The 54,139-nt window shown below is 59.0% G+C and carries 63 protein-coding genes and 1 pseudogene (2 of these 64 only partly in view); 24 read left to right on the forward strand and 40 right to left on the reverse strand.

The features are described from left to right. Positions 1-87 carry the beginning of an RNA pyrophosphohydrolase gene (locus ACR0JF_RS17555; RefSeq protein WP_170661924.1) on the reverse strand. Its footprint begins 399 nt before the window's first position, so the window shows 87 of its 486 coding nt (coding positions 1-87); its start codon is at positions 85-87; the stop codon falls past the left edge of the window. Positions 88-224: 137 nt separating this feature from the next. On the opposite strand from ACR0JF_RS17555, the gene ACR0JF_RS17560 reads away from it, so the two are divergent. Next, positions 225-2,252: an NADPH-dependent 2,4-dienoyl-CoA reductase gene (locus ACR0JF_RS17560; protein WP_170661922.1), complete on the forward strand. Its 2,028-nt coding sequence runs from the start codon at positions 225-227 to the stop codon at positions 2,250-2,252. Between the two features lie 12 nt (positions 2,253-2,264). Here the strand turns inward: ACR0JF_RS17560 and ACR0JF_RS17565 are convergent, their stop codons facing one another. After that, positions 2,265-3,197 (reverse strand): glycosyltransferase, encoded by a 933-nt coding sequence (locus ACR0JF_RS17565; protein WP_170661920.1) that lies wholly within the window; start codon positions 3,195-3,197, stop codon positions 2,265-2,267. A gap of 114 nt (positions 3,198-3,311) precedes the next feature. Then, a complete protein-coding gene (locus tag ACR0JF_RS17570; protein ID WP_170661919.1) occupies positions 3,312-3,752 on the reverse strand; it encodes a DUF4399 domain-containing protein in 441 nt (146 codons plus the stop codon). Between the two features lie 227 nt (positions 3,753-3,979). Between ACR0JF_RS17570 and ACR0JF_RS17575 the strand changes: the two genes are divergently transcribed. Then, positions 3,980-4,885, forward strand: a complete 906-nt coding sequence (locus ACR0JF_RS17575) for a LysR family transcriptional regulator (protein ID WP_170661917.1) — start codon at positions 3,980-3,982, stop codon at positions 4,883-4,885. 63 nt (positions 4,886-4,948) lie between these two features. Here ACR0JF_RS17575 and ACR0JF_RS17580 read toward each other — a convergent pair whose 3' ends face one another. The 4 genes from ACR0JF_RS17580 to ACR0JF_RS17595 are packed head-to-tail and all read right to left on the reverse strand — an operon-like array spanning position 4,949 to position 7,866. Continuing rightward, positions 4,949-5,851 carry an OmpA family protein gene (locus tag ACR0JF_RS17580; RefSeq protein WP_170661915.1) on the reverse strand — a complete coding sequence of 301 codons (903 nt, stop codon included), beginning with the start codon at positions 5,849-5,851 and terminating at the stop codon, positions 4,949-4,951. Next, a complete protein-coding gene (locus ACR0JF_RS17585; protein WP_480669592.1) occupies positions 5,848-6,420 on the reverse strand; it encodes a peroxidase-related enzyme in 573 nt (190 codons plus the stop codon). The genes ACR0JF_RS17580 and ACR0JF_RS17585 overlap by 4 nt, the downstream gene beginning before the upstream one ends. 16 nt (positions 6,421-6,436) lie before the next feature. Beyond that, positions 6,437-7,147 (reverse strand): GNAT family N-acetyltransferase, encoded by a 711-nt coding sequence (locus ACR0JF_RS17590; protein ID WP_170661913.1) that lies wholly within the window; start codon positions 7,145-7,147, stop codon positions 6,437-6,439. Beyond that, on the reverse strand, positions 7,144-7,866 hold the full coding sequence (locus tag ACR0JF_RS17595) for a molybdopterin-binding protein (protein WP_170661911.1): 723 nt from the start codon (positions 7,864-7,866) through the stop codon (positions 7,144-7,146). Before ACR0JF_RS17595 ends, ACR0JF_RS17590 begins: the two co-directional genes overlap by 4 nt. Before the next feature lie 51 nt (positions 7,867-7,917). Between ACR0JF_RS17595 and sfsA the strand changes: the two genes are divergently transcribed. After that, the gene (gene sfsA, locus ACR0JF_RS17600) at positions 7,918-8,625 is read left to right on the forward strand and encodes a DNA/RNA nuclease SfsA (RefSeq protein WP_170473058.1); all 708 of its coding nucleotides are present in this window, start codon (positions 7,918-7,920) and stop codon (positions 8,623-8,625) included. On the opposite strand, the gene ACR0JF_RS17605 is transcribed toward sfsA, so the two are convergent. Beyond that, positions 8,622-8,987: a hypothetical protein gene (locus ACR0JF_RS17605; protein WP_170473055.1), complete on the reverse strand. Its 366-nt coding sequence runs from the start codon at positions 8,985-8,987 to the stop codon at positions 8,622-8,624. The genes sfsA and ACR0JF_RS17605 overlap by 4 nt on opposite strands. A 99-nt stretch (positions 8,988-9,086) precedes the next feature. Beyond that, positions 9,087-10,742 carry a tetratricopeptide repeat-containing sulfotransferase family protein gene (locus ACR0JF_RS17610; RefSeq protein ID WP_170661909.1) on the reverse strand — a complete coding sequence of 552 codons (1,656 nt, stop codon included), beginning with the start codon at positions 10,740-10,742 and terminating at the stop codon, positions 9,087-9,089. Between the two features lie 191 nt (positions 10,743-10,933). On the opposite strand from ACR0JF_RS17610, the gene map reads away from it, so the two are divergent. After that, positions 10,934-11,746, forward strand: coding sequence for a type I methionyl aminopeptidase (gene map, locus ACR0JF_RS17615; RefSeq protein WP_170661907.1), 813 nt, complete (start codon positions 10,934-10,936; stop codon positions 11,744-11,746). Here the strand turns inward: map and ACR0JF_RS17620 are convergent. The 4 genes from ACR0JF_RS17620 to ACR0JF_RS17635 all read right to left on the reverse strand — a co-directional run bounded on the left by ACR0JF_RS17620 (position 11,734) and on the right by ACR0JF_RS17635 (position 14,208). Continuing rightward, positions 11,734-11,913, reverse strand: a complete 180-nt coding sequence (locus ACR0JF_RS17620; RefSeq protein ID WP_170661905.1) for a hypothetical protein — start codon at positions 11,911-11,913, stop codon at positions 11,734-11,736. The genes map and ACR0JF_RS17620 overlap by 13 nt on opposite strands. Before the next feature lie 42 nt (positions 11,914-11,955). Next, positions 11,956-12,303 carry a hypothetical protein gene (locus ACR0JF_RS17625; protein ID WP_170661903.1) on the reverse strand — a complete coding sequence of 116 codons (348 nt, stop codon included), beginning with the start codon at positions 12,301-12,303 and terminating at the stop codon, positions 11,956-11,958. Positions 12,304-12,433: 130 nt separating this feature from the next. After that, positions 12,434-13,000, reverse strand: a complete 567-nt coding sequence (gene rsmD, locus ACR0JF_RS17630; RefSeq protein WP_170661901.1) for a 16S rRNA (guanine(966)-N(2))-methyltransferase RsmD — start codon at positions 12,998-13,000, stop codon at positions 12,434-12,436. Continuing rightward, a complete protein-coding gene (locus ACR0JF_RS17635) occupies positions 12,997-14,208 on the reverse strand; it encodes an NAD(P)/FAD-dependent oxidoreductase (protein ID WP_170662020.1) in 1,212 nt (403 codons plus the stop codon). Before ACR0JF_RS17635 ends, rsmD begins: the two co-directional genes overlap by 4 nt. 99 nt (positions 14,209-14,307) lie before the next feature. Between ACR0JF_RS17635 and ACR0JF_RS17640 the strand changes: the two genes are divergently transcribed. The 4 genes from ACR0JF_RS17640 (at position 14,308) to ACR0JF_RS17655 (ending at position 15,824) form a co-directional block, all read left to right on the forward strand. Next, positions 14,308-14,793 (forward strand): peroxiredoxin, encoded by a 486-nt coding sequence (locus ACR0JF_RS17640; protein WP_170379412.1) that lies wholly within the window; start codon positions 14,308-14,310, stop codon positions 14,791-14,793. A 103-nt stretch (positions 14,794-14,896) separates the two neighbouring features. Further along, on the forward strand, positions 14,897-15,142 hold the full coding sequence (locus ACR0JF_RS17645; RefSeq protein ID WP_170661899.1) for a glycine zipper 2TM domain-containing protein: 246 nt from the start codon (positions 14,897-14,899) through the stop codon (positions 15,140-15,142). A gap of 11 nt (positions 15,143-15,153) precedes the next feature. Beyond that, a complete protein-coding gene (locus ACR0JF_RS17650) occupies positions 15,154-15,498 on the forward strand; it encodes an EF-hand domain-containing protein (RefSeq protein ID WP_480669593.1) in 345 nt (114 codons plus the stop codon). Positions 15,499-15,512: 14 nt separating this feature from the next. Then, a complete protein-coding gene (locus ACR0JF_RS17655; protein WP_170379420.1) occupies positions 15,513-15,824 on the forward strand; it encodes a hypothetical protein in 312 nt (103 codons plus the stop codon). Here ACR0JF_RS17655 and ACR0JF_RS17660 read toward each other — a convergent pair. From ACR0JF_RS17660 to ACR0JF_RS17675, 4 genes are read right to left on the reverse strand one after another with little or no spacing between them, the layout of a single operon-like run. Continuing rightward, a complete protein-coding gene (locus ACR0JF_RS17660) occupies positions 15,821-16,114 on the reverse strand; it encodes a 4a-hydroxytetrahydrobiopterin dehydratase (RefSeq protein ID WP_170379422.1) in 294 nt (97 codons plus the stop codon). The two genes, ACR0JF_RS17655 and ACR0JF_RS17660, sit on opposite strands and share 4 nt — an antisense overlap. Beyond that, positions 16,111-17,298 (reverse strand): GNAT family N-acetyltransferase, encoded by a 1,188-nt coding sequence (locus tag ACR0JF_RS17665; protein ID WP_170661895.1) that lies wholly within the window; start codon positions 17,296-17,298, stop codon positions 16,111-16,113. Before ACR0JF_RS17665 ends, ACR0JF_RS17660 begins: the two co-directional genes overlap by 4 nt. A 45-nt stretch (positions 17,299-17,343) precedes the next feature. Continuing rightward, a complete protein-coding gene (locus ACR0JF_RS17670) occupies positions 17,344-18,111 on the reverse strand; it encodes a glycerophosphodiester phosphodiesterase family protein (RefSeq protein ID WP_170661893.1) in 768 nt (255 codons plus the stop codon). Then, positions 18,108-18,563 carry a RidA family protein gene (locus ACR0JF_RS17675; protein WP_170661891.1) on the reverse strand — a complete coding sequence of 152 codons (456 nt, stop codon included), beginning with the start codon at positions 18,561-18,563 and terminating at the stop codon, positions 18,108-18,110. The genes ACR0JF_RS17670 and ACR0JF_RS17675 overlap by 4 nt, the downstream gene beginning before the upstream one ends. Before the next feature lie 333 nt (positions 18,564-18,896). On the opposite strand from ACR0JF_RS17675, the gene ACR0JF_RS17680 reads away from it, so the two are divergent. Together ACR0JF_RS17680 and ACR0JF_RS17685 are read left to right on the forward strand one after the other, a co-directional pair. After that, positions 18,897-19,667, forward strand: coding sequence for an MlaA family lipoprotein (locus ACR0JF_RS17680; protein WP_170662018.1), 771 nt, complete (start codon positions 18,897-18,899; stop codon positions 19,665-19,667). After that, on the forward strand, positions 19,657-20,265 hold the full coding sequence (locus tag ACR0JF_RS17685; protein ID WP_170661889.1) for a Tgt2/MlaC family protein: 609 nt from the start codon (positions 19,657-19,659) through the stop codon (positions 20,263-20,265). Before ACR0JF_RS17680 ends, ACR0JF_RS17685 begins: the two co-directional genes overlap by 11 nt. A gap of 181 nt (positions 20,266-20,446) precedes the next feature. On the opposite strand, the gene fliP is transcribed toward ACR0JF_RS17685, so the two are convergent. From fliP to fliF, 4 genes and pseudogenes are all read right to left on the reverse strand, one after another. Continuing rightward, entirely contained in the window at positions 20,447-21,178 is a 732-nt protein-coding gene (gene fliP, locus ACR0JF_RS17690; protein WP_170661887.1) for a flagellar type III secretion system pore protein FliP, read from the reverse strand. After that, entirely contained in the window at positions 21,178-21,456 is a 279-nt protein-coding gene (locus ACR0JF_RS17695; RefSeq protein WP_170661885.1) for a FliM/FliN family flagellar motor C-terminal domain-containing protein, read from the reverse strand. The genes fliP and ACR0JF_RS17695 overlap by 1 nt, the downstream gene beginning before the upstream one ends. Then, positions 21,449-22,045, reverse strand: a complete 597-nt coding sequence (locus ACR0JF_RS17700) for an ABC transporter ATP-binding protein (RefSeq protein ID WP_170661883.1) — start codon at positions 22,043-22,045, stop codon at positions 21,449-21,451. Before ACR0JF_RS17700 ends, ACR0JF_RS17695 begins: the two co-directional genes overlap by 8 nt. Continuing rightward, positions 22,045-23,637: pseudogene (gene fliF, locus ACR0JF_RS17705) on the reverse strand (flagellar basal-body MS-ring/collar protein FliF). Before fliF ends, ACR0JF_RS17700 begins: the two are co-directional and overlap by 1 nt. A gap of 119 nt (positions 23,638-23,756) precedes the next feature. On the opposite strand from fliF, the gene ACR0JF_RS17710 reads away from it, so the two are divergent. Genes ACR0JF_RS17710 through ACR0JF_RS17730 form a run of 5 tightly spaced genes read left to right on the forward strand, consistent with a single transcriptional unit; the run spans position 23,757 to position 28,410 of the window. Next, entirely contained in the window at positions 23,757-24,254 is a 498-nt protein-coding gene (locus tag ACR0JF_RS17710) for a flagellar basal body-associated FliL family protein (RefSeq protein ID WP_170747467.1), read from the forward strand. A gap of 9 nt (positions 24,255-24,263) precedes the next feature. Beyond that, positions 24,264-24,767: a hypothetical protein gene (locus ACR0JF_RS17715; protein ID WP_170661878.1), complete on the forward strand. Its 504-nt coding sequence runs from the start codon at positions 24,264-24,266 to the stop codon at positions 24,765-24,767. Next, positions 24,764-25,348, forward strand: coding sequence for a MotE family protein (locus ACR0JF_RS17720; RefSeq protein WP_170661876.1), 585 nt, complete (start codon positions 24,764-24,766; stop codon positions 25,346-25,348). Before ACR0JF_RS17715 ends, ACR0JF_RS17720 begins: the two co-directional genes overlap by 4 nt. 45 nt (positions 25,349-25,393) lie before the next feature. Then, a complete protein-coding gene (gene motA / locus ACR0JF_RS17725; RefSeq protein ID WP_170661874.1) occupies positions 25,394-26,263 on the forward strand; it encodes a flagellar motor stator protein MotA in 870 nt (289 codons plus the stop codon). Then, the gene (locus ACR0JF_RS17730; RefSeq protein WP_170661872.1) at positions 26,260-28,410 is read left to right on the forward strand and encodes a hypothetical protein; all 2,151 of its coding nucleotides are present in this window, start codon (positions 26,260-26,262) and stop codon (positions 28,408-28,410) included. The genes motA and ACR0JF_RS17730 overlap by 4 nt, the downstream gene beginning before the upstream one ends. Before the next feature lie 563 nt (positions 28,411-28,973). Here the strand turns inward: ACR0JF_RS17730 and betB are convergent. Beyond that, on the reverse strand, positions 28,974-30,428 hold the full coding sequence (gene betB / locus ACR0JF_RS17735; protein ID WP_170661871.1) for a betaine-aldehyde dehydrogenase: 1,455 nt from the start codon (positions 30,426-30,428) through the stop codon (positions 28,974-28,976). Positions 30,429-30,592: 164 nt separating this feature from the next. On the opposite strand from betB, the gene ACR0JF_RS17740 reads away from it, so the two are divergent. Further along, entirely contained in the window at positions 30,593-30,922 is a 330-nt protein-coding gene (locus ACR0JF_RS17740; protein ID WP_170661869.1) for a hypothetical protein, read from the forward strand. 3 nt (positions 30,923-30,925) lie between these two features. On the opposite strand, the gene ACR0JF_RS17745 is transcribed toward ACR0JF_RS17740, so the two are convergent. Further along, complete coding sequence (locus tag ACR0JF_RS17745; RefSeq protein WP_170379453.1) at positions 30,926-31,426, reverse strand: potassium channel family protein; 501 nt, start codon at positions 31,424-31,426, stop codon at positions 30,926-30,928. A 64-nt stretch (positions 31,427-31,490) separates the two neighbouring features. Further along, positions 31,491-32,396, reverse strand: coding sequence for an oxygen-dependent tRNA uridine(34) hydroxylase TrhO (gene trhO / locus ACR0JF_RS17750; protein ID WP_170747466.1), 906 nt, complete (start codon positions 32,394-32,396; stop codon positions 31,491-31,493). 94 nt (positions 32,397-32,490) lie between these two features. Between trhO and pncA the strand changes: the two genes are divergently transcribed. Next, positions 32,491-33,087, forward strand: a complete 597-nt coding sequence (pncA, locus tag ACR0JF_RS17755) for a bifunctional nicotinamidase/pyrazinamidase (protein ID WP_170661864.1) — start codon at positions 32,491-32,493, stop codon at positions 33,085-33,087. Here the strand turns inward: pncA and ACR0JF_RS17760 are convergent. Continuing rightward, complete coding sequence (locus ACR0JF_RS17760) at positions 33,084-33,557, reverse strand: hypothetical protein (RefSeq protein ID WP_480669594.1); 474 nt, start codon at positions 33,555-33,557, stop codon at positions 33,084-33,086. The two genes, pncA and ACR0JF_RS17760, sit on opposite strands and share 4 nt — an antisense overlap. Positions 33,558-33,746: 189 nt before the next feature. Between ACR0JF_RS17760 and pncB the strand changes: the two genes are divergently transcribed. Beyond that, the gene (gene pncB, locus ACR0JF_RS17765) at positions 33,747-35,039 is read left to right on the forward strand and encodes a nicotinate phosphoribosyltransferase (protein WP_170661860.1); all 1,293 of its coding nucleotides are present in this window, start codon (positions 33,747-33,749) and stop codon (positions 35,037-35,039) included. Here the strand turns inward: pncB and ACR0JF_RS17770 are convergent. Genes ACR0JF_RS17770 through ACR0JF_RS17785 form a run of 4 tightly spaced genes read right to left on the reverse strand, consistent with a single transcriptional unit; the run spans position 35,036 to position 39,879 of the window. Next, a complete protein-coding gene (locus ACR0JF_RS17770; protein WP_170661858.1) occupies positions 35,036-36,487 on the reverse strand; it encodes an aldehyde dehydrogenase family protein in 1,452 nt (483 codons plus the stop codon). The two genes, pncB and ACR0JF_RS17770, sit on opposite strands and share 4 nt — an antisense overlap. 37 nt (positions 36,488-36,524) lie before the next feature. Further along, on the reverse strand, positions 36,525-38,123 hold the full coding sequence (locus ACR0JF_RS17775) for a dipeptide ABC transporter ATP-binding protein (protein ID WP_170661856.1): 1,599 nt from the start codon (positions 38,121-38,123) through the stop codon (positions 36,525-36,527). After that, entirely contained in the window at positions 38,120-38,935 is an 816-nt protein-coding gene (locus ACR0JF_RS17780) for an ABC transporter permease (RefSeq protein ID WP_170379466.1), read from the reverse strand. Before ACR0JF_RS17780 ends, ACR0JF_RS17775 begins: the two co-directional genes overlap by 4 nt. Continuing rightward, on the reverse strand, positions 38,932-39,879 hold the full coding sequence (locus tag ACR0JF_RS17785; protein ID WP_170661854.1) for an ABC transporter permease: 948 nt from the start codon (positions 39,877-39,879) through the stop codon (positions 38,932-38,934). Before ACR0JF_RS17785 ends, ACR0JF_RS17780 begins: the two co-directional genes overlap by 4 nt. A gap of 105 nt (positions 39,880-39,984) precedes the next feature. Here ACR0JF_RS17785 and ACR0JF_RS17790 point away from each other — a divergent pair, with 105 nt between their 5' ends. Beyond that, positions 39,985-40,311 carry an SH3 domain-containing protein gene (locus ACR0JF_RS17790; RefSeq protein ID WP_170661852.1) on the forward strand — a complete coding sequence of 109 codons (327 nt, stop codon included), beginning with the start codon at positions 39,985-39,987 and terminating at the stop codon, positions 40,309-40,311. A 9-nt stretch (positions 40,312-40,320) separates the two neighbouring features. On the opposite strand, the gene ACR0JF_RS17795 is transcribed toward ACR0JF_RS17790, so the two are convergent. Then, a complete protein-coding gene (locus ACR0JF_RS17795; protein WP_170661850.1) occupies positions 40,321-41,808 on the reverse strand; it encodes an ABC transporter substrate-binding protein in 1,488 nt (495 codons plus the stop codon). 170 nt (positions 41,809-41,978) lie between these two features. Here ACR0JF_RS17795 and panB point away from each other — a divergent pair, with 170 nt between their 5' ends. The 3 genes from panB to glpK all read left to right on the forward strand — a co-directional run bounded on the left by panB (position 41,979) and on the right by glpK (position 45,214). Continuing rightward, positions 41,979-42,815, forward strand: a complete 837-nt coding sequence (gene panB / locus ACR0JF_RS17800) for a 3-methyl-2-oxobutanoate hydroxymethyltransferase (RefSeq protein ID WP_170661848.1) — start codon at positions 41,979-41,981, stop codon at positions 42,813-42,815. Further along, positions 42,812-43,663: a pantoate--beta-alanine ligase gene (gene panC, locus ACR0JF_RS17805; protein WP_170661845.1), complete on the forward strand. Its 852-nt coding sequence runs from the start codon at positions 42,812-42,814 to the stop codon at positions 43,661-43,663. The genes panB and panC overlap by 4 nt, the downstream gene beginning before the upstream one ends. 72 nt (positions 43,664-43,735) lie before the next feature. Further along, the gene (gene glpK, locus ACR0JF_RS17810; protein WP_170661843.1) at positions 43,736-45,214 is read left to right on the forward strand and encodes a glycerol kinase GlpK; all 1,479 of its coding nucleotides are present in this window, start codon (positions 43,736-43,738) and stop codon (positions 45,212-45,214) included. A gap of 67 nt (positions 45,215-45,281) precedes the next feature. Here glpK and smpB read toward each other — a convergent pair whose 3' ends face one another. The 10 genes from smpB to ACR0JF_RS17860 all read right to left on the reverse strand — a co-directional run bounded on the left by smpB (position 45,282) and on the right by ACR0JF_RS17860 (position 53,483). Next, positions 45,282-45,758, reverse strand: a complete 477-nt coding sequence (smpB, locus tag ACR0JF_RS17815; RefSeq protein WP_170661841.1) for an SsrA-binding protein SmpB — start codon at positions 45,756-45,758, stop codon at positions 45,282-45,284. A gap of 47 nt (positions 45,759-45,805) precedes the next feature. Then, positions 45,806-46,348, reverse strand: coding sequence for an isopentenyl-diphosphate Delta-isomerase (gene idi, locus ACR0JF_RS17820; protein WP_170472938.1), 543 nt, complete (start codon positions 46,346-46,348; stop codon positions 45,806-45,808). Between the two features lie 204 nt (positions 46,349-46,552). Beyond that, entirely contained in the window at positions 46,553-46,966 is a 414-nt protein-coding gene (locus ACR0JF_RS17825; RefSeq protein WP_170379484.1) for a cytochrome c family protein, read from the reverse strand. Positions 46,967-47,075: 109 nt separating this feature from the next. After that, positions 47,076-48,089, reverse strand: a complete 1,014-nt coding sequence (locus ACR0JF_RS17830; RefSeq protein ID WP_170661840.1) for a P1 family peptidase — start codon at positions 48,087-48,089, stop codon at positions 47,076-47,078. 81 nt (positions 48,090-48,170) lie between these two features. Beyond that, positions 48,171-48,917, reverse strand: a complete 747-nt coding sequence (locus tag ACR0JF_RS17835) for an SDR family oxidoreductase (RefSeq protein WP_170661838.1) — start codon at positions 48,915-48,917, stop codon at positions 48,171-48,173. A 58-nt stretch (positions 48,918-48,975) separates the two neighbouring features. Next, on the reverse strand, positions 48,976-49,395 hold the full coding sequence (gene arfB / locus ACR0JF_RS17840; RefSeq protein ID WP_170661836.1) for an alternative ribosome rescue aminoacyl-tRNA hydrolase ArfB: 420 nt from the start codon (positions 49,393-49,395) through the stop codon (positions 48,976-48,978). 264 nt (positions 49,396-49,659) lie between these two features. Then, positions 49,660-50,307, reverse strand: coding sequence for a queuosine precursor transporter (locus tag ACR0JF_RS17845; protein WP_170661834.1), 648 nt, complete (start codon positions 50,305-50,307; stop codon positions 49,660-49,662). Positions 50,308-50,398: 91 nt separating this feature from the next. Further along, positions 50,399-51,283 (reverse strand): esterase-like activity of phytase family protein, encoded by an 885-nt coding sequence (locus ACR0JF_RS17850; RefSeq protein WP_170661832.1) that lies wholly within the window; start codon positions 51,281-51,283, stop codon positions 50,399-50,401. Then, positions 51,256-52,119, reverse strand: a complete 864-nt coding sequence (gene mepA, locus ACR0JF_RS17855) for a penicillin-insensitive murein endopeptidase (RefSeq protein ID WP_170661830.1) — start codon at positions 52,117-52,119, stop codon at positions 51,256-51,258. Before mepA ends, ACR0JF_RS17850 begins: the two co-directional genes overlap by 28 nt. Continuing rightward, entirely contained in the window at positions 52,116-53,483 is a 1,368-nt protein-coding gene (locus ACR0JF_RS17860) for an MFS transporter (RefSeq protein WP_170661828.1), read from the reverse strand. Before ACR0JF_RS17860 ends, mepA begins: the two co-directional genes overlap by 4 nt. Before the next feature lie 129 nt (positions 53,484-53,612). On the opposite strand from ACR0JF_RS17860, the gene ACR0JF_RS17865 reads away from it, so the two are divergent. Both ACR0JF_RS17865 and recQ read left to right on the forward strand, forming a co-directional pair. Further along, positions 53,613-53,900, forward strand: a complete 288-nt coding sequence (locus ACR0JF_RS17865) for a YggT family protein (protein WP_170472916.1) — start codon at positions 53,613-53,615, stop codon at positions 53,898-53,900. A gap of 78 nt (positions 53,901-53,978) precedes the next feature. Further along, a protein-coding gene (gene recQ, locus ACR0JF_RS17870) for a DNA helicase RecQ (RefSeq protein ID WP_170661826.1) crosses the window boundary here: on the forward strand, positions 53,979-54,139 show its beginning. The gene runs 1,879 nt beyond the window's last position; the window shows 161 of its 2,040 coding nt (coding positions 1-161); it begins with the start codon at positions 53,979-53,981; its stop codon lies off the right edge, out of view.

Genomic DNA, 54,139 nt, shown 5'->3' on the forward strand with positions numbered 1-54,139 from the left:
CCCCACGAAAATCTTGCCCTCGGCATTCATCAGCATCAGACCGACACAGGGGCGATAGGGCAGTTTGGCGATCTCTTCCGGGGTCATGCGAGGCCTCTTGGATAGGGTTTGCGACCTCTCTATCAAGCCGCGCGACGGGCGCAAAGGGGATGACGTTAGGTTTCGCGTGACAATGTTTACGCGAACGTCAATCTATTTCTCAACTTCGGAAGGGAGAGTTCGCCATGACTGCGTACCCAAACATGCTGGCCCCGCTGGACCTGGGCTTTACCACGTTGAAGAACCGCGTGCTGATGGGCTCGATGCATACCGGGTTGGAAGAGACCGGCGACTGGAACCGCGTGGCCGAGTTCTATGCGGATCGCGCACGCGGGGGCGTGGCGCTGATGGTGACGGGCGGGATTGGCCCGAACCTCGAAGGGTCCGTCCTGCCGGGCGCGGCGATGATGACCACCGATAAGGACGTGGCGAACCACTCGGTCGTGACTGACCGCGTGCATGAGGCGGGCGGCAAGATTGCGATGCAAATTCTGCACGCCGGACGCTATGCCTATGGCCCCAAATGCGTAGCGCCCAGCCCGGTGAAATCCCCGATTTCTCCGTTCCCGCCCAGTGAGCTGGACGAAGAGGGGATCGAGAAGCAGATCAGCGACATTGTGAACGCGGCTGTTCTCGCCCAGAAGGCGGGATATGACGGGGTCGAGATCATGGGGTCCGAGGGGTATTTCCTGAACCAGTTCCTCGTGACCCACACCAACAAACGCGAGGATCGCTGGGGCGGCTCCTATGAAAACCGTATGCGCCTGCCGATCGAGGTTGTGCGGCGCACGCGTGAGGCCGTGGGTACGGATTTCATCATCATCTATCGCCTGTCGATGATCGATTTAGTCCCGAATGGCTCGACCCATGAAGAGGTGGTTGAACTTGCACAGAGGATCGAACAAGCCGGCGCCACGATCATCAACACCGGCATCGGCTGGCACGAGGCTCGGATTCCCACCATCGCCACCAGCGTTCCGCGTGCCGCCTTTGCCTGGGTGACCAAAAAGCTGATGGGCAAGGTTGGCATCCCAGTGATCACCTCGAACCGGATCAATACGCCCGAGGTCGCAGAAGAGGTTCTGTCGACCGGCTGTGCCGACATGGTCTCGCTGGCGCGTCCGATGTTGGCGGATGCGGATTTCGTCAACAAGGCGATTGCCGGTCAGTCCGCGCAGATCGCGCCTTGTATCGCCTGTAACCAGGCCTGCCTGGACCACACATTCGGCGGAAAGCTGACCTCTTGCCTTGTCAACCCACGTGCCTGCCATGAAACCGAACTGGTCATTGGCAAGGCCGAGACGCGCAAGACCGTTGCTATTGTGGGCGCTGGCCCGGCTGGTCTGTCTACTGCCATGACCGCCGCCCAGCGCGGCCATGACGTCACGCTGTTCGACCGTGCTTCGGAAATCGGCGGTCAGTTGAACATGGCGAAACAGGTGCCGGGGAAAGAGGAATTCTGGGGGCTGGTCGATTGGTACCGCACCATGATGGATGATCTGGGCGTGAAGGTGGAACTGAACCGCGAAGTCAGCGCCGACGACCTGACCGGCTTTGACGAAGTCGTCATTGCCACCGGCGTTGTCCCGCGTGATCCGGAAATCCCCGGTCAGGACCGTGACAACGTCATCAGCTATATCGACGTGCTGCGCGAGAAAGCAGAGGTTGGCAAATCCGTCGCCGTGATCGGCGCGGGCGGTATCGGTTTTGACGTGTCCGAATTCCTGCTGGAGGACGGCCACAGCATCACCACCGACCTGCCTGCCTGGATGAAGGAATGGGGCGTGACCGACCCGGAGCAGCACCGCTCGGGTCTGGCACCGGAAGGCCCTCAGCCTGCAGCTCCTGCGCGTCAGGTCACGCTACTGCAACGCAAGAAACAGGCGCATGGCAAAGGCTTGGGCAAGACCACCGGCTGGATTCACCGCGCGACGCTTAAGATGAAAAACGTCAACTTCTTGGGCGGCGTGAACTATGAGCATATCGACGATGACGGCCTGCATATCAGCTTTGGTGAAGAGCGCGCCGACCCGACGGTGATTGCAGCAGACACTATCGTTCTGTGTTCCGGTCAACTGTCCGAGCGCAGCCTTGCGGACGCCCTGATCGAACGCGGAATCACGCCGCATGTGATTGGTGGTGCGGATGTCGCCGCCGAATTGGATGCGAAACGGGCCATCAATCAGGGCACCCGCCTCGCCGCCGAGATGTAGGGGCGCTGAGGTCTACATGGTGTAAGTCAGACCGGTCTCTTTCTCGAACCGGGCCATGTAGGTTTCGTAGTCGCGGTAAGCGCGATGGAACAGCAGCCGCGCCATCCGCGTTGCGCGCCAAGGCTTTTTGCCACCGACATAGTGCCAGATTTTCGGAGTTCTGCTTGCATCACTCAGATGCTGGCGGAACGCCTTGGACATTTTGCGGTATTTCGGGCTGTGCGCGTCAAACCAGATCTGAGGCCGCGTGTTCCACTGAATAGGCAACCGAAACCAGCGCCCGTGAAACAGTTGATTCATTCTGTCCTGTTCAGGCAAGTAAGGAATGTGCGGAACCAGCTTCTCGAAATCGCTGATCTCGCGCAATTCGCGATCGCCGTGAATGGCTGAACAGTCCATGACCATGATGCCGGAATTGAAATACCCTTCGCCGGGTATGAACCCCAACCTAATGCTCTTGCTCACACGACTGAGCGACTTTTTATGCTCGCGCCCCGGTCTGAAAATCTGCTGCAGGGAAGGGCGCAGGAAGTCCCCTCCGCCAAGCGTCACCAGACCCATATCCACGCAGGCGGCAAAGGGTTGGCCTTCAAGGTCCATGTCCAGCAATTCCCAAACATCCGAAACAACCAGAGTGTCCGCATCCACAAAAACGCAGCGCTTTTCGCAAAGCTGGGGCAGAAACAATGGCAGCATCGTGATCGCAGGGAACTTCGACTTATACTCGGAAAAGCCTGGCAGATTTTCCAGATCGAATTTCTGGTAAGAAATCGTCCCTCCCGTGAGGGATTGATTGACCTGCTCAACAATCGCAATGTCTTCGTCTGTGAAATCCTGCCCGAAGATTGTCACATCCAAAGGCTTGCTGGCATTTTTGACAGCGGAATATGCGGAAAGCAGAGCCGGGAACAGAAAAGACCTGTTCACGCCATAGACCACCTGCATCGCGCCCCCCTCGATCACGTCAATGTGATGAGAAGGAATAGCAGCGAAGAGCAGGCACTTCAAACCCTTAGCGGCCCTCAAAACTCTTGGTTTGCGGCGTTACCCGGCGCCCCCTTATTCGACCGAAATCGTAATCACCTCGGATACAATTGGCGGGTTATGCGGCACGTGTCCAGCATCGCCCAAAACCAGTTGTAGCGTGTGCTGACCTGCGGGCAGATCCAGAGTGACCTCGGTCTGACCACCGCCGAAATGCATGTGGTTTTCGTCTGCGGGCAACCCGTAAAGCAACTCATCCGCGCCGTCTTCGCCCTGACCCAGCGGCGGGCGGTTGATCAGCAGGTGGTGGTGGCCGGTATTGTCGGCCTCGGTCCCTGCAGGCGCAACGCCCATGCCACTGAGGCCAAAGACCACCGTGACCGGTGATTGCACTGTGTCACCATCCGCAAGGTTCGCGAAATAGACCTGCGCACCCGGCGCGGATGGCGTTTGTTCCTGCGCCCCGACAGCTGTGGCAAACAGAGCAACTGAAATGGCTGTAAAAATGGCTTTCATGATCTCCTCCCTCGTCACAAAAATGCCATTCTAAACCTAGCACATCTTGAATATTTTCCAGAAAACGCCCGTTTGCAGGGCGATCACCATCGCGGGAAACAACTGTTTCCGCGTTTCTGATACGCAAACGATCCGATTCAAAACCCTGATATTATCCCATGTCCGCCCCGATTCCGCCCAGATTGAGGGGCAAAGTCGTTGCAAGTAGCAAGACCTGGGGAACGAGAATGGATCGACTGACGGAAATGGAAGCCTTTGCCAACGTGGTGGACCAAGGTGGCTTCACCGATGCGGCCAAGAAGATGGGTATCTCCAAATCAGCCGTTTCCAAGCACGTGTCCAGCCTCGAGTCGCGGCTGGGGGCACGACTGCTCAACCGGACCACACGCCGCGTTTCTCCGACCGAGATTGGATTGGCCTATTATGACCGCGCCCGCCGGGTGCTGAACGACGCGGGTGAGGCGGATTCGCTGGTCACCGCGATGCAATCGGCCCCTTCTGGCCTGCTGCGGATCAGCGTGGCGACGGATTTCGGGGTCAATCATCTGTCGCCTGTCCTTTCGGAATTTCTGGCCACCTATCCCGACATCACCGTGAACATGGTGCTCAATAACCGCTACGTCGAACTGATTTCCGAGGGCTTTGACGTCGCCGTTCGCATCGGAGAGCTGGAAGACAGCACTTTGCGCGCCCGTAAGCTGACGGAAACCGTCAAACGCATGGTCGCGGCACCCAGCTATATCGAGAAATACGGACGGCCTCAGAAGATCGACGATCTGAACGAACACAAGCTGCTGCACTATTCCAGCCAGTCCTCGGGCAATGTCTGGCGCCTTACCGCCCCGTCCGGCGAGAAACGTCAGGTGCGCACGGCCGGTTGGCTGAGTGTAAATGACGGCCAATCGCTGTTGAACGCGGCGGTGTCGGGCCTCGGGATAGCCTATCTACCCAGTTACCTCTATGCCGATGCGCTGAAGTCCGGTGAGGTTGTGGATGCCATGCCATCCCTGCCGGATGAGGTGCAAGGCATCTACGCGGTCTATCCTCCAGGCCGCTTTACTCAGCCCAAGGTACGGGCCTTCATAGACTTCCTCGTTGACGCTTATTCCGAAAAAGGCGCGATGGACTGGTAATTCTCCCGGTGAACTGGATCGGCCCGTGCGTTCTTCGTGCGGGTCTTTTTTTGTGTAGACGCGTCAATTGACCAGCAAGACAGCCTCAACCCTACGGTTCAGATCGCGCCCTTCAGGTGTCACATTCGAGGTCAGCGGCGCCAGATATCCCACACCCTGTGCTTCGATCCGGTCCGCCGCGACGCCATGCGTGTCGATCAGACGGGCGCGCACGGCCTGCGCCCGTTCGGTGCTAACCTTTGTATTGGCCTGCAACGTGCCGGTATCATCAGTATGCCCGACCAACGCCAACCGGGTCGACGGGTTTTCGGCCAGGAACTGCGCCAGCAACGACAATGAGGCGAACGGGCCGTCGCCCAGTGCCACCTCGCCGGTGCGGAAATGCAAATCGTCAAGGATCACATGGCCCGACTGCTGCAACGCGTCCAAAAGGCCTTCGGTTCCGCTGGCGGATTGCTCAACGACCACAGGCGTTGGAGCCGGAGCATCAACGGGTGCAACGCGGATTAGTTGCACATAGCCATCCGGCGGGTTGCGGCTGACCAGCAGACTGAGCGCTTCTTCGCCTTTGGTAGCAGACAAAAAACGATAGTCGCGAATGGCGACATACATATCCGGTGTTGGCACCACCTCGGTCCCGAAGCGGAAATCGAACCCGCCACAGGTCCGGGCCTCACATTCAAACAGGATGTCAAAGCCCTGCGCCACGAGTTGATCCCGTAGCGGAGCCAGCAATTGCAGCGTCGTGCTAGAGCCCGCCTGCAAGCGCCATGTCAGCCGCTCGACCCGCCCCTCGACCGTGCGAGCAGGGACTATGCCATCTGCAACGGGCCCTGTGGGCAGCTCATAGCTGTCCAGCGGCGAGGTCCTCTCGCTTATCTGACGGGCGCTGGCGGGCAGGGTCAGATCTTGCGCCAGAACCGGCCCGGCCATCAGACAAAAGGCAAGGGCGAGGCGTCGGATCATCGGGCTTGTGCGTGATATTCGGAGTTGGGCGCCATGGCCGTGGCACTGGCCACTCGGTTGGACATGTTGAAGAACCCGGTGACATTGGCGATGTCCCAGATATCCCGGTCGCTGAAGCCCTGATCGCGCAAGTGCTGGCGGTCGGCCTCTTCAATCTCGGCGCTGGCGGTGGTCATCTTCGCCGCGAAATCCAACATCGCTCGCTGGCGCGTATCCAGAGAGGCGGTGCGGTAGTTCATCACCAGCATCTCGCCCAATTGCGGATCACCGGACATCTGCCTAACAGCTGCACCATGGGCGACCAGACAATAGAAACACTTGTTGATCGAGGACACTACCACCGCGATCATCTCACGTTCGAGCTTGGACAGCCCGCTATCTGCCAGCATCAGGTCGTTATACATAGCCGTGAAGGCGTTCAGCTTGTCGATATCGAAAGCGTAGGCTTTCAGCACATTCGGCACCATTCCCAGCTTTTCGAGGCAGACATCAAAGTATTTCTGCGTCTCGGGCGGCAAAGGGTCAGCCATGGGCAGGTTCAGCGCGGTGGGTAGATCAGTCTGGGTCACGGGCTTTCTTAACTCCTTAGACACGTTGACGATAATGGTATTCCCCGACAATCTCCATCCCGAGTGCGCGGTAGAGGCCATTCGCCCCGTCGTTGGCCTTTGTACAGATCACGCTGAGCGTTTTCGCCCCGTTGTCCCGCGCCCAAAAGGCTGCTGCCCGCATGGCCCATTGGCCCAGACCCTGGCGGCGGTGATCGGGCAAGATTTCAAGCGCATGTACCATGGCCACATCGCCTTTCATGGCCATGAACACAGTTCCCGCCGGGCGATCAGAGTGCCGCAACAGGAACGCGGTCTTGGGGCCCGCAGCACGCGCCATCACGGCCAGCCGTTCAGGGCCGATTCCGCCCTTGGCCCAGATCTCCTCCATGACTGCAAGCGGGGGCCAGATGTCGAACGCGGTCACGCGGGGCAGAGGCTGATCGGTCAGTTGCTCCGGCGGACATGCGTAGATGTTGACCGGGTCCAGAACCTCATAACCGCGCGCTTCCAGTTGGGCGTCGAGCTCGTGGTCATCGGGCCACAGACAAAAGATGCGTTTCTGGCCCATGGCCTGCATGGCACCCTCGGCCGTGACGATATCGGCCTCGGTTGCGTCACCCAGCGCATTGGCGGCAGACACGCGCGATCCACCCCCCTGCCCTTCGCGCAGGCGGAAGGAGCCAAGGACGTCATAGCGCGCAGCGGGCCATGTTCCGTCAACGATGTCAGGCCAGTTGATGCTCACAACTCGAGCTCTTTTGCCAATTGGGTCATGGCCGCGTCGATGCGCGCACCCTCTGTCCCTCGGATCACCACGTTGGCTCCGAAGACCCCGTTGATCTGAAACGGATAGCAGCCGATGGACAGGTCCGAGAACGTCTCGGCCAGTGCAGACAGCATCGCAGCAATATCGCCTTCGCCCCGATCCACCCGCAAGGTCTGAGACAACAGCGGGCTACCGCCCGTCAGGCCCGGCAAGACACTGGCAACCATGGCTTGGAAGACCGAGGGCACCCCGGCCATCACATGCACGTTTTCGATGGTAAATCCGGGCGCGGTTGAGACCGGATTGTCGATCAGCGCCGCCCCGTCAGGAATGCGGGCCATACGCAGGCGGGCCTCGTTCAACTCCAGCCCCGACTTGTCGTAGTGCGTCTGCAACAGCGCCCGCGCATCGTCGCGCACGTCAATCGGGGTGTCAAAAGCGCGGGCGATGCAATCGGCGGTGATATCGTCATGTGTCGGCCCGATGCCTCCGCTGGTGAAGACGTTGTCGTAAGACTCCGACAGAGCCTTGACCGCCGCCTCGATCGCCGGGGCGTCATCGCTGACAATACGCACTTCTTTCAGGTCGATGCCATGTTTGGTCAGTTCACCAGCAAGATAGTGCATGTTCGCATCGCGCGTCCGGCCCGAGAGGATCTCATCCCCGATGACAAGCATTGCAGCGGTTGGATTGGCCATGGCGCGCGCCCCCTCTTGATCGGCTGTTAGGGCAGGTATAGGCCGTGGGGCATGAGATTTGAAACCCCCCTTGTCCCCGCCCGCCTGATCCGCCGTTACAAACGCTTTCTGGCCGATTGCACGCTAGAGGATGGCCGCGAGGTGACAGCCCATTGCGCCAATCCGGGCAGTATGATGGGACTGGCTGAACCGGGTGAGAAAGTCTGGCTGGAACCCAATGACGATCCGAAGAAAAAGCTGAAATTTGGGTGGCGGCTAGTTGATCACGAGAATGGCCATTTCACCGGCGTCGATACTTCGGTGCCGAACCGGGCACTGCGCGCGGCATTGGAGCGTGGCGAGATCCTCGAACTGGCCGCCTATCAAACAGTCCGGGCCGAGGTCAAATACGGCCAGAACAGCCGCATTGATTTCCTGCTGACCCAACCCGGTCTGCCGGATGCCTATGTCGAGGTCAAAAGCGTCACGCTTTCCCGCCAGCCCGATCTGGCCGAATTCCCCGACAGCGTCACCACCCGCGGCACCAAACATCTGCATGAACTGGCCTCCATGGCCGAACAGGGCCACCGCGCGATCATGCTGTATCTGGTGCAGCGCACCGATTGCGACCGCTTCGCGCTGGCCGCCGATATCGACCCGGCCTATGCAGCGGCCTTTGAGGCAACGCAAGCGCAGGGGGTTGAGCGGTTGGTGGTCGGCACCACCATCTCGCCACAGGGGATCGAAGTTGATGCGACAAAGGTGTGGTCTACCGGTTAAGGCAGGATCGTAAACTTTCCTAGATAAGAGCCTCGCCCCGGTGTGTAACCGCGGTAGGTGCCATCCTCAACCTGCCCCACCACAGCGCAGAGGTCTTGATCTTTGCGGAACGTCTCCCAGCGGCTACAGATCCTGTCACTTTCCAACCACCAAACACCGGTGTCGCGGCCCAGGCGAGGAATCTCAACGTCAAAGCTTTGGTCGGCGTTCACGCTTGCGGCGCCAGTGACGCCCGCGCGGTTCAGGGCAATCTTGCGATCCTGTACCAAAAGCGCCGCAAGCTGATCCTGCGTCAGCATCGTCACCTCTTCGCGGCAGCCGCTGGTCAGAACGACCAGAAGAGCAGCAATCGCTCTGACCATCTCAGCCCCTGTTCCCGCTGATGCATTCTCCGTGGCACCGTGGCGCAAAGCGGCGCGGATGACCACGCGCAGACGGGATGATCAACGAAACTTGAACCTCTACCTGTGAATTTCAGGCCAAAGATCGGCGTCCAACCCCTTCACAAACGGTGCGAAGTGATCGGCCACAGCCTGCCACCCCCCGACCGAGGCGGTGTTGACGGGTTTGCGAGCCTGTAGGTTGCTGGCCGTTCTGATCGCATCCGAGGATTTGTCGGGCGACAGCATCGCCGGTTCAAAAGGCAAGTCGCAGAGCTGGGCCAGCTCCTTTACACCGTCCTCAAGATTATTCACCAGATGTTCGTAGCTTATGTCATGGACCCGCCCCGGAAGCACGGCGTGCCAATGCTGCATATAGCGGCGATAGCGGTTGGCTTCGGCTGCCATCCAGCTCAGATCATGCGTGTAATACAGGCCGCCCGCCCCGAAATGCGTCCGCCACATCGACAGCGCCACATCGCGCGGATCGCGCATGACGTTCAGGATCACAGCGTTCGGGAAGGCTTGCGCAATCGGCCCCAGAAACGCGTAGTTCCCCGGAGCCTTGTCGACAAAGGCGCGCGTTCCTTCCGCCGTCTGGGGCAAATTATCCGCGTAGTAGTCGGCCAGCGCCTGCGCGTCACTTCCAGCACCCGGCTGGCTTTCGGCCTTGCGGGCCCAGTGGTGCACGCCCGCCAACTCTCCCAACCCCTGAACAGCAGAGTGCGAGGCCAGAATCCGCTCAATCAGAGTGGTGCCGGAGCGTGGCAAGCCGACCACAAACACTGGCCGCGGGATATCGGTGCGCGGCGCTGATGCAGGGGCGGGCAGAGGCGTGCTCAGACGCTGGCGGCAGGCTTTCTCGGCCCGGGTTTCCCAGCTTTTGAACCCATGCTGCAACTGATCATGCGCCTTGCGCAGCTGAAGCATCTCGGTCGCGGTATCGCCATCCTGTTTCGCAAGGCTCGCGGCGGCGAAATGCACAGTGGCTGCGGCTTCCCGATTGGCGTTGCCCGCCTCAAGCAGTTTAGAGGTCAGAGCCTGCAATTCCGCCCTATCCTCAGCCGACAGGTTCGGCAGAGTTGCAGCGAACTCCAGCGTTTCGGGATCCTCGGGCGCCAGCGCAAAGGCGGCGCGGCCATGGGTTAGAGCCTCAGACATACGCCCCAAACCGACGAGACCCTTGGCCAGTCGCAGCTGACCGTAGTGGAATTTCGGGTGCTTCTCGGCCACGGCCAACAGGACGTCGATGGCCTGGTTCCACTGGTGCATCTCATCCAGAATATCGGCCTTCAGGCAATGGGCCTGCAGATTGCCGTTTTGATGGCGCAGAACCTCATCAACATCTACCAACGCCTCGCTCAGTTGACGCTCCTGCAACAGGGCCATGGCGCGCACATAACGTTGCGGTGGGGTCAGAGGGGCCTTGGCCCCAACTTTATTCATCAGGGTTAGCGCCTTGCCGGCATCGCCGCCCTGAACAAGGCTCAGCCCGAAATTCTGGATCAGGTCGGGGTTCTCCGGCTCCATCTTCCAAGCGCGCTCCAGATGGGTCTGTGCCTGTTTGAATTCCCCCTGGTGAATGCATGCAAGACCAGCCATCTGCGGAAACGCGGGCATTTTGGGCCATTTCTTCCCGGCCTTGACCGCACGCTTCAGCGCCCGGTCCGCGCGCCCGGTCTTGAGCATTTCACTTATGGTGGCAATCTCGGCCCTCAGCTGGTCTGCTTTCTGCATCTGACTGCCCTTCTTCTAATTTAACGCCCGAGAACTATCTTATCCGTGCTAGTTTATATCGCTGTACGCGTCCACCTGTGATCGGATCATCATCCATCCGAGATACAGGCCTGCGACGCTGCACCCTCTGGAACTTTCTGCACAAGCAGCGTAAATAGAACACTGCGCGAAACATTTGGAGCCTTGCATCCATGAAAGAACACCGTGGCCGCCTGACCAAGGACGGTATCCGCATTTACGAACAAGGTGACTTTGCCGGCATGCATGCGGCAGGGGCTTTGGCCGCGCGGATACTGGATGACATCGCGCAACATGTCTTCCCCGGCCAAACCACCGGTGCGATCGACGGGATTATCACCCAGATGGTCGAGGACGCGGGCGCGACTTCGGCCACGATTGGCTACAAGGGCTACCAGCACGCCAGCTGTATCAGTGTGAACCACGTGGTCTGCCACGGCATTCCCGGTGAGAAAAAGCTCAAGGACGGGGATATCCTGAACATCGACGTCACCGTCATCGTTGACGGCTGGTTCGGCGATACATCGCGGATGTATGTCGCAGGCAAACTGCCGCGAAAAGCCGAGCGTCTGATTCAGGTCACCCATGATGCACTGTTCAAAGGGATCGAGATGGTCAAGCCGGGCAACACGTTCGGCGATATCGGCCACGCGATTCAGTCCTATGTGGAAGCACACCGCATGAGCGTTGTCCGCGATTTCTGTGGCCATGGGCTGGGCCGCGTGTTCCACGCGCCGCCAAACGTGCTGCACTATGGCCGCCCCGGAACCGGCTCCGTTCTGGAAGAAGGGATGTTCTTTACCATCGAACCGATGGTCAATTTGGGGCGTCCCGAGACCAAAACGCTGGCCGATGACTGGACAGCTGTGACCCGCGACAAGTCGCTCTCGGCACAGTTCGAACATTCGGTCGGTGTAACCGCAAATGGGGTTGAGCTCTTTACCCTGTCACCCGGCGGCAAGTTCCATCCGACCTATTCTTCGTGATCGGCAGCCTGATCCCGTAGCACTTTCAGCAGCATCGTCTCAGCCCCCCACGGCGTGATCGCGTCGTGGATGAACACCGGCGCGCGTGCAGGTTTGCACGGCGGGCCGGTTTCTGTGTCAGTGTCCTGAGCCAAACCCCAGAACAAGGGCGGTAGGGCGCGGTCCATGCCAGAAGCCTAGCACAAACCGGCCCGCGCCTCAAAATCGGATCAAGATGGCGTGCAGCTGCCCCTGTCAAATCGCTGTGAAGCGCCTTTGATCATCATGTCATATTCGAGACTCACAAGATCAACGGCAAAGTTGACGACCTGACCATCCTGAATCAGTAAAAACGTCAGGTTGTCCAAACCCGGCAGGATGTCCGCCTCGCCCTGCAGATCTCCGACAGTGATGTGCCCTTTGTCGGACCCGCCCGAACGGGCCAACGTCACGTTGGATTGATCCACAGACGAGGTGCAATTGGCCATAAATTCATTCGCATCGAGTTTTGTTTGCCCTGCAACAACAGGGGAGGAGCTCAGCACGAAGGCCGAGGTCAGAGCAGCTCTGAGAAGCATTGAGAGTCCTTTGAGGGTTGTTCCGCGTTTCCACGGCGCGTAGAGGCGAAATTGGCCGCAATTTTGGCGGAGATGCGTCAAATTGCTGACCGCCCAAATTCAATTTTAAAACGAATTGGGGCAGTCAGGATCAACCCAAATGATCAAGTGATTGAAGCATCAACGAGATATGCGTGTCGCCGTATTTTCGACTGTCCAACAACTGGAATCCATCCGGCGCTTGCATCGGAGCGTTTTCTTCCCACACGATAAACGCCCCCTCAGCGATCCATCCTGCATCGGACGCCTTGGCCAGCGCCTTTTGGCCCAGAGACTTGCCGTAAGGCGGGTCCAGAAAGATCAGGTCGTAGGGCGCATTGGGGTTTTCACCCAAACGCGTCGCATCCCGGCGGATCAGATCGGTCCGGTCAACGCTGCGGGTCAGGTCGATATTCTTGCGGATCAGGCCCTGCGCGACACGCCCGTCGTCGACAAAGGTGACGTGGTCGGCCCCGCGCGACAGCGCCTCGAGCCCCAGCGCGCCGGTGCCTGCGAACAGGTCCAAGACGCGTAGGCCTTCAAAGTCGATCTGATGGCTCAGGACGTTGAACAGGCTTTCACGCACTCGGTCGGTGGTAGGACGCAGATGGGCCCCTGCATCCCCTTTGCCGACCGAGGCCAAGGCACGACCCCGGAACTCTCCGGCGATGATCCTCACGCTTTGAGCAGCGGTTTCAGATCTGCAGCCGGATCGGCCACCACGGCAGGATCCGCGGTTTTGCCCGAGTCGATGAGGCGTTTACCGACCATATAGGCGCGCGGATCGTTCATCGCATCGACCGCAATCAGCTGGTCACCTTTGTAGTACCAGAACGACACGGTCTGACCTTCGCCCTGACGGGTGACAACCCGATCATAGCCCGTGTTCAGGCCCGCGATCTGCAGTTTCACGTCAAACTGATCCGACCAGAACCACGGCGTTGCTTTATAGTCCTTGGCCGCCCCCAGCATGTTCTGAGCGACGATCTCGGCCTGATCGATTGCGTTGGGCACACTTTCCAGACGAATACGCCCCGCGCCATGCGGGAACGAGGCGCAATCCCCCGCCGCCCAGATCGACGGATCAGAGGTGCGGCCATGCGTGTCGGTTTTGATGCCGTTGTCCAGCTCAAGCCCGGCCATCTCGGCCAGTTGGCTGGACGGCGCGATGCCAACGCCTACGACTACAAAATCAACCTCGATTTCGGTTCCATCCGTCAGAACTGCACCGACGACCTTGCCGTTTTCGCCGATCAGACGATCAAGGCCGACGCCCTCGCGGATGTCCGCTCCATGACCCGAATGCAGCGCGCGGAAATAGTCGCTGGTTTCCTTGGCGGCGACGCGTTGCAGGATACGCTCGGCCATTTCTACCAGCGTCACCTTGACCCCGCGCTTGGCGCATACGGCTGCGGCCTCAAGCCCGATATAGCCGCCCCCGACGATCAGAGCGCGCGCGCCTTCAGTGACCCGAGGCTCCATCTCGTCGATATGAGCCAGATCGCGCACCACATGAACGCCCTGAAGATCACCGCCGATAGAGGCAGGCAGATAGCGCGGATCCGACCCGGTGGTCAGCGCCAGTTCGTCATAGGAGATGACCTCATCCCCCACGGTCACGGTCTTGGCCTTGGGGTCAATTGCAGTAACACGCTGCCCCAGACGCAGGGTGATGTTGTTGTCGGCGTAGAAGCTTTCGGGGCGCAAAAACAGACGCTCCAGCTCCATCTCGCCCAGCAGATAGGCCTTGGACAAGGGCGGGCGCTGATAGGGCAGATGCGGCTCGGCCCCGATCAGGGTGATATCCCCTTCAAACCCATCCTTGCGCAGTTTCGCAACAAGCGACGATCCGGCCTGCCCGGCGCCGATCACGACAATATGGCTCATGTTCATCACACCCTGTCGAATTCTCATGGTTACTTTTGTCCGACCACCTATATTGCGGCATAGCCCGACTCTGCAAATCCAAACGACAGGAGCTGATAAATGATTACAACAGGTGAGATGCTGCCCGACGCCACGCTGACCCAAATGGGTGCGGAAGGCCCAGAAGAGGTTCGGATTTCAGACAAAACCGCGGGCCGCAAAGTGGTGATCTTTGCTGTTCCTGGCGCGTTCACGCCGACCTGTCATTCGGCCCATGTGCCCAGCTTCATGCGCACCAAGGATCAGTTCGAAGCCAAGGGCGTGGATGAGATCATCTGCATCTCCGTCAACGACCCGTTCGTGATGAAAGCCTGGGGCGAAGCGACCGGCGCGACCGAGGCCGGCCTGACCCTGCTGGGCGATGCCGCGTCCGAGTTTACAAAGGCCATCGGCATGGATTTTGACGCCCCGCCGGCCGGGCTGTTGGCGCGTTCTCAGCGCTATGCGATGCTGGTCGAAGACGGCAAGGTCACTGCGCTGAACTTGGAAGAAAGCCCCGGCGCTTGCGAAATTTCGGCCGGTGAAGGCTTGCTCGAAGTAATCTGACGCTGTTCTGCCCCGGCTAAACCGGGGCCGTCCTAACCCTATTTAACTTGATACAACGCCCCAGTGTGCGATTATCAAAGGCACATAGCTGGGGAGTATGTTTATGTATCTCAAAGCCATTTCACTCATTCTGGGCGGCGCAGGCCTTCTTGCAGCTTGCGGCCCGGCCCCGACACCACAGCAACAAGCGGCACGACAACATGAAATCGCCTGCCTGAGCGGTACCTTGGGTGGCGCGCTGATCGGAGGCGCAATCGGCAATCAGTTCGGCGGTGGTTCGGGCAAGTCCATTCTGACGGGTGCAGGTGCGGCTACCGGAAGTATCGGTGGCGCAAGATTCGCATGTTGAGGGGGACAGCTGTGAAACGAATAATCTGTATCGCTGCTTTTATAATGGCCAATGCCGCAGCTGCGGACGACGTGGCTGAGCTGAATGAAAAAGAGCTAACAGCCATTGACTCGAACAATGATGGCTTCCTGTCCAAAGATGAGTTCAATGCCTTTTCGGACTACGCCTTTCAGGCGATGGACGAAGACAAGAACGGCACGCTCGGCCTGTCCGAGGCCAAACCCTTCCTGGACATAAAGCAATTTCAGGACGTTGACCGGAACGGCGACAGTCTTATCTCAAAGGCAGAATACGATGCGCAGATGAGCAACGATTTCGACGCTGCGGACAAGGATGGAAACGGCCGGTTGGACTAACCCCGGAGGGTGAGATGAACAGATGGATCTGGATCGGCGCGCTGGCCGTATTGGCGGCATGTGACGTACCGCAGGCCCCGGTTGTGACCGGTCCCGACGGGCAGGCCCGGATTCAGATCAACACCAGCGGGCTGACCTGCTATGAGAGGCGGTGTCTGGACATCAACCCAGCGGCGCGCAGTGTCCGGTCTATCGGAAACAAAACGACCCGCATTCCTGGCAATATCGACGTCAGTAGTGGCACGGTCACGCCGGATGAATTCCGCCAGATGGCGATCACGGCATCCTTGGCTGGCGGCATCGGGTCCGGACAGGATCGCGACTAGACCAGTCCGTCCATCTTGCGCGCCAGTTTCGCATCCAGCGAAGACAACCCGCCGACGTCATGGGTGGACAGCACGACCTCGACCGTGCGGTAAACGTTGGACCATTCTGGGTGGTGGTTCCATTTTTCGGCCCAGATCGCCACTTGAGTCATCCATCCAAAGGCGGCGACGAAATTGTCAAAGATGAACGTTTTGGTGATCGCATCCCGGCCCTCAACCATCGTCCAGCCATTGTTGAACAGCGGATCAAGAAGGGGGCCACGGGTCTCGGTCGACAAAAGCTCGGTCATTGCTGTTCCTCCGGGTTCGATTTTCTGAACGGACCGTAATCCGTCAGAATCTCAATCTCTTCTCCCACCGCGCGGCCTTCAGCGTCCAGATATTTTTTGACGGCATCGGCGAATCCCGGATCGGCAATCCAATGAAGGCTATGCGTGCGTGTTGGCAGGTAGCCACGTGCAAGCTTGTGCTCGCCTTGCGCTCCGGCTTCGACCCTTTGCATGCCATGCGCGATGGCAAAGTCGATGGCCCTATAATAGCACAGCTCGAAATGCAGGCAGGCATGATGTTCCACGCAACCCCAGTAGCGACCATAGAGCGTCTCACGCCCGATGAAATTCAGCGCCCCCGCAATGGGATACCCATCGCGTTCTGCCAGCACCAAAGCCATATCACCGGCCAACGTCTCCTGCGCGATATCAAAGAACTGGCGCGTCAGGTAAGGTGAGCCCCATTTGCGCGCGCCGGTGTCCTGATAGAACCGCCAGAAGGCATCCCAATGCTCGGGCCGAAGGTCATCGCCTGTCAAGGTACGGATCTCACCACCGAATGCATTGGCCTGAGCACGCTCCTTGCGGATGTTCTTACGCTTGCGCGAGGACAGCGCCGCCAGAAAACCGTCGAAATCCGCGTAATCGTCATTCAGCCAATGAAACTGCTGCGAGCTTCGCAGCATCAGGCCCATCTGCTCACCCGCCAGCGCCTCGTCTTCGGTGCAGAAGGTCGCGTGAAGCGACGAGACCTGATTGTCTGCCGCCAGTTGAACGGCGCCCTGCACCAGCGCGGACATCCCAATCCCTTCATATCCCGGACGCACCAGAAAGCGCCGCCCGGTGGCGGGCGTGAAAGGGGCCGCAATCTGTAGTTTGGGATAGTACCGCCCGCCCGCGTTTTCGTACGCATGGGCCCAGCTGTGGTCGAAGATATATTCTCCCTGACTGTGCGACTTGGCATACATCGGGGCCGCCGCGATCAGCATCCCATCCAGATAGGCCGTCAGGTATTGCGGCTGCCACCCGGTGCCCCGCCCAACCGAGCCGCTATTTTCCAGGGCCAGCAAAAACCGGTGCGTGGTAAAGGGATCCAGCGGATGCCCGCCATCTGCTGTTTCGGGGCAAGCGCAGGCATCCCACTCGGCCGCAGAGATTTGCGAGAGTGATCCGAGTACCTGAATTTCGATCTGCGCCTGATCCATGTGCCCTCCGCGTCTGGTCTTTATCTGTGACGAGGTGCGACAGGTTCAACCCGGATGCTTGGCCAGATACCCCTCAAAGGTCACATTGTCGGCAACGGCGCGGGCCTCTGCCTCTTGTTCAGGCGACTTTACCGTCCAACACAGAATCGGCACACCGCGCGCTTTCAGCTCGGCCACGCGCGGGCGGCCCAGATCATGAACCTCATGGCTGATGAAACTGGCCCCAACCCGGTCGAAATCGGGAATATCGCGCAGGTGATCGCACACCGATTGCGGCAGCAGCTCGACACTCGGCTTGTAGGAACAAGTCACGATCCCACGTGGCAGATGTGGGGCGAGACGGGCCAGCTCGGCCACGCTGTTGGGGTTGAATGACATCAACGCCACCGGACCGTCGTAACCCTCTAGCGCCCGCACGGCATCCGCCTCGAGCGGGCCGACATTGGTGCCCATGGCTCCATCCTGATCCTTGAGCTCGATCAGCAGCGGGACTTTGCCCGCGACCATCTCAAGCACATCGTCGAGGGTGGGAATGCCAGCCTCGGCGTGCAGCAGCTGCGTGGCCTGCGCCTGCGCGGCCGAGACCTGCTGGATCGGTCCAGACTGCCCGGTCAGACGCGCCATGTCGTAGTCATGAAACACCATCGCACGGTTGTCCGAGGTCCGTTGCAGGTCAATCTCGATCCCGTAGCCGGCCTCGATCGCGGCACGAATGGCCGCCCGGCTGTTTTCCGGGCGGTTATCTGTTTTGTCATGCAGCGCCCGGTGCGAGATCGGGGCCTCAAGAAACGCGGGCGGCAGAGCAGGTGTCATTGGACTTCGAAAATACCTTCGATTTCGACAGCAACACCCAGCGGCAGTGATGCAGCGCTAACCGCCGAGCGGGAATGACGACCCGCCTCGCCCAGCGCCTCAACCAGGAAATCGGACGCACCGTTGATCACCTGCGGCTGCGCGGTGAAATCAGCAGTCGAGTTCACAAAACCGGTCAGCTTGATCACCCGTACCAGCTTCTCGATATCCCCATCGCAGGCCGCTTTGACCTGAGCCAGCAGGTTGATCGCACAGACCTTTGCCGCCGCTGCACCGGCGTCGACATCCATGTCATTGCCCAGTTTGCCGGTGATCAGATTGTCCGCTTTGGAAATCTGACCCGAGACATAGACGATATTGCCCACGCGCACGAAAGGCACATAGTTTGCGGCCGGGGCCGGTGCGTCTGGCAGCGATACGCCCAGGCTTTGTAGTTTTTCCGAGATGCTCATGTGATTGTCCTCACCCAAAATCGACTCGGGCGGACGCTAACCGGGATGATGCCGCTGGGAAAGCCGGAAACCGATTTTTCTGACCGTCGCCTTCAGTGGGCATATCCTGTCCTATTTCGAACTGTTGAAGTCGTGTCACTTTACCTTCGTTGATTTACCGGGTTTAACGCTATGTGTTTCATTCAAGCTCTGAAACCTCTATGTGACAACAACTTGTGTCGGTTAGACACGCAGGTATTGATTGATCGCCCAAGCGTCGTACCGGGCCGTATTGGAGTAGCTAAGACCGTGTTGAGCAAATTTGGCTTCAAACATCTTGTTGTTCTGTCACTTATGGCTGTGTTGTCGGCCTGTGCGACGCAATCCCCGGAACAGGCTGCCCGGGGTGAGATTTTCGACCCCTATGAGAACGCCAACAGAGGCATTCACAAGTTCAACCTTGGCGTCGACAGGTTTCTGTTTCGCCCCGCCTCAAAAGGCTATGTGAAGATCGTCCCTGATCCGATGGTGACCAGCTTCAGTACCTTTGCGGAAAACATCTCTCTGCCCGGGCAGGCGGTGGATTACCTACTTCAGGGAAACCCCAAGCAAATGGGCAACGCCTTGTTGCGGTTCGTGATCAACATGACCGTTGGTGGCTTTGGCCTGTCGGCCCCGGCGGATGAGCTGAACCTGCCGCCCGTCGATACGGATTTCGGCGAAACCCTGCACGTCTGGGGTGTTGGTGAAGGCGCCTATGTTGAACTGCCGTTCTATGGCCCATCGACCACCCGTGACGCTGTAGGTGTCGTTATCAACCTGTTCTCGAACCCGATCAACTTCACTCCGGTACGCCCTGCAGACAATCTGGGGGTTTATGCCGAGGTCGTACGTCGGATGGGGGATCGGGGTCGATTTTCTGATACAGTGGACTCGATTCTCTACGAAAGTGCCGACAGCTATGCGCAGGCCCGACTGATCTACCTGCAAAACCGCCGTTTCGAATTGGCACGCGACGACGAGGACGCCTTCCTGGATCTCTACAACGATCCATATGCCGACGCCGGAACCGACCCTGTTAGTGACCCCCTTCTCGACCCCTACGAGGACCCTTATGCTGAGTAACGCTTTAAACCGAAGATATTTCCTGAAAACCTCTGTGGCCGGAGCAGCTATTGTTGCCCTGCCCTTGCCCGCTCTGGCCCTGACCGAGGCGGGCGCCAAACAGCTGGTCAACAGTGTTGTCGCGGATATCAACCGCGTGATCGCCTCGGGTAAATCCGAAAAGGCAATGCTGCGCGATTTCGAGAAGATTTTTGTGCAATACGCTGATGTTCCGATCATGGCGCGCTATGCGCTTGGGGCAGACGCCCGTTCTGCCTCTCCGGCGCAGTTGAGACAATTCACCAAGGCGTTCCAAGGATATATCTCGCGCAAATACGGACGCCGGTTCCGCGAATTCATTGGCGGCCAGGTGGATGTACGAAACGCGCGCAGAATCAAAGCCGGCTATGAAGTACGCACCTCGGTCAAGCTGCGGGGATCGTCGCCCTTTGACGTGACCTTCCTGGTTTCTGACAAATCCGGTCGCGACAAATTCTACAACATGTTCATTGAGGGCGTGAACTTGCTGCTGACCGAACGCACCGAAATCGGGGCGATGCTGGATGCGCGTAAAGGCAACTTGAACCAGCTGATCAAAGACCTCAACAGAACCGGGTAGCACCGCCTTTTTGTGTGCTGAAACGCCTCCGCGCTCTTTGCGTCGGAGGCGTCTTCGTTTCTACACCCGCGAGAAGGTCATTTTTCTTTGGGACCTCGCACACGCCGAAGTTGACGCGCCGTTTTCCAAAGCTCTCACTAAAACTAAGCTTGTACCCCGCTCCACGCCCAGCCTTGACCCTCTAAGGCATGTAACTTCGGATCAAAGCGCTGGCGATCAAAGCCCATCCATCTGCGATCACGAAAAACGCCAGCTTAAACGGCAGCGAGACGATTGCAGGCGGCACCATCATCATGCCCATCGACATCAAAACGGCAGCCACAACTAGGTCAATGATCAGAAAAGGCAGGAAAATCAGGAACCCGATCTGAAACGCCCGAGCGATTTCAGACAACATGAAGGATGGCATCAGAACTGAAAGTGGAGCATCCGGAGACAGGACCATCCCCTCGCCTCCGGGGCGCAGAGCGGCCATGGATTGAAACGTCTCAATATCCAGTCGCGCGGCCATGAACTCTCGGAACGGGTTCAGGGCGCGTTCCAGAGCCGTTTCAACCTCAAGCGTTTCATGGATCAAAGGCTCAATACCAATAGTCCAGGCTTCGGTGAAAACCGGCTCCATAATGAAATAGGTCAGGAACAGCGCAAGGCTGACGATCAGCATGTTTGGCGGAGATTGCTGCAACCCGATGCCCTGTCGCAGGATCGCGAGAACCGTGATCAGAAACGGAAAACAGGTGATCATGATCGCCAGCCCGGGCGCAAGGCTGAGAACGGTGATCAGCAAAATCAACTGGATCGTCCGGGCCGAGATGGACCCACCTTCCCCAAGCGACAGGGTCACGTCTTGAGCCGCAGCCAGCGAGGGCAGCGTAGCCACCACCGCCACAATCAGCCAGAGCCACAGGCGCATCAGCCGATCACGTTCTGCAAATCCGCGATTTCGGTCAGACGTACGGCCAGTTGACCGGTCTGATCGCCCTCCACCTCTTCCAGAATGCCACGGGCAACCAGTTGGTCGCCGACATATAGATCCACGGGGTCTTCGATCCGTTTGTCCAGTGTCAGCACCGCGTTTTCGCCCATATTCAGCAAGTCCCGGATCAACGGGCGGGCGCGGCCGACGGAAACGGTGACTTCGATCGGGACAGCATCAAAGGGATTGGTTTTCTGGGATTGGGTATCAGTCATGGGTCAAAGCCTCTTTCGCCTCAAACATGTAGGAGTCAAATGCCTGCTGAACCGAGGACAGCAGATCCACGCAATCCACCTCGCGTCGCGAGATACCGACCTGCAGCCGCGCTTGTCCGGGTTGCAGCGAGGAATCCTCAATCACGCGCGGGGGCTGTGGCATATCCGATGACAGCAAATCTTCGACCTCGGCTGCGCGCCCTCCTGGCACAAGTATCTGGATGGGTTGGTCGATCTGGGTTCGTGCCATGTCTTGCAGCTGTTCCGACAGGCGGTGAGCAAAGCTGCGGTCGATACAATCCGGCAGCACCAAGTTCACCAGGCTTTGGAACATCGGCTCCAGCGACAGGGTCATACGTGTCAGCGCTTCGTGATAGGTAAAGGACATGTCTTCCAACGCCTTGGCCAGTTCTGCCGAGACCTGGCCCCGGTTCTGCTCCTGCGCTTGAACAGCGTCTTCCCATCCGGCACCGTAGCCTTGTTCGAAAGCGGCCAGGCGCTGTTCCTCCAGCGCGTCTTCATCCAGAAGGTGCAGCTTGCCGCCTTCGACCTGCGCGGTGAAATCCTCAAGAAGGTGAGCAATCGACATCAGACCCGCTCCTCACCTTCTTCAAGCCAACTGCGCAGGATTTCGACCGTTTCTTCCTGTTTGCCACCGATCATCGCCCGCAACCGATCCACAGGATCTGCGTTGCTGTCCGACCCAAGCGCCGGCACGCCGGCCGACTGCGCCTGCCCTGGCAGAGCTGTGAACTCAGCCGACTCATCTGGCGCGATCTCACCGACCAAAACCTGGGTGTCCTGTGCGTCACCACCACCTGCAGGCAACAAGGCGGGGGCGGCAGCCGGTTTCATCAGGATCGGGCGAATGACGAACAAGGCCAGAACCAGCGAAACAAGTGCAAGCACCGCCATCTGGATCAGAGACATCGCGTCCAGATGAATATTCTGCCACATGGAAGACGAAACCAGCGTTCCCTGCGGCTCTACCACCGGCAGATCAAGCGATTTCAACGTGATCACATCACCCCGAGCTGCATCGAAACCAACGGCTGAGGCCACAAGCTCCTCAAGCGCGTCAAGCTCGGTCTGAGGCAGGGGCTCAAAGCTTTCCGCCCCGTTTTAATCTACCGACCGGAGGCCATTGACCAACACCGCGACTGTCAGGCGCTTGATGGCACCGGGTGCGTTGTGAACCTCAAGCTCCGTTTCTGAGACCTCATAGTTCACGCGCTCGCGGGTCTGCGTCGCGTTTGAGTTCGATTCGTCCCCGCCCGCGCCGTCACCATCCGGCAGGTTGGAGGCAACCGTCACATCGCCGGACTGATTGCGCACACTGTCCGAGCGTTCCTCGACATCCGTGCTGATCGCGACCCGCCCTTTGGGGTCAAAGCGGCGTTCGCGGATGGATTCGGTATTGGTTACCGTGTCGACACTGACCTCAACCACAGCGTTTCCGGTGCCCACGCGCGCCTCGACAAGGCGCAGCACGCGATCACGCAACTGACGGGATTTGTCATCCGCCGTGTCAGCTGCAACCGCCGTGTCCTGTCCACCAATCACGGCGCCGCTTGAATCCACAACCGTCACGTTTTCCGGCGCAAACCCGCTGACCGCCGAGGCGACCAGAAAGCGAATCGCCTTGGCCTGATCGCCCGTTATCTGCGCGCCCGATGGAACCAGATAGACCGAGGCCGTGGGCGCAACGCTACGCTGAAACGGGTTGGCCGAGCCATTTGCGATATGCACCCGCGCCTGACTGACATGAGGACCACCGACGATGGTGAGCGCCAGCTCACCTTCTTTTGCGCGCCAATAAGCGGCATCGAACATCTGCGACGTGGTGCCAATCCCGCTCAGCGAATCGAGCAGCTCATAGCCACGATTGCCATTTGCTGGCAGTCCTTCGCTGGCCAGGGTCATGCGCAGCTCATCCCGCTGCGAGCCGGGCACGTAGATCGAGCCGCCCCTGATCTCATATGTGACGCCGCGCTGATCGAGTGCACGCACGATATCGCTCGCGGCCCCGCTTTCCAGCCCTGCATAAAGAAGGGTCATAGAGGGTGCTGTCACAAGACGGGACATCCCGAGAACCCCCAGAAACACCAGCGCAACCGCGCCGACGACTATGATTTGCTTTCGCCTGTCCAAACTTGCCCAGACAGTTCCGATCTGCTGCACGCTCACCTCCAACTCGCCGACATTCTGCACGGCGCATCCCTTGTTTGAACGATTGCCCTTAACAATCGGTTAGTCCCTGCCGGGTTATGACAGCTTCAGATCGAATGAATGAGGACGTCATGACTGACGCCACAACGGAAGAGGCAGAAGCCCCTAAGAAATCAGGAAAAATGGGTCTGATCGTCGGGGTGATTCTGGCGCTCGTCGGGGCGGGAGGCGGCTATTACGCGACCACGTCCGGGCTGTTGCCCTTTGGGGCAAAACCCGAAAAGGCGGAATCTCTGGACGCAGACAAAGACAAACCGGCCAAGGCCCTGCCGGACGTGGAATTCGTCGATCTTCCGCCCGTCATCCTCTCGGTGAATGCGGGTGAGTCGCGGCATCTGAAATTCCACGCGCAGCTCGAAGTTAACTCGGCCTACATCATTGATGTGGAAAAAATGCAGCCGCGAATCATGGATGTGCTGAACGGGTACCTTCGCGCGCTGGAGGTTGCGGATCTCGAGGACTCCTTAGCGCTGGTGCGTATCCGGGGACATCTGCTGCGGCGCATTGAAATCGTCGTCAGAGAGGGTCGTGTGTGCGACGTTCTGGTGATGGAATTTGTTCTGAATTAGGAGACGAAATTGGAGCTTATTGCAGATATTTTGCTGGTCGCGGGCGCGCTGGGCGCTGGTCTATATTGCTTTGTTCTGTCACGCCGCCTGAAACGGTTCACGGATCTGGAACAAGGCGTGGGTGGGGCCGTTGCGGTGCTGTCCACCCAGGCGGAAGAGTTGAAAAATTCGCTGTACAGCGCGCGGGCTGCCTCGGACCAATCCGGGAATGAGCTGAAAGAGCTGACGGAACGCGCGCAATCGGTTGCGCAGCGGCTCGAACTGATGATGGCCGCAATGCATGACGTCGTCCCAGAAGAAAAGGCCGCGCCTGAACTGCCCGCGCCGGAAGTTTCTTCAGATCGTAATGAAGAAACAGAGGGCGAGGCTGAGCCAGAGGAGACCTCTGACGTTCAGGAATCGGATGCAGACGACACGTCCGCCGAGGAGAACAAGTCCGAGCAACCAGCCAAAGCTCCGGAAGGTTTGATGTTTTTCCGGCACAAACGGAAGGGTGCGGAGGTTGCCGAATGAAACGCCCTGGCACGCAGAAAGGCAGGGCGCGACCCCGCAGCGGCGTGTTGGCGGTGATTGCGCTGTTGATGATCGGGTCCGCCGCGATTCGCCTTGGACTGGAAGCCGGGCCCGCGTTGGCCAAGACAGTTGAGCCAACAAAGTCCGAAGAGCCGTCTGTGTCAAAACCCGCTCCGGATCTGCAGGTGCTTTTGAACGAACTTCTGCGCCGTGAAAAACGCCTGAAACAGCGGGAAGAAGCCTTTGAAGAAAAGGAAAAGGCGCTGGAGATTGCCCATGGGGCCATCGAAACGCGCTTGGCTGCGCTACAGCAAGCCGAGGAAGACCTGCGGGAAACACTGGCATTGGCAAACAAGGCCGCTGAAACGGACCTGACCCGGCTGACGGACGTCTACCAGAATATGAAACCCAAAGATGCCGCTGCCCTGTTCGAGACGATGGATCCCAGCTTTGCGGTCGGTTTCCTATCGCGCATGCCTGCCGATGCGGCAGCGGGTGCGCTGGCCGGCCTCAGCCCCGAAGCCGCTTATACGATCAGTGTCGTCATGGCGGGTCGAAATGCTAATGCCCCACAGGAATAATCGCATGCTTTTCAAAGCTACTTGGACACTTATCGGAGATCGCAAATGATTGGAATTGTTGGAATTATCGTCATCTTTGTGATGGTGTTCGGTGGCTATCTGGCTGCGGGTGGCAAGATGACGATTATCATGAAATCCCTGCCGTTTGAGATGATGATGATCGGAGGTGCCGCTGTTGGTGCCTTTCTGATCAGCAACGATATGGGTGGGATCAAACATAAGATCAAAGACATGGGCAAGGTCTTCAAGGGGGCAAAGTGGAAACCCGAAGACTACCGGGACCTTCTATGCCTTCTATTCTCTTTGATCCGGATCGCACGCGCAAACCCGGTCGAAATTGAACAGCACATTGAAGACCCCGAGAACTCGAGCCTGTTTTCCGGCTACCCGAAAATCCAGTCCGACAAGGAAGCTGTGGATCTGATCTGCGACACGATGCGTTCGGCTGCGCTGAACTATGATGACCCCCATCAGGTCGAAGAAGTTCTGGAAAAGCGGATGGAGGCCAATTTTCATCACGCCATGCATTCCAGCCACGCGCTGCAAACCGTCGCCGACGGCTTGCCCGCCCTTGGGATTGTCGCCGCCGTTCTGAGTGTGATCAAAACGATGGGGTCAATCGACCAGCCGCCCGAGGTTCTGGGCAAGCTGATCGGGGGCGCTCTGGTCGGGACATTTCTGGGGGTGTTTCTGGCCTATGGTCTGGTGGGGCCATTTGCGGGCAAACTGAAAACCCTCGTGGAAGAAGACAATCACTTCTACCAGCTGATCAAAGAGGTTTTGTTCGCCAACCTGCACAACCACAACGCCGCCATGTGTATCGAGGTCGGCCGCCAGAACACACCGACCCACAACCGGCCCTGTTTCTCGGAACTGGAGGACGCCCTCAAGGAACTTAAACAGGCGGCGGCATGAAGCGCTTAGCTCTCTTCACGTCGATTCTGATCTCAATGGCAACCTCGGCTGCCGCTGAAACGCTGGTTGTCAGGTCCGGGGAACATGACAGCCACGCCCGCCTCGTCGTAAAGGTTCCGCCGGGCACCGGATGGGTACTTGCACGCCGAAAAAACGGGGCGCGGCTGACCGTTTCAATCGACGACGTCCGGTTTCAGACAGAAGCCGTATTTGGGCGACTAACATCGAATCGCTTGTCCGCCCTTTCTCAATCGGAACCCAGCGCCGCACTTGATTTGGAATTTGGCTGCGACTGCGTCGCCACAGCCTTTCTGTTTCAACAATCAATGATCGTAGTGGACATTTCGCAGGCCACTTTGCTTCCGCCTTTGACGGCCAACATCCCTCTGCCAACGACCCTGCCGCGGTTGGAGGCAGAAGATCCACTTGAACCCTTGGCGTTACCGCTTTTGACGCTGAAACAACAAGGCTTCAGAGATCAACTCTCAGCTAGGCTACTGCAGGGTGCGGACCGAGAGGTCCTTGACCTGGTCCTGGCCGCCATTGGACCCCGCACTTCAACTTCGCCGAGCGACATGGACATGTTGCCGAATTTTGCAGCGAATGTGAATGTCTCAACGATTGTCGACGAGTTGGAAGGTCTTCTTGGCCCCGACATCCCTCAAGTTGAAAAACGCCCCGCCTGCATCAGCAGCGCTCGGCTAAGGTTCGACACATGGTCGGACGCGCGCCCGTTCGACGAACAAATCGCCGATCTGCGCTCTGGTCTGTATCAGGAGTTTGACCGCGTCGACGCCGACCAAGCGTTCAAGCTGGCGAAACTCTACACTTTTTTCGGGTTCGGGGCAGAAGCTATCTCCACGCTTGCTCTTGTTGAAAACCATTCCGAAAAGAAAAGCTGGGTGCAAGCCATAGCTAGGCTTGTGGATCACCGTGAGTCTTCAGAAGAAAGCCCTTTTCGGGGTCTTCAGCGTTGCAGTAGCGATGCAGCTTTCTGGTCACTGCTCAGCGAGCAGACGTTGAGTCCAGATGCCGATCTGGACGCGATAGAGCAGTCTTTCTCCAGCCTTCCCCGACATTTGCGCCGCAGTTTGGGCCCAAGACTGTCATCGATTTTGGTTGAAGCTGATAAGCTGGAAGCGGCGCGGCGGGTGATGCGTTCCGTTGATCGCGTGGAAACGGAGGAACAGCCCAACGTTGCCAAGGCTCAGATCGCTCAGGCCGAAGGCGACTCTGAGGTGGCCGATGCCATCTTGGAAGAGGTGATTTCTACGCCGGAAACCGCAACAGATGCCCCTCTGGCCTTGGCGCGCTTGATCGAGAAACGCTGGGCAGAGCGGGGGGCGGTATCCCCGCAGGACGTTGCCCTTGCCGCAGCCTACGCGTTGGAGTTTCGTGGATCTGAAACCGGACCAATGATGCAGCACGCACATATCGTTGCGCTGAGTTTGAACAATGAGTTCGATACGGCCTACGACCTGATCCAAGCTCTTCCCGAGGGTGATGATCGCGCGGATGTTCTAAACCGCCACACACATCTGCTGGAAGAAAGGTCAAACGATGTAACCTTTCTGAAACAGGTGCTGTCCATGTCTGATAGCGACTCGATGGCTTTGACCACGCAAGCCGCTATTGCAGTGTCAGATCGGTTGGGCGCTTTAGGATTTGCGGCTCAAAGTTCTGCCTTTGCAAATCGGACACATGACACGACGGACCGATCCCAACGGGCCCGATTGCGCGCGCGCGCGGCACTGTTGGACCAAAAACCGCACAAAGCGATGCTGGAACTTTCCGATGATGCTTCAGTGGCCGCCGATACCCTGCGCGCTCAGGCCCTGGCGGCAACCGGTGATCTGGATGCGACGGCAGACTTGTACCGAGACCTCGGCGAAACCGAGGTTGCGAACCGGTATTTCTGGTTGGCTGGATTGCCCGAAAATATTGAGCCTGAAGGTCGATTTGCGAACCTGTCCGAGATTTCGGACAAGCTTGCCTTACCGCCTCGTCGTCTTATTGAGATGCCTCTGGCCGACGCCAACAGCCTACTGGCCGACAGTGAAGAGACCCGAGCGCATATTGCCGACCTTTTCGGTTTACTCTCCGACCCAGAACGCGCGCCTGACGAGGGAGCAGATCCCAACCAATGACACCAAAGGTCTAGCGCAGATTCCGATAATTCATTTTCAATCTAATAGCGTATTTCCCCTTAGTGCGACGCTGGATAAATACCTTGATGAAAATTCTGGCGGGACTTCGCGCGGTCCTTCGACCGTTAGCCACAAAGAAACATGACCAACTGTACGCCGCCGACTAAAGAGGTTGGCGACTTTCTGAGAGGTTCCGATAACAAGACTTTCCCCATAACGCCTCGGCTCAAGACATTTTGCTTTCCAAGCCTTTGCATGGTTCACGGCTTGGAAAACGATGTAAAGGTCCATGTCCAAGCGTGTTTATCTCTAATCCGTCGCTCTCGCCGTGACCAACATTACTGGGTTTGAATCCTGAGCCTCAATCCTGTGCGATTTGGGAAATGGGTTTCAGGCGCGCTTAGTCGTTCTGAAATAGAATGAACATCGGTGGTCTGCGAAACCCACGAAAAACGCAATTGCACCCCATGGCGATGCTCGGAAAAACAAGATTCCAGATCGCGATAGAACGGCGCTCTGCCACTCGTGTATTGAGAAGAGCAGAGCGCCAACAAGGCGGTTGATCAGTAAGGCGCCTCGACGTCGTTCATCGAGACGTAGACGGTTTTCATCTCGCTGAAATGGTTGATGGCGAGTTTTGAGTTCTCGCGACCGACACCCGACATCTTGGAGCCGCCAAACGGCGCCTCAACCGGGGCGAGGTTGTAGGTGTTGATGTAGCAAGTCCCGGCCTCGAACCCGGCGACGATGCGATGGGCGCGGGTCAGGTCGTTGGTGAAGACCCCAGCCGCGAGACCGAATTCAGTGTCATTGGCGCGGGCCAAGACTTCTTCTTCGGTGTCGAAATCCAGAACGGACATGACCGGGCCAAAGATCTCTTCGCGGGCGATGGTCATGTCGTCGGTGACGTCGGCGAACACGGTGGGTTGCATATAGAACCCCTCGCCCTCGATCCGTTCTCCTCCATAAACCAGACGCGCGCCTTCGGCTTTGCCCTTTTCCACATAGCCCAGCGCGATGTTCATCTGATTTTCGCTGACCATGGGGCCAAAGTTGACCTCTTCATCCAGCGGATCGCCGATCTTGGCGGTTGCCAGACGTTCGGCCAAGCGGGTCAGAAACGCCTCTTTGATACCTTTTTGAACGAACACGCGTGTGCCGTTCGAACAGACCTGACCCGAAGAATAGAAATTGCCCAGAATTGCGCCTGAGACCGCGTTTTCGATATCGGCGTCGTCGAACACGATCATGGGGGATTTGCCGCCCAGTTCCATGGTCACATGCTTCATGCCATCGGCGGCCGCGGCATAGACCTTGCGGCCGGTCGGCACCGAGCCGGTCAAAGACACTTTGGCAACGCGCGCATCAGTCACCAGCGATGCACCCACATCGCCATAGCCCTGAATCACGTTGTAAATGCCCTTGGGTGCGCCTGCTTCGATCAGGATCTCGGCGACTTTCAGCGCGGACAGAGGAGTCGTCTCGGACGGCTTGAACACCATCGTATTACCGCAGGCCAACGCCGGCGCGCCCTTCCAGCAGGCGATCTGGGTCGGGTAGTTCCACGCGCCGATGCCGACGCACACACCCAGCGCTTCGCGGATGGTGTAGACGAAATCTCCCCCGCCCAGAGGGATGTGTTCACCGGTCAGGGATGCGGCCAACCCTCCGAAATACTCCAGCGCATCCGCGCCCGAGGTCGCGTCGGCCACCAGCGTCTCTTGCAGGGGTTTGCCGGTGTCATGAGTTTCCAGCACCGACAGGTCGTTATTGCGGTCGCGCATGATGTCTGCGGCGCGGCGCAGAACGCGGCCACGCTCGGTCCCGGACATGGCGGCCCATTCTGTTTGCGCGGCTTTTGCGCTGTTCAGAGCCTGATCAACGATCTCGGGCGTGGCTGAATGCAGCCGGGCAATGACCTCACCCGTTGCAGGGTAGATCACATCAATCGGCGCGCCGTTGGTGTCTTCGACATATGCGCCATTGATGAAATGGCTCGCCTTGGGCTGAAATTTCATGCCGGGTTCCTTTTCCGAAGCAATTTCCCAAGCGTGTATCTTTTGTTGATTGATCAGTCAATAAAACTGAATCACGGCAAACTCCCGCTGATGTGAATCGCCGTGCCCTTGAAAAAAAGAGTTAATGTTCTATTTATGTTCCACATAGTCAGAGGAACAATCCGATGTCTTACCACGCCCGAAATCAGGCCCTAAACGGCCCTTCGAACGACTACCACCTGCTGCCGGTCACAGATCGGCAGATGCGCTATGCCCGCGCCATCGCCGAGCAGACTGCACTGGAAATCCCGGTTGAGGCGCAACGTGACCGCAAGTCCATGTCTGCTTGGATCTCGGCTCACAAGCCCGAGGATCCATCGCCCTTTGCCAACTACCCGACCGGCAAACAGGTCGCCTTTGCTGAACGGATATCGCGCAGCAAACGTCGCCCGATCCCGTCCGAGTGCTTTCGCGACAAACAGTTGATGTCGCGTTGGATCGAGCAGAATAAATAGAGCCTAATGCGCATGGTTTCGCGAATAAAGCGACACAGCAGCCGCAACGAACATGCCCAAAAGGATATATCCTGTGACGGCCTCGGACACGGCCAAGCCGCGGCATAGGCCTGTTGGGCTCATGTCGCCATACCCAACGGTGGTGAAGGTGACATATGAGAAATACAGAATATCGGCAGGGCCTTCCGCCCCGAGAACGCAATTGTCGTTGTAGCCAAAGGCCCCATAGACGGCCGCAAACAGGAACGGCACGACCTGAATGAAGGATACACCCATCAAGAACAACAGCCTACGCGGCGATTTCACCTGGGTCATGTAATACCACGACTGCGACACCAGCCAGATCAGCAACGCGACCGAGGCAATGGTGCCGATCGTGTCCCCAGCGGTGGTCTCACTCAACCGCGACAGGCCGAACCATGCCAGAAAACTGGCCAGCACCAACCCGGCAGCGGCCAGAAAGGTCGATTTCCATTCCGCCAGAGTTGTCGGTTTGCGGGTCATTGAAACTCCATCACACCTTTTCGGGGATGATCATCGGGATTCCCCGCCGACCTGCAAGTCGAATTCAGACGCTACCCAGATGCTCATCGCCGCGCGCGCGGGCTAGAAGGATCTGTTTCTGCCGCTCACGGAACCGCATCTTGTCGGCCTCTGACGTCTCATCCACACAGAGATGGCAGGACACGCCATGTTCATATTCCGGGCGCTTCATATCTTCGGGCAGGATTGGGCGGCGGCATCCGTGGCACAGGTTGTGCGGCCCCTCGACCAGACCGTGACCAACCGACACACGATTATCGAAGACGAAGCACTCTCCCTTCCAGGTGCTGTCCTCGGCGGGCATTTCCTCAAGATAGCGCAGGATACCACCTTTGAGGTGATAGACATCCTCGACCCCCTGACCCAGCAGAAAATTGGTGGATTTCTCGCAGCGGATACCACCGGTGCAGAACATCGCGACACGCTTGTTGTGGAACCGGTCCTTGTTCTGCTCCCACCAGTCGGGAAATTCACGAAAGCTGGCGGTTTCAGGGTCTATAGCGCCCTCAAACGTGCCAATCGCCACTTCATAGTCGTTGCGCGTGTCGATCACGACCACATCGTCCGAGCGGATCAGATCATTCCAATCCTCGGGTTCGACGTAGTTGCCAACGCGGGCACGCGGATCGACATCCGGCTGGCCCATGGTCACGATCTCTTTCTTCAGACGCACCTTCATCTTGCCAAAAGGCGCATAGTCGGCGGTGGCCTCTTTCCACTCCAGATCGGCACAGCCCGGCAGCGCCTTGATATGCGCCAGAACGGCGTCGATCCCAGAGCGCGGGCCAGCAATCGTACCGTTGATCCCCTCTTGCGCAAGCAACAGGGTCCCTTTGACTGATTGCGCACGGCACAGATCCAGCAGCGGCGCGCGCAGGGCGGCGTGATCAGCGAAACGGGTGAAGTGGTAGAGGGCAGCGATCGTATACATGCGCGCGGTCTAAACCTGACAGCGCAGAGTCGCAAGGGATCGGATTGACGCTTCCTGCACTGCGCCGTACCGATAAACCAAAGGAGAGATTGCCATGACCCATGCCCTGCTTGTCATCGACGTCCAGAACGATTTCTGCCCCGGCGGAGCGCTGGCCGTGCCCGGGGGGGATCAGATCGTTGCCCCGATCAACGCCATGATGGACAGGTTCGATGCCGTCATCCTAACGCAGGACTGGCATCCGGCGGGGCATTCCTCATTCGCGAGTTCGCATCCGGGCAAGGCCCCCTTTGAAATGACTGAGATGCCCTATGGCCCGCAGGTTCTGTGGCCCGACCATTGCGTGCAGGGCACCGATGGCGCGGGTTTTCACCCGGATTTGCGCACGGATGGCGACCTGATCATCCGCAAAGGGTTCCGAAACGCCATCGACAGCTATTCGGCGTTTTTCGAGAATGATCAGGCGACGCCGACCGGGTTGAAAGGGTATCTAAACACGCGCGGCATTTCGAAACTGACCCTCGTGGGGCTCGCGACCGATTTCTGTGTTCACTACTCGGCAGTTGATGCCGCGAAGCTGGGCTTTGACGTCACCGTCGTGCAAAGCGCCTGCCGTGCGATTGACATGGATGGTTCACTGGCTGTGGCGCAACAGGCTATGCAGGCCACCGGGGTTACTCTGGCCGACTAAGGCGCTGCACCCGTTTCTGCGAGATACTTAAACACCGCGAACAGAATCACCGCAACTCCAAGACCAACACCAATCCGCCCCTTTGCCGTCCTGCGTTTGGGCATGTCAGGCCGTGGCACCGGAGGGCGCTGAACGGGAATAACCCGGACAAGCCCATCAACTGCCTCGGCGCGGCGAATGTGGCCGAGGAATTGCCGTAGATCGAACTCACCACAGTATTCCCCCTGCACACCCCGAGTTTTGATGTTGTCGAATAGAGTGCGCAGTATCCGGGTTCGGTCGGGTAGGTCTTCGGTTGGAAACTTGTCCGGCACGATGCCACTGACATGGGAGTCGAGATCGAACCCCGCGTCTTGGAACATCATACGAATCCCAGGGGAAGCCCCGCGCAACGCGTCAGAGGTCTTCACATCTCTGAACCGCGCACAGACCTGAACCGGAACATCCCCTTCCGCCGGTCTTACAACCATATCAAAATCGTACAACAAACTCATTAACAACCATCAGTTTTGTCTTTCCATCCCACCCCATCACTAATTGGTGAAAACACCGGACAATAAGCCCGCATTGTGACGTCAAACGGGCATTGTCACCGAATCAGCGACTCTTGCCATTCGCCGTGCTGATTGATCTAACAACGGAAATTGCAGGAGTTCCCCATGGTCGACATCGCGACCCGTGTCTACAATCACAAATGGAAGATCGACCCGATTGTGCGGTCTTTGATCGACACGGATTTCTACAAACTGCTGATGTGCCAGTCAGTGTTTCGCAACAAGCCCCAAACAGATGTCGCGTTTTCCCTGATCAACCGCTCGAATCACGTGCCGCTGGCCCATTTGATTGACGAAGGTGAGCTGCGGGAACAGCTGGATCACATCCGTTCGCTCAGCCTCAGCCGGGGGGAAAGCACGTGGCTGCGGGGCAATATGTTCTATGGCAAAAGGCAGATGTTCCGTTCGGATTTCATGGAGTGGTTCGAGAATATGCGCCTGCCGCCCTACCATCTGGAGCGTAAAGGCGACCAATACGAACTGACCTTCGAGGGCAAATGGCATGAGGTCATGCTGTGGGAAATCCCGGCGCTCGCGGTGCTGATGGAGCTACGCTCGCGCGCGGTGCTGAACCACATGCGTCGGTTCGAACTTCAGGTGCTCTATGCCCGTGCGATGACGCGTGTGTGGGAAAAGATCGAACAGCTGGGTTCTATCGACGGGCTTGGGATTGCAGATTTTGGCACGCGGAGGCGGCATTCCTTCCTTTGGCAAGATTGGTGCGTTCAGGCCATGATCGAGGGGCTGGGCGAGTCGTTCACCGGCACCTCGAACTGCCTGATCGCCATGCGGCGCGAGGTTGAGGCTATCGGCACCAATGCGCATGAACTGCCCATGGTCTATTCCGCCCTCGCCGACACTGATGAAGCGCTGGCGCAGGCCCCCTACGACGTCCTCAGCGACTGGCATGACGAACATGAAGGCAATCTGCGCATCATCCTGCCTGACACCTATGGCACCAAAGGGTTTCTGGACCATGCCCCCGACTGGCTGGCCGGATGGACGGGCATCCGCATCGACAGCGGCGATCCCGCCGCCGGTGCCGAGATTGCGATCGACTGGTGGACGTCTCGTGGCGAGGACCCAAAGCAGAAGCGGATCATCTTCTCGGACGGTTTGGACGTCGACAAGATCAAAGAGCTGCACAGTCAGTTCTCAGAGCGCACCAATATCTCCTTTGGCTGGGGCACGCTGCTGACCAACGACTTCCGCGGCCTTGTTCCAGATGACGCGCTGGCGCCGTTCTCGCTGGTTTGCAAGGCGGTTTCGGCGAATGGGCGTCCGACGGTCAAACTGTCGGACAACCCGGAAAAGGCCATGGGACCCGCCGACGAAATTGAGCGCTACAAGCGGGTGTTCGGCGTTGGCGCGCAGAAACCGATCGAGGTGATCGTCTAGCCGTGTAGGGCGGCCACCGTCTTGAGTTGCGAAAAGCCATAGAGCGCCTCGAACCCTTTTTCGCGACCGTGTCCGGATTTTCCGACCCCTCCGAATGGTAGCTCTACGCCTCCGCCGGCGCCGTAATTGTTAATGAACACCTGCCCCGAACGGAGGCGCTTGGCCAATCGCATCTGCCGCGCCCCGTCGCGCGTCCAGATGCTGGCGACCAATCCATAGTCGGTACTATTGGCTATGGTTAGAGCCTGTTCTTCGGTCTCAAACGGGATCAAGACCTGCACTGGACCAAAGATCTCTTCCCGGGCCAGAGCGTGATCGGCAGGCACGTCAGAGAAGAGGGTCGGGCATACATAGGCCCCCGCCTTGGGCGCGTCGGGTGCGATTTGCCCCTGTCCTGCAATCGCCAAATCCGCGCCTTTGGACAAGAACCCGGAAACAATTGCCTTCTGGCGGTCCGAGATCAGCGGCCCTACGCGCAGGTCATCCAACGCAGGCCCAACGGTCAGTTGCGCGTAGGCCTCGGCCATCTGCTCCTTGACCTGCTCATACAAACCGCGTTGCACCAGAATGCGCGACGAGGCCGAGCAGGTTTGTCCCGCGTTCTGAATGCCCGCATTGACCAGAAACGGTAGGGCAGCTTCTAAGTCAGCGTCATCGAAAACCAATTGCGGAGACTTCCCGCCCAGCTCAAGCGTCACTGGAACCACATTTTTCCCGGCCGCTTGCTGCACCAAAGCCCCCGTCGCAACCGATCCGGTGAACGAGATATGGTCGACACCCGTATGCCCGGACAGCGCCGCGCCAGCCTCAGCCCCCAGACCTGGGACGACATTCAGCGCCCCGGCGGGCAAACCGGCCTCAACCGCCAGATGGGCGAAGGCGAGGGCGGTCAGGCAGGCCTCTTCGGCGGGCTTCAGAACGCAGGCGTTGCCCATGGCCAGCGCCGCCCCAACCGAGCGTCCAATGATCTGCATCGGGTAATTCCACGGCACGATATGCCCCGTGACACCATGCGGCTCGCGCAGGGTGTAGACGGTATAACCGTCGAGATAGGGGATGGTCTCACCCATCACCTTATCCGCCGCACCCCCGTAGAATTCGCAATACCGCGCTAAAGCGATGGCATCGGCGCGGGCCTGGGTCAGCGGTTTGCCGACATCCATGGCCTCAAGCCGGGCGAGGTCGTCCACCCGGTCCAGAACCAATTGCCCAAGTCTGCTCAGGATGCGCCCCCTCTCAAACGCAGGCATCCGGCCCCAGTCCCCGTTCAACGCAGATCGCGCGGCAACAACAGCCGCATCGATATCTGCCTGCTGACCACGTGCAATCTGGCAGAGTTCCGACCCGTCCGAAGGGTTCACAAGCGGCAAGTATTCCCCTGCTTCCGGTCTTTGCCATTCCCCGCCGATCAGGCATTGGCTGGGGTCGAACCAAATCGGGTTGGTCATTGGGAACTCCTGTGTTTAGGCTCTAATACGGAGCATATCATGCGATTTTACGCCCAATTTCAGGCAGCTGCGGCGCGGCAGAGATCAGCTTCTGGGTATAAGGGTGGCGGGGATTGGCAAAGACATCCTCAGTCTCGCCCTGTTCGACGATTTTCCCGGCCTGCATCACCATCACCCGATCCGTGATCGTACGCACGACGCTCAGATCGTGGCTGATGAACAGGTAGGTCAGATCGTAGGCCGCGCACAGTTCCGCCAAAAGATCGAGGATCTGCGCCCGGACCGACACGTCGAGGGCCGAGACCGCCTCATCAAACAGGATCAGCTCTGGGCGGATGATCAACGCTCGGGCAATGGCGATACGTTGCCGCTGCCCACCCGAAAATTCATGGATGTATTTCCCTGCATCATCCGGGCTGAGGCCGACAGCACGTAACATCTCGGCGATCCTGTCCTGACGCTCGGACCCTGTCGGAGGTGTTTCCAGCAGGTGAAACGGTTCCGTGATCAACCGCGCGACGCGGTGGCGCGGGTTGAAGCTGCCATAAGGGTCCTGAAACACGACCTGCATCTTGCGGCGCACGTCGAGATTTGACTTGTGGCCCGAGAAAACAGGCGCGCCATCCAGCCGGATATCGCCGGATTGGACCTCCTCAAGCCCCAAAATAGCCCGTGTTAGGGTCGATTTTCCACAGCCTGACTCTCCGACCAATCCCAGACGCTCCCCGCGGTTGAGGGTAAAGCTGACCTTGTCCACCGCCCGCATATGGGCGGGCTTTGTGAACAGTCCCGTGCGCGGCAGGCGATAGTCACGGACCACGTCGGTGACCTCAAGCAAGGGCTTTTGCGCCTGAGTTTCGGGTAGAGCAACTTGATGGTTCGAGGCGTCAAATAGCATCCGCGTATAGGGGTGCTGCATGTTTTTAAGCAGATGATCGGTTACTCCGCTCTCGACCACTTCGCCCCGACGCATGACCACAATCTGATCCGCCATATCGGCCACCACGGCTAGATCATGGGTGATCATCAGAAGCCCCATGTCGTATTCGCGCACCAGCCCCTTCAGCAGGTCCAGTATTTGGGCCTGAGTGGTCACGTCCAGGGCTGTCGTGGGCTCATCCGCGATCAGCAACCTGGGCCTGAGCGCAATCGCCATCGCGATGACCACGCGCTGACGCTGACCGCCCGACAGCTCATGCGGGTAGCGGGACAGAGGGAAACGGTCAGGAGGCAGGCCAACACGACTGAGAACCTCTTGCGCGCGGGCCTCAGCTTGCGCGCGGGGCATCGCTTTGTGGATCAGGATGGTCTCCATAACCTGATCACCGATGGTTTTAACCGGGTTCAGAGCGGTCATCGGTTCCTGAAACACCATTCCGATCGACGCGCCGCGAAGGGCGCACATTTCTGTCTCGGGCAGGTTTAGGATCTCTTGCTCGTCCAGATTTATCGATCCGTCGGTGCGCGCTCCGTTTGGCGTCAGTTGCATAACAGCCAGCGCAGTCATGGACTTGCCGGAGCCGCTCTCTCCTGTGACCGCAACGATCTGACCGGGCGCTATAGACAGGCTGACTCGCTTCAGAATCTCAGCCTCGTGAATGGCCAGAGACAGGTTTTCTATCCGCAACAGGTTCATGCCCGCGCCACCCGAATGCGAGGGTCCAGCCAGTCGCGCAGACCGTCACCCAGCAAGTTCAGACCCAGCACCGTCACAATGATTGCCAGACCCGGAATTAGAGCCAAATGCGGGGCAAAACTGACCATTGTCTGCGCATCGGCCAGCATCCGGCCCCAGCTTGGCGTGGGTGGTTGCGCGCCGAGACCGACATAGGACAAGCCCGCCTCGGCTAGGATTCCAAGGCTGAACTGGATGGTCCCCTGAACGATCAGCAGGTTGGCGACATTGGGCAGGATATGTTCCGCCGAAATCCATGCAGCTCGCTTGCCCGAGACACGGGCGGCGAGGATGAACTCACGCTCCCACAGGGACAGGGCCGCGCCGCGGGTGATACGGGCGAAGACGGGGATGTTGAAAATGCCGATAGCGATGATCGCATTGATCGCTCCGGCACCAAAAACGGCTGTGATCAGGATGGCAATGACCAGAGAGGGGAAGGCAAAGACCAGATCATTACCGCGCATGATGACTTCATCCAGCCAAGATCCCTTGCGTGCGGCCGCTGTCAGGCCCAAGGGCACGCCCAACGCCATACCGATCCCCACCGCCACCAACGCAACGGCGATGGAAGTGCGCGCGCCGACCATGATCATCGAGAACATGTCGCGCCCGAAGTGATCGGTGCCGAACCAATGCTGCGCATTGGGTGGCTGCAGTTTCGCGGGAATGTCCAGAGCAGCATGGTCATAGGGCGTCCAGACAAACGAGATCAGCGCCGCCAGCAAAACCAGAGACGACAGCACTGCGCCAAGGATCAGGTTTCGGCTCATGTCCGGCTCCTCAGCCTTGGGTCAACGGCGGCATAGGCCAGATCGACCAGAAAGTTCACGGTGATGACGGCGAAAACCAGCAGCATCACCACGGATTCCACAACGATCAAATCGCGGGCTGAGATTGCCTGAAACACCAACCGCCCGAGGCCGGGCAAGTAGAAGACCTGCTCGATAATGATCGACCCGGCCAGCAGGAACGAAAATTGCAGCCCGATGATCGTCAGCACCGGAATCAGCGCGTTGCGCACTCCGTGCCTCCAGAGCGCCTGTCGGCGGCTCAGACCTTTGGCACGGGCGGTGCGCATGAAATCCTCGCCAAGAATATCCAACAGCGACGACCGCATCACCCGCGCCAGAATGGCCGCTTGCGGTAGGGCCAAGGCGATGGCGGGCAGGGTCAGCGAATGCAGCCCGGTCCAGAACCCTTTGTCCCAACCGGCGAACCCGCCTGCGTTGAACCAGCGGAGGTTGATGGCGAAGATCAGCACCAACATCATCGCGAACCAGAAATTCGGCACCGCAATGCCCAGTTGCGTAGCCCCCATGACCGTCAGATCGCCCGGTTTACCGCGACGGGCGGCGGCGTAGATGCCCGCTGGAAAGGCGATCAGGGTGGACAGGGTCAGCGCATAGAGCGCCAGCGGCAAGGACACCCAGAGCCGATCCGCGATCATCTGCGAGACCGGCGTACGATAGGTGTAGGAGGTGCCAAAATCGCCGACCAACATGCCACCAACCCAATTGAAGTACCGATCGAGTTTGGACATATCCAACCCCAACTCGGCCCTCAGAGCGGCCAGCGTATCGGGTTGCGCGTTGACGCCCAGCATGAATGAGGCCGGATCGCCCGGTGCGATCTCGATCACGGCGAAGATCACCACCGAGGCAACCGCCAGGCTGATCACAAGCGAAATCAGACGTTTGAGGGCATAGCGAAGCATCAGCGCCACGTTAGGCCGGGCCGCGCTTTGGGTCCAGCACCAGTTCCATTGTCGAGAATCAGTGCGGGTCCTATCCTGAGACCATTGTTTGAAAGGAAATTGATGATGAGAATACCTGTACTTGCGGCTTTGTTTTTAGCCGCAGCGGGCGCGGCGCCCGCTCAGCAACTGGATGTGGATTTCGTGATCACCGAAGACGGGCAAGCCGCAGGATGCGCGGCCAGTATCGTCTCGGGTCTGGATCCAAACGGTGATGGCTTTCTGGCTGTGCGCACGGGACCGGGGTCAAACTATTTCCAGGTCGACCAACTGCGCAACGGCGACACAGTCCGCACCTGTGCACAACAAGGGGAGTGGATCGGCGTCTACTATGGCCAGCCCCGACGCAAGGGCTGGGTTCATAGCAATTGGTTGATTGCCGGGGCGGGTTAGCCCCGACAGTTACTCAGCCCAGCTGATCGCGGTGAGATCAATGGCGGCTGTTGGCGCATTCTGCCACAGCCCCTGAACGCCTGCTTTCGCCACGCCGAGCTTGGCCAATTGGAACAAGTATCCGTTGACGTAGTCGCTGGAAATCAGCCGCTGTGCCTCACCCATCAGGCGGGTGCGCTCATCCGGGTCGGTTGTGGTGTTCAGCAGATCCATCAGCGCCTGAAAATCCGAGCTTTCATACTGGAAATAGTAATCGGGCCGGGCATAGATGCCGATATCCATCGGCTCAGTATGGCTGACGATGGTCAGGCCGAAATCCTTGCCCTTGAAGACCGATTCCAACCACTGCGCCCATTCGACATTGATGATCTCGGCCGTGATCCCGACCTCGGCCAATTGGGCGGCGATGATCTCGCCACCCCGGCGCGCATAGGACGGGGGCGGCAGATGCAGCGTGGTTTCGAACCCGTCTGCCAATCCGGCTTCGGTCAGCAGGGATTTGGCTTTTTCCGGATCATAGGCGGATTGCCCGGTCAGATCGACATAGGCAGGGTGATGCGGTGCGAAATGGGTGCCGATAGGGGTGCCATAGCCGAACATGGCACCGTCAATGATCGCCTGACGGTCGATCGCGTGGGCCAGCGCCTGCCGAACGAGGATATCGTCAAAGGGCTCCTGTTTGTTGTTCGTGGACAGGATCGTCTCCCCCTCGGTCGAGCCGACAAGCACCTGAAAGCGTGGATCGGCCTCGAACTGAGGCAGGTTCTCCGGCGCGGGGAAATTGTCGAACACATCCACGTCCTCGGCCATCATGGCGGCAAAAGCGGCGGTCGGATCCGAGATGAACTTGAACGTAGCCGTCTCTAACGCTGGCTGATCGCCCCAATAATCGGGATTGCGGTTCAGTGTGATGCTGTCGCCCTGAACCCACTCGCCAAAGGTGAACGCCCCGGTTCCAACCGGGTTGGTCTTGATGTCGTCGATACTGTCTGAGGCTACGATCACGGCGTCGCCCCAGGCCATGTTGAACAGGAAGTTCCCGTTTGGCTCTGACAGAGTCACCTTGACGGTCGTCGGGTCCACCGCCTCAACGCTTTCGATGCCGGCGAACAGCGCCTTTTGCGCATTCGCACTGTCCTCGGCCATAGCGCGATCCAGGCTGAACTTGACGTCCTCGGCATCCATCGTGGTGCCATCGTGGAAGGTCACTCCATCGCGCAGTTTGAAGGTATAGACGGTGCCGTCGTCTGAGATTTCCCAGCTTTCCGCCAGCCCCGGCACGACCGAGCCGTCGCCCATAAAACGGGTCAGACCTTCGAAAATATTCGTGTAAACAACCGAATCAATGGCCTGCGCGGCGGCACTGGTCGGGTCCAGATGCGGTGGCTCCAACTGCATGGCGATGGTGATGTCGGATTTCGCCAACGCCTGCGTCGCCAGCACACTGGCGCTTAGCGCCAAGACCGATCCGAAGGTTCGAAACATCTGCTTTGTCATGAAAATCTCTCCCCGTTGATGTCAACGTAGCCGCGTATTTCGGGCCTATCGGAGGCCAGTGTTCCCTTTAACCTAAGGTCATTCAAGGAAATGTTCGCGCAACCGGGGTTTCGCGGGCCCGGTCCGATCTGTTATGCCGCGCTGCAACATGAACCGTGCCGGAGCCGAGCATGAGCGCCACAGCCCGCAAAAAAGCCCCGAACGCCGAGGATATCCGTGCGCGTAAAGGCGGCGATCCTTTGGTCAGTCTGACGGCCTACACCACACCGATGGCCCGACTGATGGACGCCCATTGCGATTTTGTCCTTGTTGGCGACAGCGTCGGAATGGTGCTGCACGGGTTGGAATCGACCCTTGGCGTGACGATGGAGATGATGATCCTGCACGGTCAGGCCGTCGCCCGTGGGCTGGAAAGCGCGATGATGGTGATCGACATGCCCTTCGGCAGTTACGAGGAAAGCCCCGCGCAAGCCTTCCGCAACGCCGCCCGCCTGATGGCGGAAACCGGCGCGGGTGCGGTCAAGCTGGAAGGCGGCGTTGAAATGGCCGAAACCATCCGCTTTCTGGTCAAGCGCGGCATCCCGGTCATGGCTCATATCGGCCTGACGCCGCAATCCATCAACACTCTGGGCGGCTATAAGGTGCAAGGCCGGGACGAACAGGCCGACGCGGTGCTGGCTGATGCCGCCGCCGTGGCACAGGCAGGTGCGTTTTCGGTCGTGTTAGAGAAGGTTCCGCAAGGTCTGGCCGACCAGATCACGGCTGAGGTGGCAATTCCGACCATCGGCATCGGGGCCTCCGCCGGCTGTGATGGGCAGATCCTTGTTGTCGACGACATGGTTGGCTTTTTCACTGCGTTCAAACCGAAATTCGTCAAACGCTACGCCGAACTTGGCCCATTGGCCGAAGCCGCCATTGCCGAATACGCCGCCGAAGTACGCGCCCGCACCTTCCCCGCGGATGAGCATGTGTTCGCAGATCAGGCCCCCAAGGGCGCCCGCACATGACTGCTCCTATTCTGCGCCGATTGGCGGACCTGCGGGCCTTGACCACGCAATGGCACCGTGACGGAGAGGTAATCGGCGTCGTCCCCACAATGGGCGCGCTGCATCAGGGGCATTTGTCACTGGTCGAGGCGGCCAAAGCCGGATGCGACCGCGTGATTGTCACGATCTTTGTGAACCCCAAACAGTTCAACAACCCCGAGGATCTCGCCAACTACCCGCGGACCGAGCATGAAGACGCCGAAAAGCTCTCCCCCTATGGTGTCGATGCGATCTATGTGCCGGACCCGGATCAGATCTACCCCGATGAGTTCTCGACAACCGTAACGGTCGCGGGCCTGACCGATGTGATGGAGGGACCCTTCCGCCCCGGTCACTTCGAAGGCGTCGCCACTGTCGTTGCCAAGCTGTTCCTGCAAACGCAGGCGGATCGAGCCTATTTCGGCGAAAAAGACTATCAACAGCTGTTGGTCGTGCGGCGCATGGCCCGCGATCTGGATATCCCGACCGAGGTCATCGGCTGCCCCACCGTGCGTGAGCCATCAGGCTTGGCGATGTCATCGCGCAATCTGCGCCTCTCAGCCGAAGGGCTGCAGATTGCGGCGCAGAAGAGCCAGATCATGTGCGAAATGGCAGAGGCGCTGTCACAGGGCGCGGATTTCGCGCCGCTTGCGCAAGATGCGCGCGACACCCTGATTGAGGCGGGCTTCACCGAGGTCGAATATATCGACCTGCGCTGTGCCGAAACCCTTCAGGCCCTTCCCCGCGCCGACCGCCCGGCCCGCCTGTTCGTCACCGCCTGGGCGGATGGCGTTCGGCTGATCGACAATATACCGGTCGCTGCAGCCTGATTTCTGCTCTGGCCCCTGCGCGAGTGTTTGCGCTAAAGTCCCGCAAAACACTACCGGGGGAGGAACGCGGGCATGACATATATTCTGGCTATTGATCAGGGCACGACATCATCGCGCGCCATTTTGTTTGACGCTCAGATGCAGCGCGTGGGTACGGCCCAGCAGGAATTTCCCCAGCATTTCCCGCAGGAAGGCTGGGTTGAACATGATGTCGAGGATATCTGGAACAGCGTTCTGAGCGTTTGTCAGGAGGTGATGGGAACCACAGGCACAACACCCGCGCAAATCGCCGGGATCGGCATCACCAACCAGCGTGAAACCACCGTTGTTTGGGACAAGTCCACCGGCAAGGCGATCCACAATGCCATTGTCTGGCAGGACCGCCGCACCGCCGATATCTGCGACCGCTACAAACAGGCCGGGTGCGAGGATGACGTGACCCTGCAAACCGGGCTTCTGCTGGACCCATATTTCTCGGGCACCAAGGTGAAATGGCTGCTGGATACCGTTCCCGGCGCCCGCGAAAAGGCCGAAGCCGGAGAGCTGCTGTTCGGCACCATCGATAGTTTCCTGATTTGGCGACTGACCGAAGGGCGCAACCACGTCACCGATGCCACCAACGCCGCCCGGACCCTGTTGTTCGACATCCACAAAGGCGCATGGAGCGCTGAGATCTGCGATCTGCTGGACGTCCCAATGGCGATGCTGCCAGAGGTGCTGGATTGCGCCGCTGATTTCGGCGCGACAACGCTGCTTGGCGGCAATATCCCTATTCTGGGTGTAGCCGGAGACCAGCAGGCCGCCACCATCGGGCAGGCCTGCTTCCAGCCGGGCATGATGAAATCGACCTATGGCACCGGCTGCTTTGCCTTGTTGAACACGGGAACGCAACCGGTTGCGTCGAAGAATCGTCTGCTCACTACCATCGGGTATCAGCTGGATGGGCAGCGGACCTATGCGCTGGAAGGCTCGATCTTTATCGCCGGGGCCGCCGTTCAGTGGCTGCGCGACGCGCTGCAGATCATCGACTCGGCCCCGCAGAGCGGCGATCTGGCCAAGCAGGCCGATCCGAACCAGCATGTGGTGCTGGTGCCCGCCTTCACCGGTCTGGGCGCGCCCTACTGGAGACCGGATTGCCGTGGCGCAATGTTCGGGCTGACCCGCAACTCGGGCCGGGCCGAAATCACCCGCGCCACACTGGAAAGCATCGCCTTCCAGACCCGAGACCTGTGGCACGCCATGCAGGGCGACTGGGGGGCCGAGGCAGAGGTGATCCTGCGCGTCGATGGCGGGATGAGCGCATCTGACTGGGCCATGCAGGGCCTCTCGAACATTCTGGGCGCGCCAGTGGATCGGCCCGTGATGCAGGAAACAACCGCCTTGGGGGCAGCATGGCTGGCGGGCATGAAGGCTGGAATCTATCCCGATCAGGACGGTTTCGCCGAGACATGGCAGTTGGATCAGAGATTCGAGCCTGACATGCCGCAAGAGGACCGCGACGCCGCCTATGCCCGTTGGCAACGCGCCGTTCAGGCGGCCATGGCGTTCTGATCAATCGATCTGCAATCACCGGGTAGGCCGGGCTTCAACCCGGCACAGCCCTCAATAGCGTTTCGGCCTAGTTGTGATCTTTCATCAGCCGCTGCTTCTGCCGCGACCAATCCCGCTTGGCCTGCGTTTCGCGCTTGTCATGCAGCTTTTTACCCTTGGCAATCCCGATCTTCAGCTTCGCCCGGCCCTTGTGGTTGAAATACAGCACCAGCGGCACGAGCGTCATACCCTTGCGCTGGGTTGCATTCCAAAGGTTCGACAGCTCTTTGCGCGACACCAGCAGCTTGCGGCGGCGGCGTTCTTCATGCTTGAACACCTTGGCTTGCTCATAGGGGGCAATGTAGCTGTTGATCAGCCATAGCTCTCCGTCGTCGACCGAGGCATAGCTTTCGGCGATGTTCGACCCACCTGCCCGCAGGGATTTGACCTCAGAGCCCTCTAGCATGATGCCGCACTCAATATCCTCTTCGATTGCGTAATCGAAGCGGGCGCGCCGATTCTCGGCGATGACTTTGTAGTTCGGGTCTGTCTTCTGCTTGGCCATGACGCGATGATGTAGGCGGCTTGGGCCGTCCTTGCAAGGCGAAGGGACTACCTCTTGGCCGAGATGATCAGATCTGGGCCAAAAATCGTGTCGGCATGATTGGCGAGATAGATCTTGAGCCACGGCGTGAAACGGGTGGGATGGCGGCGCACTTCGGCCAGCAGATCGTGATAGTCGATCCAGCGGATATCCATCACTTCGTCCGGATTAGGCTCGATCTTCAACGGTCCGCGGACATGGGCGAGGAAGACGTCAACGACCTCATGTTCCACCATGTTGTTGCCGACATCAGCGTGATACTCCAGCCGGTGGCGGTATTCCGGGTAGAGGCCGGTGATCCCCAATTCCTCACGCAGGCGACGCACGGCACAGGCCGAGGCGCTTTCGTTCCAGTCAGGATGCGTGCAGCAGGTATTCGCCCAAAGACCTGGCGTGTGATATTTGCCCATGGCGCGGCGCTGCAGCAGAATCTCGGTGCCCCGCACGACAAAGACAGACACGGCCTTGTGCTTGAGGCCCTTCTCATGCGCCTCCAGCTTGTCGACGGGGGTCAATTGGCCATCAACCCAGGCCGGAATCATCAATCCCATCTGTCATCTCCTGATGCCGATCCGCCGGAACAGCGGGAATTTGGGGTTATGCAATGGCCAGATCGGCGTGGCGGTTCGGTGTCATTGGGCTAAGCACGGTCACCGCATGAAACGAAGTTGGCAATGATATGTCATGTAATCAATCGCACGAAAGGCCGCAGGTGTGCGGCCTTTCGTCATGTCCAACAGGATTTTCGGCCGATTTTACTCGCCAGAGACGCTCACGATGTAGGCATAGACATCCTCGCCGCCATTTTTCAGACGGAACGACATCTTGGACTTGGCCGCGGTTTCGCCCAAGTAGTCCTTCAAGAACGCTTTGGGGTCCTGCGAATAGGCGACGAAGGTCTCTTCGTCCCAGACCAGCCCGTTTTCACCGGCAGCAACGATGCTGTCGCCGTATTTGAACCCTTCATAGGTGCCCGCAGTCCGACCTGCGATGCCATAGAGGTTCGGCCCGGTCTTGCCGCCCTTGACGATCACTTCACCCTCGGGATCCGCGATCATGTGGCAGGATTTGCACTTGTTAAAGGCTTTCTTGCCTGCTTCGGCGTCGCCTTCCGCATAGGCTGGCAGGGCCAGCAGGCCGATGATTGCTGTAGCTAGGATGCGATTCATATTTTGGCTCCGATACTTGGTGGCTTGCGCAGATGGTGCTTTTGAGCGGCCCAGAGTCAACGGGCAGATTGCCGCGCATACGCGCCTCTCGGCGTTTGTACGGGCGTTTCTAGTCTGTTGTGTTCAGCGTAGACCAGCAAGGTAGCAAATCGTCGTAGACAGGTGTCGCAAGATAAACCGCCCGCGCGATCGCCCGCGCCAGACAGAGAGAGGCCGCATGGCCGATCTGCCCAAACTCGACCTCCGAGGTCATAGGTTTTGCCCCGGTGCTGACACCAAACACCAGATCGCCATCGCCCGGCGTATGCGCGGGAACGATTGCGCGCGCGATCCCATCATGGGCGGCGACCGCAAGTCTCTGACATTGAGGTTTGGAGAGGGCCGCGTCGGTGGCAACGATTGCTATCGTCGTGTTGGCCTTCTGCGGGTCGGCACGCATGGCCTGCGACTTACGGCTGATTTGCGGTTGGCCCAGTCCGGCGCTGGGATCAGGCCCTAAACCGCCGAATTCATCGCCAATCTCGAACGGGGCAGCCCAGAAATGGCGATCACCCGGCGTTGTGACACTGCCCAGAGGGTTCGCCGCCACCATGGCGCCAACGGTCTCTCCGCTGTCCAAAACAAATGAGGCCGAACCCAGCCCGCCCTTGTGCATCGCCGCCAAGGCCCCGGTCCCGGCCCCAGTTGTGCCTAGGGTGAAATCCTTGCTGGCGGTTTCGAAAGCCTTGCGTCCCAAAACGCGGTAAGGGTTTTCGTCCCACGACTTGTCACCGCCGTTCAACAGATCGAACAGGATTGCGCCGGGAACGATTGGGACCTTGATATCGCCGACAGGAAATCCCCGGTCTTGTGCCCGTAGCGCGTCCGAGACGCCCGAGCAGGCATCCAGACCAAGGGCCGATCCACCGGACAAAGTGATGGCGTCGACATGGGTGACGGATTTGTCGGGGGCCAGCAGGTCGGTTTCGCGCGTGCCGGGGGCCCCTCCCATCACGTGGACCGAGGCGGTGAATGGCGTGTCGGCGGTCAGGACTGTTGTGCCAGACTTCAGCGCAGTGTCCTGCGCATTGCCGACCTTCAGGCCGGGGACATCGGTGATCAGGTTTCGGGGTCCGGGGGTCATTTTCGCCTTTTTTGTTGGGCCGAAAGCGCGCGGGCGCGCGCTGCCTCCGGCGGAGGTATTTTTGGCCAGATGAAGAGCGGTTCAGATGCAGCGGCCACCGTCGACCTCTAGCGCTGTGCCGGTGATCATGCTGGCCTCGTCCGAGCAGAGAAACAGGGCCGCGTTGGCCATGTCCTGTGGAGTTGAAAAGCGACCAAGCGGGATGGTTGAAAGGAACTTGGCGCGAATCTCGGGCGTATCTTCGCCCATGAAGGATTTCAGCAGTGGCGTTTCCCCGGCAACCGGGCAGATAGCGTTGACGCGCACGCCAGAGTGGGCCAGTTCTACCGCCATCGTTTTCGTCGCGGTGATCATCCAGCCCTTGGAGGCGTTGTACCAGTTCAGATTGGGGCGCGGCGACAGCCCTGCGGTTGAGGCAACGTTGAGGATCGCCCCGGCACCTCGCGCCTTCATCGCCGGGACAAAGGCGCGGGCAGTCAGGTATACTGACTTCATGTTCACGTTGAATACGCGGTCAAAATCCTCTTCGCTCACGTCTTCCAGCGGGGTGGGCAGATGGGTGACGCCCGCGTTGTTGACCAGAATATCGAGCTGTCCAAAGGCGGCCTCGACCGCGTCGGCCATGGCCTTAACCGACGCGCCGTCGCTGACATCGACCTGTTGCGCCATGGCGGCGGAGCCCAGTTGCGCCGCCAGGTCCTGCGCCGCGTCGCCGTTGATGTCAGCGATCATCACGCGCGCGCCTTCGATCAGGAATTTCTGTACAATTCCCGCCCCGAATCCGGATGCACCGCCGGTGACGATTGCGGTTTTGCCGTTCAGCCTCACGTCGTTACCCCTCCTGCCAGTCAGGGGCAGAGTAGCAACGCATCCCAAAGATACCAGATCATTCTTCCGAGACTTTGCCGCGCAGGGCCTTGACGTCGCCACGGGCTTTTTTCGCCGCCAGCCGCCGTTTGACCGACCCATAGGTCGGCTTCGTCGCGACCCGCCGTTTGGGTTTGACCAGCGCTCGGGCGATCAGTTCCGCCAATCGGGTGCGCGCAAGTTCGCGGTTGCGGGCCTGAGAACGGGTTTCTTCGCATTGAATGATGATCGCACCATCCTTGGTCCAGCGCCGCCCGGCCAGACGTTTCAGGCGGTTCTTCACCGGCTCCGGCAGGGATGGCGAGCGCGCGGCCTCAAACCGAAGCTCGACAGCGGTTGAGACCTTGTTGACGTTCTGCCCGCCGGGACCGGAGGAGCGGACAAAGCTCTCGGTCAATTCCCAATCCTGCAGGGTGATATCGTCAGTGATGCGCAACATGGTTCAGACCTTACAAGGCGCGGGTGGAAACAGAAAGGGCCGCCCCGGTGGGACGGCCCTTCGAAAGTACAAGGAGGTCGGGTCGGTTAGATCAATCGACCAGCCGGAGCGAGCGCTCCGCCAAGGGCTGCCCTAGCAGGCTTTCCCCCCGGTTGTTCCGACACCTCTCTCCAATCTCTTTCTTGACACTGGATCACCTCCTTTTCTATCTGTTGCGGTTAACTTTGAGCCTGACACAAGATGCGCCATTCTCAAAGCACTTTTTTACGCAGGCTGTGCGGCAGTCAGACGGGCGACGATCACCTTGAACGGGATCAGGGCGATCAGGGCCAGTAACAGCTTCACCAACCAGTCCGCAAAGGCCAGCGTGACCCACAGCGGAGCCATCGGGCCGGACAGCATGAACGGCACAGGCTCCCACGCCCAGTTGATCGCGACATCCGCGTTGGCACCGAAGAAGGTGACCGAGGCCGAGAAGGCGAGAGTGAAAAAGATCGCCGTATCCAGCGCCGAGCCAACCAGCGTCGAGACCAGCGGCGCGCGCCACCAGCGGCCACCGCGCAGCGAGTTGAACACGGTGACGTCTGTCAGCTGCGCGATCAGGAAAGCGGTGCCCGACGCAACAGCGATCCGCAGCGGAACGGCGGCATATTCGAACCCGTCGCCCTGAAGCATGATTTGGCTGCCGATCAGCGAGCAGATGATACCGGTGACAAACCCGGCGAATACGACCTTGCGGGCCGGACCCACGCCATAGACGCGGTTCATGATGTCAGTGACCAAAAAGGCCAGCGGATAGGTGAAAGCACCCCAGGTCAGCAGTCCGTCGAGGATCAGGAACTGAACCAGAATGTTCGAGGCCACAACAATGGCGGCCATGGCAAGGATGCCGGGAATATAAGAGCGTTGCATTTTCAGATGCCCGTTTTGACAAGGTAGCGGCGACTTGGCCAAGGGCTCATCCCAAGGCAAGCCGTGCGTTTAGACCCTTGGTCTGGTCCTGTCAATCGGGCAGGAGGTATTCCACCAGCTCAGTCCGCTGCAGCGCCAGAAAGTTATCGTCCGAGATCATCGTTGCGCGCAGGCGGTTCTGATCGTCGCGCCAGACCGACAGACCTTCGAGGTTGTCATGTGTACCGGTTTCGGTTTCCAGCAGAACCTCCTCGGCGCGTGGTGAATCGTTTGAGACGTCCCATCGGCGCAGGCGGGTCCGAAATCCGATGAATGCGACCGAACGCTCAAGCACATAGAAGCGCCCATCTGGGCCGAAATCAGCCGCAACGGGCAGGAAGCGATCCCGCGGTGGAAGGGTAAAAGGGGTCGACCAGGTGGTCCCGTTCCAGCGAAAAACCGGAATATCGCCGCTCGCCGTGCGGGTTTTCTCCGGCAGGGTATAGAGGTGCCCTTGCCCGTCAATCGCCAGCCCTTCGAAAGAACCGTTGCGATTCAGCGTGCTGAAGGCGTGAGGGCGCGGCATAACCAACGCGTTAGCCTCCGAAGAGCTATAATAGGCCACGCGATGAACACCTTCGAAGGACACGAAAAAGCCGCCACCTGGCGCAAGGGCGATTCCTTCGGAGTCCCCCGCCCGGCCGCTCAGCTTACGCCCCATGCTGGACAGAAGCGGCCTGCGGTTTTGCACTTCGACACCCGATATCGCATCTCCATCGCGCGTGATCCGTGCCGTGACCAGGGTTGCTCGGTCGCTCAGGAGGGTGACGTAGGATCCGTCGTCGCTCAGGTGTATAGCCGAGAAGCCACCGAACCAATCGGTGGCCTCGACCCATGTGTAGCTGCCCAGAAATGTGGCGCTCTTGATCTCAACCGCTGCGACCTGACCGGCCCATAAAGCGGCTGAAATCAGTTGGACGACAAAACGGCAGCGCATTGCTGGGGCAGATCGGCCAAAACATATTCGCGACGTTTCTTTGGCGCAGGCGCGTTCGGATCGGGTGGCGGAGGGTTGAGGATATTGTTGACCCATTCCTGCGCTTGTGCGCAGCCATCACCCTTTGGCGGCGGGTCCTGATTGACGCAGCCTTTCGACCCGCGCGGGCATTTCAGGCGCACATGGAAGTGGTAGTGATGGCCCCACCAAGGCCTGATCTTACGCAGATAAGCCCGGTTGCCCTTTTCTTCCTTGCACATCTGAACTTTGGCACCGGGGAACACAAAAATCCGCGCGACGCGCTTGTCCTTTGCGGCCTCGCGCAGAACGGCGTGGTGCTGTTTGGTCCAGTTGCCGTTGACGAAGGCTCCGTTCGCGCGACGCAGGGAAATGGACGAGATATTCTCACGCGTGTTGCGCGACAGCCGCATGTTGTCTCCGGGCAGCATCCAGATATCGATATCCAGCCCCAACTGGTGCGAGCGATGGCCTGAGGTCATCGGCCCGCCCCGCGGCTGGCTGATATCCCCGACATAGAGACCATTCCACCCCGGCTGCTTGGCCGCAAACCGGCTGAGGTCCTGCACGTAATCTATTGCCTCGGGGTGGCCCCAGTTGCGATTGCGGGACAGGCGCATCGCCTGCCATGTCGGCCCGGTTTCAGGCAGCTGCACCGATCCGGCGGCGCATCCGCGCGAATAACTGCCGAAGGCGGCAGGTTTTTGTTGTGAGCTTTGCTTTTGCGCCCCGAACAACTGCTTGGCCAGAGGCTGCGCCCCCGCCGTGCCTGCCCATGTGATCGTGGCTAATAGTGCAAAAAAACGTAGTAAAATCATCTGCTCTGATCCCCTTCCGGCTTTACCCAGCGCATCAGGAATAGCCCCAGAATAAACAACAGAATGATCGGTGACACCCCTAGTCTTGCACTACCAGTCACAGTAGTTGCTACCCCGATCAAGAGCGGCGCGGCAAAGGCAGTCGCACGGCCGGACAACCCATAAAGGCCGAAGCTCTCAACCGGAGCTTCGGGATCGGTATGGCGCACCATCATTGAGCGGCTGGCGGATTGCAAAACCCCGCCCATCCCGCCAATCAGGATGCCACAGCCGAAAAACACCATGTCGGGCAGTCCGGACCCTTCGGGCAGTGCAATGCCGTAAATCTGCGTCCGGTCCATCGAAACGACGGTGATACAAACAAAGATCAGCACCCAGATTGCAACCAGAATGACCGGTTTAGGGCCGTATTTCCGGTCCAACTTGCCCCCAATCCACGCAAAGATGGCCGAGGCCAGTACGCTGACAATCCCAAAGACACCGATCTTGATCAGGTCCCACTCCAGAACCAGCCGCGCGTAGACCCCGCCAAAGCTATAAAGCCCGTTCAACGCGTCGCGGTAAAACATCGACGACCCGAGATAGGTCGCCAGACTGACCCGGTGCCGCAGGTTCGAGATTGAGTGCCCCAGCAGGCGTAGCGCCTCGGCGAAACTGCCGGTTTTCTCGGCTTTCGGGTTATCACGTACCCACAGGAAATAGGGCACCATGAACAAAACGAACCACGCGGCGGTGAAAGGTCCAACAAAGCGCGTACCCTCACGAGTGGCGGCATCAAGTCCCAGCGCAGGCTCCATCCCGATCAATGTCTTACCGCTGGGTTGTTCGACAAACAGCGCCAGCATGATCGCCAGAGAAATCAGCCCACCAAAATACCCGAAGGCAAAACCCGAGCCCGAGATCTCACCCACCTGACTATCATCGCCCAGATCAGGCAGCTGCGAGTTGATAAAGATCAGCGCATACTCTGCCCCGACAAAGCCCAGCCCGAAGGCCGACAGCATCAGCCACATGTTTGAACCGTCGGGCATCGTGTACCAAAGTGCGGCGGACCCCACCACATACATCACCGAAAACGCAAAAATCCACGGTATGCGGCGACCCGAAACATCTGCCATTGCCCCAAGCAGAGGCGCGCCGAAAGCGATGATCAGCCCGGTGATGGTCAGGCAATTGGCCCAGACCGTCTGCGCCCGCGCAGCAGCGGCTTGCGGGTCCAGCCCGGCTTCGGTGAAATACCCTGCGGCGACTCCGGCGAAATAGGGGCCGAAAACAAAAGTGACCAGCAGCGTATGATAAGGCTGCGACGCCCAATCAAAAAACCACCAGCCCCAGATGCGCTTGCGATTGGAAATCTCTGCCATGACTGCCCCAGTTATTCTTTTGTCCAATAAGACGGGTGTTTGGCCCATTTCGCAAGCTTTCAGTTGGCGCAGGCTTGCTCTTTGCGGCGTGTGTGCTTAGGTCTTTTTCGGTGAAAGAACGGAGTACCCATGCTGTCGCTGATCCAAATACTGCTGCTGATCCTGGACATTGTCTGGTTCATCATCCTCGCCCACGTGATCATGAGCTGGCTGATCAATTTCCAGGTGCTGAATCTGCACCAACAGCTGGTCGCGCAAATCTGGTACGGCCTGAACCGCATACTCGAACCGATCTACGGCCCGATCCGCCGTATACTGCCGAATATGGGCGGGCTGGATCTGACCCCTCTGGTCGTGCTGATCGGGGTCTATGCGGCACGGATTATCTTGATCAACAATGCGGGCTATTTCGTCTGACCTCTTGTTCACCGAATCTTAGTGTGTGATTGTCCTGTCTTAAGAGCAGATAAACCTTAAAACAGGGCAACCCCACACATGTTCGACGCCGCACCCCTGCTGCGAGATGTCTTTGGATTCGACGACTTCCGCCCTGGTCAGGAAGAGATCGTCGATGCCGTGACCGCAGGTGAAAACGTGCTGGCCATCATGCCAACAGGCGGCGGTAAATCCCTGTGTTATCAATTGCCTGCGCTGCT

This window comes from Ruegeria sp. BG11, from assembly GCF_056538565.1.

Excerpts from the sequence above, each read along its gene's own strand:
- ACR0JF_RS17565 (WP_170661920.1), bottom strand. The coding sequence starts at position 3,197 with ATGCAGGTGGTCTATGGCGTGAACAGGTCTTTTCTGTTCCCGGCTCTG.
- idi (WP_170472938.1), bottom strand. The coding sequence starts at position 46,348 with ATGGGATTGATGATTCCGGCCTGGGTTGATGGCCAATTGACCCCCGTC.
- panC (WP_170661845.1), top strand. The coding sequence starts at position 42,812 with ATGACTGCTCCTATTCTGCGCCGATTGGCGGACCTGCGGGCCTTGACC.
- ACR0JF_RS17710 (WP_170747467.1), top strand. The coding sequence starts at position 23,757 with ATGACTGACGCCACAACGGAAGAGGCAGAAGCCCCTAAGAAATCAGGA.
- ACR0JF_RS17570 (WP_170661919.1), bottom strand. The coding sequence starts at position 3,752 with ATGAAAGCCATTTTTACAGCCATTTCAGTTGCTCTGTTTGCCACAGCT.
- fliP (WP_170661887.1), bottom strand. The coding sequence starts at position 21,178 with ATGCGCCTGTGGCTCTGGCTGATTGTGGCGGTGGTGGCTACGCTGCCC.
- panB (WP_170661848.1), top strand. The coding sequence starts at position 41,979 with ATGAGCGCCACAGCCCGCAAAAAAGCCCCGAACGCCGAGGATATCCGT.
- ACR0JF_RS17660 (WP_170379422.1), bottom strand. The coding sequence starts at position 16,114 with ATGACCGAGCTTTTGTCGACCGAGACCCGTGGCCCCCTTCTTGATCCG.
- ACR0JF_RS17795 (WP_170661850.1), bottom strand. The coding sequence starts at position 41,808 with ATGACAAAGCAGATGTTTCGAACCTTCGGATCGGTCTTGGCGCTAAGC.
- ACR0JF_RS17635 (WP_170662020.1), bottom strand. The coding sequence starts at position 14,208 with ATGAGCCATATTGTCGTGATCGGCGCCGGGCAGGCCGGATCGTCGCTT.
- ACR0JF_RS17850 (WP_170661832.1), bottom strand. The coding sequence starts at position 51,283 with ATGCGCTGCCGTTTTGTCGTCCAACTGATTTCAGCCGCTTTATGGGCC.
- ACR0JF_RS17770 (WP_170661858.1), bottom strand. The coding sequence starts at position 36,487 with ATGACCAACCCGATTTGGTTCGACCCCAGCCAATGCCTGATCGGCGGG.
- arfB (WP_170661836.1), bottom strand. The coding sequence starts at position 49,395 with ATGTTGCGCATCACTGACGATATCACCCTGCAGGATTGGGAATTGACC.
- ACR0JF_RS17580 (WP_170661915.1), bottom strand. The coding sequence starts at position 5,851 with ATGATCCGACGCCTCGCCCTTGCCTTTTGTCTGATGGCCGGGCCGGTT.
- ACR0JF_RS17560 (WP_170661922.1), top strand. The coding sequence starts at position 225 with ATGACTGCGTACCCAAACATGCTGGCCCCGCTGGACCTGGGCTTTACC.
- ACR0JF_RS17730 (WP_170661872.1), top strand. The coding sequence starts at position 26,260 with ATGAAGCGCTTAGCTCTCTTCACGTCGATTCTGATCTCAATGGCAACC.
- ACR0JF_RS17665 (WP_170661895.1), bottom strand. The coding sequence starts at position 17,298 with ATGGATCAGGCGCAGATCGAAATTCAGGTACTCGGATCACTCTCGCAA.
- ACR0JF_RS17670 (WP_170661893.1), bottom strand. The coding sequence starts at position 18,111 with ATGACACCTGCTCTGCCGCCCGCGTTTCTTGAGGCCCCGATCTCGCAC.
- mepA (WP_170661830.1), bottom strand. The coding sequence starts at position 52,119 with ATGATTTTACTACGTTTTTTTGCACTATTAGCCACGATCACATGGGCA.
- ACR0JF_RS17645 (WP_170661899.1), top strand. The coding sequence starts at position 14,897 with ATGTATCTCAAAGCCATTTCACTCATTCTGGGCGGCGCAGGCCTTCTT.
- ACR0JF_RS17655 (WP_170379420.1), top strand. The coding sequence starts at position 15,513 with ATGAACAGATGGATCTGGATCGGCGCGCTGGCCGTATTGGCGGCATGT.
- ACR0JF_RS17605 (WP_170473055.1), bottom strand. The coding sequence starts at position 8,987 with ATGGTCAGAGCGATTGCTGCTCTTCTGGTCGTTCTGACCAGCGGCTGC.
- glpK (WP_170661843.1), top strand. The coding sequence starts at position 43,736 with ATGACATATATTCTGGCTATTGATCAGGGCACGACATCATCGCGCGCC.
- ACR0JF_RS17680 (WP_170662018.1), top strand. The coding sequence starts at position 18,897 with ATGGCTGTGTTGTCGGCCTGTGCGACGCAATCCCCGGAACAGGCTGCC.
- ACR0JF_RS17620 (WP_170661905.1), bottom strand. The coding sequence starts at position 11,913 with ATGGACCGCGCCCTACCGCCCTTGTTCTGGGGTTTGGCTCAGGACACT.
- trhO (WP_170747466.1), bottom strand. The coding sequence starts at position 32,396 with ATGTATACGATCGCTGCCCTCTACCACTTCACCCGTTTCGCTGATCAC.
- ACR0JF_RS17640 (WP_170379412.1), top strand. The coding sequence starts at position 14,308 with ATGATTACAACAGGTGAGATGCTGCCCGACGCCACGCTGACCCAAATG.
- smpB (WP_170661841.1), bottom strand. The coding sequence starts at position 45,758 with ATGGCCAAGCAGAAGACAGACCCGAACTACAAAGTCATCGCCGAGAAT.
- ACR0JF_RS17675 (WP_170661891.1), bottom strand. The coding sequence starts at position 18,563 with ATGAGCATCTCGGAAAAACTACAAAGCCTGGGCGTATCGCTGCCAGAC.
- motA (WP_170661874.1), top strand. The coding sequence starts at position 25,394 with ATGATTGGAATTGTTGGAATTATCGTCATCTTTGTGATGGTGTTCGGT.
- ACR0JF_RS17740 (WP_170661869.1), top strand. The coding sequence starts at position 30,593 with ATGTCTTACCACGCCCGAAATCAGGCCCTAAACGGCCCTTCGAACGAC.
- map (WP_170661907.1), top strand. The coding sequence starts at position 10,934 with ATGAAAGAACACCGTGGCCGCCTGACCAAGGACGGTATCCGCATTTAC.
- ACR0JF_RS17785 (WP_170661854.1), bottom strand. The coding sequence starts at position 39,879 with ATGCTTCGCTATGCCCTCAAACGTCTGATTTCGCTTGTGATCAGCCTG.
- ACR0JF_RS17845 (WP_170661834.1), bottom strand. The coding sequence starts at position 50,307 with ATGCAACGCTCTTATATTCCCGGCATCCTTGCCATGGCCGCCATTGTT.
- ACR0JF_RS17865 (WP_170472916.1), top strand. The coding sequence starts at position 53,613 with ATGCTGTCGCTGATCCAAATACTGCTGCTGATCCTGGACATTGTCTGG.
- ACR0JF_RS17625 (WP_170661903.1), bottom strand. The coding sequence starts at position 12,303 with ATGCTTCTCAGAGCTGCTCTGACCTCGGCCTTCGTGCTGAGCTCCTCC.
- pncB (WP_170661860.1), top strand. The coding sequence starts at position 33,747 with ATGGTCGACATCGCGACCCGTGTCTACAATCACAAATGGAAGATCGAC.
- ACR0JF_RS17720 (WP_170661876.1), top strand. The coding sequence starts at position 24,764 with ATGAAACGCCCTGGCACGCAGAAAGGCAGGGCGCGACCCCGCAGCGGC.
- betB (WP_170661871.1), bottom strand. The coding sequence starts at position 30,428 with ATGAAATTTCAGCCCAAGGCGAGCCATTTCATCAATGGCGCATATGTC.
- ACR0JF_RS17830 (WP_170661840.1), bottom strand. The coding sequence starts at position 48,089 with ATGACCCCCGGACCCCGAAACCTGATCACCGATGTCCCCGGCCTGAAG.
- ACR0JF_RS17700 (WP_170661883.1), bottom strand. The coding sequence starts at position 22,045 with ATGTCGATTGCTCACCTTCTTGAGGATTTCACCGCGCAGGTCGAAGGC.
- sfsA (WP_170473058.1), top strand. The coding sequence starts at position 7,918 with ATGAGATTTGAAACCCCCCTTGTCCCCGCCCGCCTGATCCGCCGTTAC.
- pncA (WP_170661864.1), top strand. The coding sequence starts at position 32,491 with ATGACCCATGCCCTGCTTGTCATCGACGTCCAGAACGATTTCTGCCCC.
- ACR0JF_RS17860 (WP_170661828.1), bottom strand. The coding sequence starts at position 53,483 with ATGGCAGAGATTTCCAATCGCAAGCGCATCTGGGGCTGGTGGTTTTTT.
- ACR0JF_RS17595 (WP_170661911.1), bottom strand. The coding sequence starts at position 7,866 with ATGGCCAATCCAACCGCTGCAATGCTTGTCATCGGGGATGAGATCCTC.
- ACR0JF_RS17745 (WP_170379453.1), bottom strand. The coding sequence starts at position 31,426 with ATGACCCGCAAACCGACAACTCTGGCGGAATGGAAATCGACCTTTCTG.
- ACR0JF_RS17780 (WP_170379466.1), bottom strand. The coding sequence starts at position 38,935 with ATGAGCCGAAACCTGATCCTTGGCGCAGTGCTGTCGTCTCTGGTTTTG.
- ACR0JF_RS17775 (WP_170661856.1), bottom strand. The coding sequence starts at position 38,123 with ATGAACCTGTTGCGGATAGAAAACCTGTCTCTGGCCATTCACGAGGCT.
- ACR0JF_RS17695 (WP_170661885.1), bottom strand. The coding sequence starts at position 21,456 with ATGACTGATACCCAATCCCAGAAAACCAATCCCTTTGATGCTGTCCCG.
- ACR0JF_RS17610 (WP_170661909.1), bottom strand. The coding sequence starts at position 10,742 with ATGCAGAAAGCAGACCAGCTGAGGGCCGAGATTGCCACCATAAGTGAA.
- ACR0JF_RS17760 (WP_480669594.1), bottom strand. The coding sequence starts at position 33,557 with ATGGTTGTAAGACCGGCGGAAGGGGATGTTCCGGTTCAGGTCTGTGCG.
- ACR0JF_RS17825 (WP_170379484.1), bottom strand. The coding sequence starts at position 46,966 with ATGAATCGCATCCTAGCTACAGCAATCATCGGCCTGCTGGCCCTGCCA.
- ACR0JF_RS17790 (WP_170661852.1), top strand. The coding sequence starts at position 39,985 with ATGAGAATACCTGTACTTGCGGCTTTGTTTTTAGCCGCAGCGGGCGCG.
- ACR0JF_RS17685 (WP_170661889.1), top strand. The coding sequence starts at position 19,657 with ATGCTGAGTAACGCTTTAAACCGAAGATATTTCCTGAAAACCTCTGTG.
- ACR0JF_RS17575 (WP_170661917.1), top strand. The coding sequence starts at position 3,980 with ATGGATCGACTGACGGAAATGGAAGCCTTTGCCAACGTGGTGGACCAA.